Consider the following 54,989-nt stretch of genomic DNA (forward strand, 5'->3'; position numbering starts at 1 on the left):
TCGACGAGCTCCTGGGTGGGCGCGACGCCGATGTCGGCGGCGAGGAGCAGGTCCTCGATCGCCTCCCAGGTGTCCTCGTCCAGCTTCTCGCGGCTGAGCAGGCCGAGCAGCCCCCGGCCCAGGGCGTTGGACCCGGCCAGCCGCTGGCGCAGCCGGACCAGGCGCGAGGCCGGCTTCTCCGGGGTCTCGAGGGCAGGAGCGGCCGGCTCCTCGGGTGCCTCGACCTGCGGTGCCTCGACCGGAGGTGCCTCGACCGCGGCGTCGGCAGGCGGAGCCTCGGTCCCGGTCGGCGTGGCCGGCGGTGCGATGACATCGGTCCTCGCCTCCGGCGCCTTGGGCGTACGGCGGACCCGGGTCCCGACGAAGCCGGCGATCGCGAGGACGCCGACGACGGCGATCCCGATGACGAGGTAGAGCCACTCCTGCATGCGGTCATCCCATCACGCCGCCCGCCCGAGTCAGAATCGGGTGGCGCCGCTGCGGTGGGCGAGACGGGGTTCAGCCGAGGCGCTGCAGGTCCCGCTCGTCGTCGGCCAGCACCGGCGCGGAGTCGACGGCGCGGCCGAGCGCGTCGCCGAGCCACGGCACGACGGGCATCTGCTCACCGCGGTGCGGGTAGGCGACGTAGAGGGCGACGACCGCTGACACAGCGAGGCTGAGCACGATGGCAAGCGCGACGAACAGCATTTCGACTCCTCCGAGTAGGGATCGCTCTGCTGTCCATCCTGCACCCCGGCACCAACCGGTCCGGCATCGCCGGCACCCGCTGTCGCCGGGGAGCGGCGCAGATCACACGACGAGCGGTGCGACGGCCGCGCGGACCAGGTCGGGGATCGGTGTGGCGGGCCGCGCGGGGTCGGTGTTGTCGACGTACACGTGGACGAACCGGCCCTCCGCGCACGCCAGCGCACCCTCGCCCTCGGGGTCGCCCTGGAACAGCCCGACGCGGTAGATCACCGACGAGGTGCCCAGGCGCTCGACCGCCAACCCGAGCTCGATCGGGCGCGGGTAGCCCATCTCGGCGAAGTAGCGGCACGACACCTCGGCCACAACTCCGATCGCGGACAGCTTGCGGATGTCGGTGCCGGTCGCCTCGTGCAGGTGGGCGTTGACGGCGGTGTCGATGAGGTCGAAGTAGCGGGCGTTGTTGAGGTGCCCGTAGACGTCGTCGTCGGACCAGCGGGTGGTCGCCGTGCGCCAGGCGCGGTACGACGCCCGGTCGGGCCGGGTGCGGTCGGGACCGCTCATGCCGACTCGTCCCGCAGCCGCTGGCTGATCACCGCCGACACACCGTCCCCGCGCATGGTGACACCGTAGAGGGCGTCGCCGACCTCCATGGTCCGCTTCTGGTGGGTGATCACGAGCAGCTGGGAGTTCTCGCGCAGCTCCTCGTAGATCTCCAGCAGCCGGCCGAGATTGGTGTCGTCGAGCGCCGCCTCGACCTCGTCGAGGATGTAGAACGGCGAGGGCCGGGCCTTGAACAGCGCGACCAGGAAGGCGACGGCGACCAGCGAGCGCTCGCCGCCGGAGAGCAGCGAGAGGCGCTTGACCTTCTTGCCCGGGGGCCGGGCCTCGACCTCGACACCGGTGGCGAGCATGTCGTTGGGGTCGGTGAGGACCAGGCGGCCCTCGCCGCCGGGGAACAGCCGGGCGAAGGTCTGGTCGAAGGCCTTGGTGACGTCGGCATAGGCCTCGGTGAAGACCTGCTCGACCTTGGCGTCGACGTCCTTGACGATCTCGAGCAGATCCTTGCGGGTCGCGCGCAGGTCCTCGAGCTGCTCGGAGAGGAACTGGTGGCGCTCCTCCATCGCGCTGAACTCCTCGAGCGCGAGGGGGTTGACCCGGCCGAGCATGCCGAGCGCCTTCTGGGCGGTCTTGAGACGCTTCGCCTGCTCCTCGCGGACGTAGGGCACGGTGCGGGGCTCGGCGTCGACCTCACCGGACTCCCCCTCGGCCGGCGGCTCGAGGACGGGAACCGGCTGGTCGGGGCCGTAGTCGGCGACCAGGCCGTCGGGCTCGAGGCCGAGCTCCTCGAGCGCCTTGGTCTCGATCTGCTCGATCCGCATCCGCTGCTGGGCACGGGCCATCTCGTCGCGGTGCACGGAGCTGACCAGGTCCTGGTGCTCCTTGCCGAGGTCGCGCAGTGCCTGCCGCACGCCCATCAGCTCCTGCTCGCGGCCCCGGCGGGAGTCCTCGACGGACTGGCGCCGGGCGGTGGCCTCCTCGATCGAGCGCTCGAGGCGGGCGAGCACGAAGGTCACCGCGCTGGCGACGGCCTGGCCGGCGCGGCCCTCGGCGAGGAGTCGGGTGCGACGCTCCGCCGCGCGGGCGCGCGCCTGGCGCTCGGTCTCGGCGGCCTTGCGCATCTGGTCGACCCGGCCGTGCAGCGCGCGTGCCCGCTCCTCGGAGGTGCGCAGGGACAGGCGGGCCTCCATCTCGCTCTGCCGGGCGGCGCGGGTGGCCTCGACGAGGCGCTCCTGCTCGGTGGTGTCGGGCTCCTCGTCGGTGTCCTGCTCGGCCGCGGCCAGGCGCTGCTCGAGCTCGGCGAGGCCGACCAGGGCCTGCTCGCGGGACGTCTCGGCCTGGGCAATGGCCTCGGTCATCCGCTCGGCCTCGGCGCGGGCCGCGCGGGCCAGCGAGCCGTGCTGGCCGAGCTCCTCGGCCACGGCGGCCAGGGTCGCGTCGGACTCGTGGAGGCGGGCCAGGGCGACGTCGACGCGCTGGCGGGCCTCGAGCCGCTCGTTCTCCAGGCGGGCGAGGTCGAAGCCGAGCCGCTCCGCGGCGGCAACGGCCTCGGTGAGCGACTCGGTGGCCTCGTCGACCGCGGCCTGGATCTCGATCAGGCTCTGCGTGGCATGGGAGCCGCCGGAGGCGAAGTGGGCGCCGAGCAGGTCGCCGTCGCGGGTGACCGCGACGACGTCGGCCAGGCCGTCGACCAGCAGGCGGGCGGCACCCAGGTCGTCGACGACCGCGACCTTGCGCAGCAGCCGGTTGAGCGCGGGCCGGACCTGGGCGGGGCACTCCACCACGTCGACGGCGTACGACGTCCCGGGCGGGAGCGCCGGCCACCCGCTCGTGGTCTCGGCCTCTCCCCCGGCGAGCAGCAGCCCGGCGCGGCCGAGGTCGTCGTTCTTGAGGTGGTCGATCGCGGCGAGCGCCGTGTCGGCGTCGCTGACCGCGACGGCGTCGGCCGCGGCCCCCAGGGCGGCGGCGACCGCGCCCTCGTAGCCGCCGCGCACCGTGACCAGCGCGGCGACCGAGCCGAGCAGGCCCGAGATCGTGTCGGAGGCGGCGAGCAGCGCGCCGGCGCCGTCCTTGCGGGCCAGCCCGATCTCGAGGGCCTCCTTGCGAGCGCTGAGCCCGGCCTTCTCGCGGTCGGCCTGCTGGGCCTCCTCGCGGACCTTGACCAGCCGCTCCTCGAGGTCGTCGAGCGAGGCGACGGCGGCCTCGTGCTCGGCGTCGAGGCCCTCCTCGCCGGCGTCGAGGCCGGCGACCTTGGTCTCGAGCGCGGTGAAGTCGCGCTGGGAGCGCTCCGCGCGGGTCAGCGCGTCGGCGCGGGCGGCCTCGAGGCGGCCGATCTCCTCCTCGGCCGCGTGGGCTCGCGAGCGCAGCGTGTTGACCTGGCCGTGCAGCCGGGCCAGGCCCTCGCGGCGGTCGGCGGCGGCCCGGAGCAGACCGGCGACCCGGCGCTCCTCGTTGGCCGCGGCCTCCTCGGCACCCCGCCGGGTGGCGACGGCCTGCTCGAGCGCGGCCTGCTGCTCGGTGACCTGGGCGGCGATCTCCGCCTCCTGGGCGGCGAGCCGGGCGGCCTCGGCCTCGATCTCGTCGGGGTCCCGGCCCTGCTCGACCTCGGTCTCGGCGACGCCTGCGGCGTTGCGGACCCGCTCGGCGGCCAGGCTCTGGGTGCCGCGGAACCGCTCGCGCAGCGCGGTCAGCGACGACAGCGTCTCCTGCGCGGCCGACAACGCGGGCAGGTCCTCGCGCAGCGCGGCCTCGAGGGTCGCCTCCTGCTCCCGCGCGGTGGCGATCCCGGCCTCGACCTCCTCGCGGCGGGCGAGCAGCACGCTCTCGTCGGCGAGCTCCTGCTCCAGGGACGTCCGGGCGGTCACCAGGTCGTCGGCGAGCAGTCGCGCCCGGGCGTCGCGGACGTCGGCCTGCACCGTCGCCGCCCGCCGGGCGACCTCGGCCTGCCGGCCCAGCGGCTTGAGCTGGCGCCGGATCTCGCTGAGCAGGTCGTTGAGCCGGTTGAGGTTGCCCTCGGTGGAGTCGAGCTTCCGCAGCGCCTTCTCCTTGCGCTTGCGGTGCTTGAGGACGCCGGCGGCCTCCTCGATGAACCCACGCCGGTCCTCGGGGGTGGCGTGCAGGATCTGGTCGAGCTGGCCCTGGCCGACGATGACGTGCATCTCGCGGCCGATGCCTGAGTCGCTGAGCAGCTCCTGGACGTCGAGCAGGCGACAGGTGGTGCCGTTGATGGCGTACTCGGAGCCACCGGTGCGGAACATGGTCCGGCTGATGGTGACCTCGGAGTAGTCGATCGGCAGCGCGCCGTCGGAGTTGTCGATGGTCAGCACGACCTCGGCGCGGCCCAGGGGCGGGCGGCCCGACGTGCCGGCGAAGATGACGTCGTCCATCTTGCCGCCGCGCAGGCTCTTGGCGCTGGCCTCGCCCATCACCCAGGCGAGGGCGTCGACGACATTGGACTTGCCGGACCCGTTGGGGCCGACGATGCAGGTGATGCCGGGCTCGAGCTGCAGGGTCGTCGCGGAGGCGAAGGACTTGAACCCCTTGAGGGTCAGGCTCTTCAGGTACACGCGGTCTCCCTTCGGGGTCGGGCAAGGACGTTCCGACGCGGGGGAAGCTCGGCAGGCCTCACGTTACCCCGCGACCTCGACGGATCGCTGCACCCCGCGAGCGAGGCCGAAAAGACACTCGGACCACCCGGCGCCGGCGTACGGCGGGGGTGGTCCGTTGTTGGGTGCACCTGGGGCGACGACGGGAGCCCGTCGTCGGAGTCCTGGTCAGGCCGGCTGCATCTCCGCGTCGCCGGTCAGGATCTCGGCCGCGCGGGCCGACATCAGCTTGTCGTTCTCCTCGGAGAGACGGAGGACGAGGGACTCCAGCTCAGCGACCCGGTTGCGCAGTCGAGCGTTCTCGAGGGCGATACGGGGGTCGCGGAGGTCGCTGTTCAGGTGGCCGATCAGCGCCTTGGCCATGAAGTTGAGCCTTCCGGTTCGACGGGTGTCGGCCCGTGGGGGGCCGTCTCCAAGAGTCCCACTTCGAGACGGCGGGGTCAAACCTGCGCCGACGGGCGCCGGGGACGTCCAGGAAGTGCCGGGAAGGCCGCGGTCACCGCAACGGGGAAGGCCCGGAGACCGGGCCTTCCCGACACGTCTCGTTCGGATCCGGCGGTGGTGTGTCACCGCCGGATCCGGGATCGAGTGCCCGGGTCAGCAGCCGTGCTGGACCTCGCCGGTGCAGTTGTCGCGCCCGACGCCGCCGTAGACGACGTCGGTGCCGGGACCGCCGCGCAGGGTGTCGTTGCCGCCACGGCCACGGACCAGGTCGTCGCCGCCCTTGCCGCGGATGGTCTCGGGACGGTCGCTGCCGAGCAGGGTGTCGTTGCCGGCACCGCCCGCGTAGGCCTGGAAGCCCTTCAGCTTGACCGAGTTGCCGCCCTCCCAGGTGGCGCCGCCGGCCGCCACGTCGACCCGGACCGGGACGGTCAGCGGGGCGAGGGTGAAGGTGTCGACCCCGGAGCCGCCCTTGAGCAGCGAGGTGGCGGCGGTGTTCAGGCCCGGGGTGGGCGTGCCCTCGGCGGGCTTCGGGGTGGCGACGAGGAAGGCGTCCTCGCCCTTGCCGCCGCGCAGCTCGCCCGAGGTGCGGTCGAAGACGACGGTGTCGTCGCCGGCGTTCATCTTCAGGGTGCTCGTCAGGTAGGTGACGTAGGCGATGTCGTCGCCCGCGCCGCCGTTGATGTCGGAGACGGGCACGCTCACGACGAGGGTGTCGTCGCCGTCGTTGCCGTAGACGAAGTCGTTGCCGGACAGGACGTTGACCTTGTCGTCGCCCAGGCCCGCGTCGATCCAGTCGTCGCCGGCGCCGCCGTCGATGGTGTCGTTGCCCTCGCCGCCACAGATGGTGTCGTTGCCCTCGAGGCCGTCGAACTTGTCGTTGCCCTTGCCGAGGTAGACGACGTCGTCGCCCGCGGTGCCGGTGAGGGTGTCGTCGGCGTCGGTGCCGACGATGGTCGCGGCCTTGCCGTTGCACAGCGGCGGGTCGACGGCGTACGCCGTCCCGGAGACGACGGTGGTGGCCCACAGGGTGCCGCCCGTCACGAGGGCGAGGGCACCGGCCGTACGCCGAAGATTGGTGTGCATGGTTCGTACTCCTTGGATGTCGTCGAACATGACACCCACCACAGCGGATCGCCGCGGTGGGGCATTACAGGTGGGACTAGGCCGTGTCCTGGTGGGATCAGCAGGAGTGGCGGGCCTCACCGGTGCAGTCGTCGCGCCCGGCGCCGCCGTAGAGGACGTCGACGCCCGGGCCGCCGCGGAGGCGGTCGTTGCCCGCGCGGCCGCGGACCACGTCGTCGCCGGACTTGCCGCGGATGGTCTCGTCGCGGTGGCTGCCGAGGAGGATGTCGTTGCCGATGCCGCCGACGTAGGCCTGGATCCCCTTGAGACGGGCCACGTTGTCCTGCCAGGTCGCGACGCCCAGCTCCGCGTCGAGCCGCACGGGTGCCGCCTGCGAGACGAGCGTGAAGGTGTCGTCACCCGATCCGCCCCGCATCAGCGAGGTCGTCGTCTCGTTGAGGTTCGGCTGGTCCACGAAGCCCGGGTCCGAGGCAGCGTCGACGAAGACGTCCTCGCCCCGGCCGCCGCGCAGCTCACCGGAGGTGTTGTGGAAGACGATCGTGTCGTCACCGGCGTTCATCCGCAGCGGCGTGGTCAGCCAGGTGGCGTAGACGATGTCGTTCCCGGCCCCCGCGTGGACGTCGGCCACCGGGACCCGCACCGTGATCGTGTCGGCGCCGTCGCCGCCGAGCACGCCGTCGCTGTCGGCGAGCACGCTGACCTTGTCGTCGCCCGCGCCCGCGTCGACCCAGTCGTTGCCCTCGCCGCCGTTGATGACGTCATTGCCGTCCCCGCCGGTGATCACGTCGTTGCCCGGGCCACCGCAGATGATGTCGTTGCCGCCGAGTCCCTCGAAGCGGTCGCTGCCCTTGTCGAGGAAGACGACGTCGTCGCCCGCCGTACCGACCAGGACGTCGTCGCCGTCCTTGCCGACGATGGTCGCGGTCTGCCCACCACACTCCGGCGTGGGTGCCGCCTGCGCGGCGAGCGGGACGCCGAGGGATGCCCACAGGGCCGTGCCGGCGACGATGACGGCCGCGCCCGTCGTGGCCCGAGATCGACGGTTCATGGTGTGTGCTCCTTCGAGAGATGACCTGACACCCACCGGAGCGGGCCGCGGCTGTGAGGGATTACACAGCCCGGGACGGGGAAGGCAGGGAAGCAGCGGTTCGCGGGTGTAATGGATCGGTCGCCCGGCCCGCTCACCGTGGTGTGTCAGGATCGATGGCGGTGGGTGAGCTCGGGGACTTCCCGGCGCCTGCTGCCGTCCGTGCCCTGACCATCGAGCGAGGAGGCGTCCTGATCCCGCCCGCCTCCCGAACCCCCGATCCCCTCGGGGAGCTGCTGGTCCGGGCCCTCGACGGCGACCAGGACGCGTTCGGCGAGGTCTGGCGTCTCGTGCACCCGGCGCTGCTGCGCTACCTGCGGGTGCGGGAGCGGGACAGCGCCGAGGACATCGCGGCCGAGACCTGGCTCCACGTCGTGCGCGACCTGCACCGGTTCACCGGCGGTCCCGCCGAGTTCCGCGCCTGGATCTTCACCCTGGGACGACACCGGGCGATCGACGCCGGGAGGGCCCGCGCCGCGCGACCGAGCACGCCGACTGCCGACGTGATCGACATCGGTACGGCGCCCAGCGCCGAGGCGGCCGCCCTCGAGCGGGTCGACACCGAGGCGGCCGTCCGCCTGGTGGCCACCCTGCCGCCTCACCAGGCCGAGATGGTGATGCTCCGGGTGGTGGCCGGGCTCTCGGTGGCCGAGGTCGCGGCGATCGTCGACAAGAAGCCCGGCACGGTGGCGGTCAACGTCCACCGCGCACTGAAGAAGCTGGCCCGCACACACGAAGGCCGAACCACGAGGGGGGTGAGCAGATGAGCACGGAGCACGACGGCCTGGAGGAGTTCGAGGACTCCGCCCTGGTGCGGGCGCTGCGCGCCCCCGGCACGCCGGAGGAGCTGGCCGACGAGGCCCGCTTCGTCGCCGCCTTCAGTGCGGCACGTCCGCCGGTCGCGACCAGCGGCCACGGTGGGCCCGGTGGACTCGGCGGACTCGGCCGCGGCGGACGGATCGTCGGGCGGATCGGCGTCGGCGGCGCCGCCCTGCTCGCGACCGTCACCCTCACCGGCGGGATGGCCGCGGCCGCCTACACCCAGCACCTGCCCCACTCGGTGCAGGCGATCGCCCATGACGCGTTCGGCGGGGTCGGCGTCCCGCCGGCGCGACCGCTGACGCCGACGACCCGCGCTCCCCGGGCCACCCCCACGCCCACGCCGAGCGCATCGGAGAGCGAGCGGCCCGAGGATCGCCGTACCCCCGACGCCTCGCGGTCCGCCCGCCCGGGCGAGCGCTCCTCGGCCGGCGGCGACGCCTCCGTCGGCACGACCGGCAGCGCCACCACCGACGCCACCGGTACGACGGCGACCGGGTCCCCCTCGGGGTCCGGCTCCCCCTCGGCGACCGGCTCGACCGGTCCGACCAGCCCCGGCACCGACGACCCGGCCACCGGCACCCCCACTCCCCCGGTCACCGCCACCAGCGTGGGCGCGACGACGTCGGTGCGCCGGGTCGTCAGCGGCGGGCGCGCCACCGTGACCGGTCTGGTGCGCGACGACGGCGACCTCGTCGAGGGCGCCGAGGTCACCCTGCTCGAGCGCCACGCCGGCGGCGGCTGGACCCGCGCCGGCTCCGCCGTGACCGGCCAGGAGGGCACCGCGATCTTCGCGACCGGTCCCCTCGTCGAGACCACCACCTTCCGGTTCCAGGTCGAGGTCGACTCCGACGACGACGGCGAGCCGGACCGCGTGCTGCTCTCCCGCAAGCGCCGGATCGGGGTGCAGCCGATCCTCACCCTGACCTCGACCGGCTCGGTCGTCGACGCCCACGCCGCCGGCGCCGGGACCGGCGACGCGATCACGATCAGCCGGCGCACAGCCGACGGCCGCCTGGTGCGGATCGGGATCCGGCGCCTCGACGACCAGGGCAATGCCAGCTACGACCTGTCGGAGCTCACCGGCCGGGTGCGCGTCCAGGTCCGGGTGCTGCGCACCTCCAGCCACACCGCCGTCCAGCGGTGGATCACGGTGCGGGTGCCGCGGATTCCGAAGACCCCACCGCCGACGACGCCTACGCCCTCGACCTCGCCGAGCGGGGAGCCGACTGGCAGCGCGGGCAGTAGTACGACGACCGGTTCATGAACGCGACCCGGCGGATCGCCGTACCGCACCGGTCGCAGGGCTCGCCCTCGCGGCCGTAGGCGTGCAGCGAGCGGTCGAAGTAGCCCGACTCGCCGTTGACGTTGACGTAGAGCGCGTCGAAGGACGTGCCGCCCTGGGCCAGCGCCGCGTTCATCACGTCGCGGGCGTGACCGAGCAGCTCGACGGCCTTCGCGCGGCTGAGCCGGTCACCGGGACGCTCGCCGTGCAGGCGGGCGCGCCACAGGGACTCGTCGGCATAGATGTTGCCGACGCCGGAGATCAGGCCCTGGTCGAGCAGCAGCCGCTTGACGCCGGAGGTGCGCTTGCGCAGCCGGGCGACGAACAGGTCGTCGTCGAACTCCGGGTCGAGGGGGTCGCGGGCGATGTGGGCGATCTCGGGCGGCAGGTCGGCGCCGTCGAGCGAGACCGACAGGCCGCCGAACATGCGTTGGTCGACGAAGCGCAGCTCGCGGCCGTGGTCGGTGCCGGTGAGGGCGAAGCGCACCCGGAGGTGCCGCTCGGCGGGGGCGTCGACGGGCTGGACCAGCATCTGGCCGCTCATGCCGAGGTGGCCGAGGATCGCGTTGCCGTCGTCGAGCGGGAGCCAGAGGTACTTGCCGCGGCGGCGGGCGCCCTCGATCCGGCGGCCGGTGAGCGCGGCGGCGAAGCCGGACGCGCCGGTCGGGTGGCGTCGTACCGGGCGGTCGTGGAGGACGTCGACCGCGGCGATGGTGGCGCCGGTGACGTGACGCTCGAGGCCGGCGCGGACGACCTCGACCTCGGGGAGCTCGGGCATCGGGCTGGATCCGCCGCGGTCAGCTGCCGGAGGTGATCGGACGGCCGTCGGCGTCGAGACCGAGGGAGGCGGAGATCTCGCCGTACGCCGTCTCGGCGGCGCCCTGCTCGGCCTCCTTCTTGGAGCGGCCGGTGCCGTTGCCGTAGAGCTTGTCGCCGACCCGGACCTGCGCGGTGAAGGTCTTCATGTGGTCGGGGCCGTCGTCCTCGATGACGTACTCGGGCACGCCGAGCGACTGGTCGGCCGCCAGCTCCTGCAGCGAGGTCTTCCAGTCGAGACCGGCCCCGAGCGCGGACGCAGCCTCGATGAGCGGGTCGAACAGCAGGTGGACGACGGTCGCGGACACGTCGATGCCGCCGCTGAGGTGGATCGCGCCGATGACGGCCTCGACCGTGTCGGACAGGATCGAGGCCTTGTCACGACCGCCGGTCGCCTCCTCGCCGCGTCCCAGCTTGATGTGGGCGCCGAGCCCGATGTCACGGGCGACGCCGGCGAGCGCGCGGGCGTTGACGACGGCCGCGCGCAGCTTGGCGAGCCGGCCCTCGGAGAGGTCCGGGTGCGCCAGGTAGAGAGTCTCGGTCACCACGACGCCGAGCACCGAGTCGCCGAGGAACTCCAGCCTCTCGTTGGTCGGAAGACCACCGTTCTCGTAGGCGAAGGAGCGATGCGTCATCGCGCGCTCGAGCAGCTCGGGGTCCAGAGTCGGATCCCCGAGCGCTCGACGCAGCTCGACGTAGTTGGTGATGCCGCTGGCCTGACTCGACTGGCCTGGATCGACCGGGCGGGTCAGAGGACCTGGCGACGGTCGGCGCGCGCGCCGTACTGGCCGCAGGTGCCGCAGGCACGGTGCGGGAGGTGCTTGGCGCCGCAGGCCGGGTTGGCGCAGGTCACCAGCGACGGGGCGACAGCCTTCCACTGCGAGCGACGGTGCCGCGTGTTGCTGCGCGACATCTTCCGCTTCGGAACAGCCACTGTCTTCTCCTTGGTTCGGGTGCGCTCGGGGCGAGCGCCTCTTCAGTCCGTTGGGTCTTGCTTGAGCTCGGTCAGCGCCGCCCACCGCGGGTCGATCGCAGCCTCGTGCGTGTGGTCCGGCTCGTCGATGAGTCGCACCCCGCACTCGGGGCACAACCCGGGACAGTCGTCCTGGCACAAGGGCTGGAACGGCAGTGCGAGCACCACCGCGTCCCGCAGCACGGTCTCCAGGTCGAGCAGGTCGTCCTGGAGCATGCTGACCTCGTCGTCCTCTTCTGCTCCCTCGGAGTCACGGATGTCGTCGTAGACGAACAGCTCCTGGAACCGCACCTCGAACTCGTCGTGGATCGGCTCCAGGCACCGCACGCACTCACCCTCCAGCACGGCCGAGGCCGTCCCGGTGACGAGCACGCCTTCCATGACCGCCTCCAGGCGCAGGTCGAGCTCGACCGGCGCGCCCTCGGGGACGGAGAGGACTTCGATGCCCAGATCTGCTGGTGCCGGAACTGTCCGCGACACCTGACGCTGGGACCCCGGGCGGCGGCCGAGCTCGCGAGTGTCGAGCACGAGCGGCGCTCTCGGGTCCAGGGTGTTCAGGGGTTCACTTCCAGGTCCGGGCACAACAGATCAGGTCGATGTTAGTGGTGCAGGCCGAAGGCGGCCAAATCAGGCCTGACGTGCGGCGAGCTTCGCGGTCAGTCGCTCGTGCACCGCGGGGGTCACGAACTCGGACACGTCGCCACCCAGGGAGGCGACCTCCTTGACCAGGCTGGACGACACGTAGCCCAGGCTCGCGGTCGTCGGCACGAAGATGGTCTCGATGCCGGTGAGGTGAGCGTTCATCTGCGCCATCGGCAGTTCGTACTCGTAGTCGTTGCCGCCGCGCAGGCCCTTGACGATGGCGTGGGCGTCGATCTCGCGGCAGAAGTCGACGATCAGGCCGGTGAAGCCCATCACCGTCACGTTCGGCAGGTCCGCGCACGCCTCGCGCAGCATCTCCAGGCGCTCGTCGGGGTCGAAGAGTCGCGACTTGGAGATGTTGGTGCCGGTCGCGACGACGAGCTCGTCGAAGAGTCCGGCGGTACGACGGAAGATGTCGAGATGGCCGTACGTGACCGGGTCGAAGGAGCCGGGGCACACCGCGCGGGTCATGGGGCGAGGCTATCGGCCGGGCCGGCCTCGGCGAGCCAGAGGTTCGTCTCGCCGTACTTCTTGAGGCGGCGCTTGCCGGGCAGCGGCTGCAGTCCGGTGGGCCACACCGGCTCCGGGCTGCGGCGCGAGCGCTCGGCGACCACCAAGGCGCCCTCGGCGAGCCAGCCGTGCTCGGCGAGGAGCGCGAGGTCGGTGGCGACCGCCTCGTCGGACAGCGGGTAGGGCGGGTCGCTGAACACCAGGTCGTACGACGCCCGGGCCGGCTCGGCGAGCACGGTGGCCACCGAGCGGGCCACCACCTCGGCGACGTCGCACCCGATGCTGCGGGCGTTGCCGCGGATCAGGTCGGCCGTGCGGCGATCGGCCTCGACGAGGGTCACGGCCGCGGCGCCGCGGGACCAGGCCTCGAGGCCGATCGCGCCGGAGCCGGCGTACAGGTCCAGGAAGCGCAGGTCGTGGAGCGAGCCGGCCCAGGCCTCGATCGCGGAGAACAGCGCCTCGCGCACCCGGTCGCTGGTGGGGCGGGTCTGGTCGCCCTTGGGGGTCTGCAGCCGGCGGCCGCCCGCGCGGCCGGCGATGATGCGGGTCATCGGCCTTCCTCAGGACTTGTCGACGAACTCGGCGAGCTGGGACTGCTCGAGGTCACGGACGGCGGCCGCGAGGTCCGGCGCCTGGCCCAGCTCCACGTCGGTGTCGAGCAGCCCCTCGGCGGCCTGGCGGGCCGTGACGATGGTGTCCTCGTCGCGCAGCACGCGCAGGTTCTCCAGGCTGGAGCGACCACCGGCCTGGGAGGCGCCGAGGACGTCGCCCTCGCGCCGCATCTCGAGGTCGATGCGGCTGAGCACGAAGCCGTCGGTGGTGGACGCGACCGCCTCCAGCCGCTCGCGCGACGGCGAGCCGGCCTCGGTGTGGCTGACCAGGAGGCATAGTCCCGGCAGGCCGCCACGGCCGACCCGGCCGCGCAGCTGGTGGAGCTGGGAGATGCCGAACCGGTCGGCGTCGAGGATGACCATCGTGGTCGCGTTGGCGACGTCGACGCCGACCTCGATCACGGTCGTGGAGACCAGGACGTCGACCTCGCCGGCGGCGAAGGCGCGCATGGTGGCGTCCTTCTCGTCGGCGGGGAGCCGGCCGTGCAGCCCGGTCACCCGGATGCCGGACAGCGGCCCCTGGGCGAGCCGGCCCACCACCTCCTCGACGGCCGCGGCGGGAGGGCGCGGGGCCTCCTCGACCGGCGCGTCCTCATCACGGACGTCGACCGCGTCGACCTGGCCGGCCTCGTGCTCGTCGCCGGCGATGCGGGGGCACACGACGTAGACCTGGTGCCCCTTGCCCACCTCCTCGCGCACCCGCTCCCACACCCGGCCGATCCAGCCCGGCTGCTCGGCGAGCGGGACGACATTGGTCTGGATCGGGGCCCGGCCGGCGGGCAGCTCGGTCAACGTCGAGGTCTCGAGGTCGCCGAAGACCGTCATCGCGACGGTGCGCGGGATGGGCGTCGCGGTCATCACGAGCAGGTGCGGCGGCGCAGCGGCCTTGTCGGTGAGCGCGGCGCGCTGCTCGACGCCGAAGCGGTGCTGCTCGTCGACCACGACCAGACCGAGGTCGGCGAACATCACCTGGTCCTGGAGCAGGGCATGGGTGCCGATCACGATGCCCGCCTCGCCACTAGCGATCCGGGACAGCGGGCCGGTGCGCTGGGTCTTGGTCATCGAGCCGGTGAGCAGCTCGACGCGGGTGCCCTCCCCCGAGCCGAAGATGGTGCCGCCCTCCCCGAGGTCGCCGAGCATCGCGGCGATGGAGCGGTAGTGCTGCTGGGCGAGCACCTCGGTCGGCGCGAGCAGTGCGGCCTGGCCGCCGGAGTCGACGACGCGGAGCATCGCCCGCAGCGCGACCAGGGTCTTGCCGGAGCCGACCTCACCTTGGAGCAGCCGGTTCATCGGGTGCGGCTGGGCCAGGTCGTGCTCGATCTCCTTGCCCACCGACGCCTGGCCGGCGGTGAGCTCGAACGGCAGTCGGGCGTCGAAGGCCGCGAGGACCTCGCTCACTCCCCCGGTCCGCGCGGTCGCGCCCTCGGCCTGACGAGCCCGCCGACGTCGCCCGAGGACCAGCTGGGTGACCAGCGCCTCCTCGAACCGGAACCGGTGGTGTGCCTGCGCGACCTGGTCCCTGTCGTCGGGCTGGTGCACCCAGTCGTAGGCCTGCTGGATCCCGAGCACGTCGTACTCCTCGCGCAGGGCGTCGGGCAGCAGCTCGGCCACGGGTTCGAGCACCTGGCGGGCGAAGGTGACGGCGCGAGCGATGTCCCAGGTCTCGACGCCCTTGGTGAGCGGGTAGATCGGGAACAGCGGACCGAAGTCGAGGACGTCCTCGACGCCGTCGCCCTCCCCCTCGGCCTCGTCGCCCATCCCGAAGATCGTCATCGCCGGGTTGACCAGCTGCCACTGGTCGCGGAACCGGTCGGCCTTGCCGAGGAAGACGCCGCGGTTGCCGACGGCGACGCGCCGCGCCTGCCAGCCGGCGGTGCCCTGGTTCTTGGCGAAGAAGGTCATCTTCAGGCGCGGGCCACCGGTGCGCAGCACCGCCTCGACGCGGTACGCCGTGCGGCCGGTGCGGCGGTCGCGGTAGTTCTTGATCTCGCACTCGGCGATCTCGCCGACGACGCAGAGCAGCTGGCCGATCCGCAGGTTGTCGATCCGGGTCAGCGAGCCGGTCTCGAGGTAGCGCCGCGGGAAGTGGCGCATCAGGTCGCCGACCGTCTGCAGGCCGAGTCCTTCGGCGAACCGCTTGCGCTTGGCCGGTGTCGCCGCGCCGAGGACGGCGGTCAGCGGGGAGTCGAGGGTGATCGCCACGGGTGCTGCTCTCTCATTCGACGGACATCAGGAGCGGGTAGCGCTCCTGGCCACCGTCGTACACCACGACGTCGACATGGGGGTGGAACTCCTCGACCCAGGCGGTCGCGCGCTCGGCCAGGCCCTCGCCGTCGACACCGCTGACGATCGTGACCAGCTCGCCGCCGGCGGCCAGCAGGTGGGCCAGGACGATGAGCGCGACCGCGCCGAGCTCGTCGCCGACCACGGCGAAGTCGCCGGCGATGACGCCGAGTGCGTCGCCGGGCTCGCACGGTCCGGCCATCGTCATCGCCTGGCGGGCGGCGATGGTCACCGCGCCGTGGCGCACGTGACGGGCGGTCGCGGTCATCTCGGTGACGTCCTGGTCGAAGGCGCGGCCCGGCTCGTGGACCGCCACCGCGGCGAGACCCTGCACCTGCGTGTGGGTCGGGATCACCGCGACCCGCAGACCGTGGGCGCCGTGATCGGCCTCGGCGGTGCTCGCGGCGGCGAGGGCCGCGCGGATGGTCGGCTCGTCGTTGGGCAGGACGACGACCTCGCGGGCGCCGCAGGCCGTGATCGCCTCGAGCAGCTCGCCGGTCGAGGGACGCCGCCCGGGGCCACCGCGGACCACCTCCGCACCGGCCTCCTCGAACAGCTTCGCCAGGCCCGGGCCCGCCGCGACCGCGACCACCCGCCGACCGACGAGCGGGGCCGGGTGGTCCTGGTGGGGCTCGGTCTGGGCGGCGATCTGCTCGGCGAAGTGGGTGACCCGGATCCGGTGCGGACGCCCGATCTCCATGCCGGCCTCGATCGCGGCGCCGACGTCGTCGGTGTGGACGTGCACGTTCCACAGCCCGTCGCGCCCGACCACGACGACCGAGTCGCCGAGCTCGCCGAGGCGCTCGCGCAGCCGCGGGGCCAGGTCGTCGCCGGTGTCGAGGAGGTACATCACCTCGTACGCCGGGCCGTCCGCGCTCAGCTCGTCGCCCGCGTGCTCGACGTGGGGCACCGGGATGACGTGGCTGCCGAGGGGCGCGGTCACGGCGATCGGGCGGCGCCCGGTCAGCACGGTCTCGGCGGCGTCGAGGATCACCGACACCCCGCGCCCGCCCGCGTCGACCACGCCGGCCTGCGCGAGGACGTCGAGCTGCTCCGGCGTGTGGCCGAGCGCCTCACGGGCGGCGGCCGCGGCGGCGGTGAGCACGTCGCTGCTGCGGGCGCCGGGGTCGGTGGCGGCCGTCGTACCTGCGTCGGCGGCGGCGCGCATCACGGTCAGCATCGTGCCCTCGACCGGCTCGCCCACCGCGGCATAGCTCGCGGTCGACGCCTCCTGCAGCGCCTCGGACATCACCACGGCGTTGCGCTCGCCGGGGTCGGCGGCGGCGATCCGGCGGGCGGCCGCGCCGAGCATCTCGCTGAGGATCACCCCCGAGTTGCCACGGGCGCCGAGGAGCGCGCCACGGGCCAGAGCAGCGAGCGGCCCGTCCGCGTCGGTCGCGTCGTCCGGGTGGTCGGCGTGCTCGCCGAGGGCCGTGCGGATCGCGTCGCGGGCGGCGACGACGGTGAGGTACATGTTCGTGCCGGTGTCGCCGTCGGGCACCGGGTAGACGTTGAGGGCGTCGACCTCCTCGCGCGCAACCGCCAGGGCGTCCACCGCGATGTCGACGAACCGGACCACGGACGAGAGCGCAATCCCGCTCCGCCCCTCCCCGGGCGCCGTCCGCTCGTCCATCGGGGTCACCCTAGCCGGGCGGGGAGGAACCTCGCCGATTTCGGCCAGTGCGACCGTGTCGGCTATTCTCTTCCGGTTGCCCGAAGCGCCTTCTGAGCGCGCGGGCTGCCCGTGAACCTTAGATCCGCGATCCAGGAGTGACAACCATGGCCGCCGTGTGCGACATCTGCGACAAGAAGCCGAGCTTCGGCAACAACCGGCCGTGGTCGCGCAAGATCACCAAGCGCCGCTTCAACCCCAACATCCAGCGCGTCCGCGCGGTCGTCAACGGCACCCCCAAGCGCATGAACGTGTGCACCGGCTGCCTGAAGGCCGGCAAGGTCTCCCGCTGACCTGAGCTCTTTCCCCATCGGCCCGCCGCGATCTGCGGCGGGCCGATGTGTTTTTGGCCGACCCGGCGCGAAGTGGTGCGCCAATTGCGCTGACCCGGCGCGAAGTGGTGCGCAAATTGCGCTGACCCGGCAGAAAGTGGCGGGGCGCACCGGCGCTGTCGGCCACTTTCTGCCGGGTCGACGCGATGCGGGAGCCACTTCGCGCCGGGTCGGGGTGACGCGGACGCTACTTTCTGCCGGGTCGGCGTGAGCCAGGAGCCACTTCGCGCCGGGTCGCTCAGAAGTGGGTCCAGCCGGTCGGGCCGTCGTAGGCACCACCGTCGACGGTGACCGGGAGGTCGCCGCGGGCGCTGACCGACCCGATCCGGGTCCAGCCGTCGGGCAGGGCGACGTCGGGCGGGAAGGTCGCGAGCAGGGGGTGGTCCTCTCCCCCGCCGAGGATGAACTGCAGCGGGTCGGCGCCGGTCGCCTGGCCGACGGCGAGCAGCGGCTCAGGTACGTCGAAGGCGGCGGTCTCGACATCGATGCTGACGCCGGAGTCGTCGGCGAGGTGGCGCGCCTCGGCGAGCAGGCCGTCGGACACGTCGATCATCGCGGTCGCGCCGGCCTGCGCGGCGACCGGCCCGGCGTCGTACGGCGGCTCGGGGCGGCGGTAGGCCTCGACGAGCACCCGCGGCGAGCGGAACCCGCGGCCCAGGACCGCGAGGCCGCCGGCCGACCAGCCCTGGCGCCCGCACAGCGCGAGCACGTCGCCGGGCGCCGCGCCGGAGCGCAGTACCGGAGAGACCGTGCAGGCGCCGAGGACGGTGACCGAGACCACGACCTGGTCGGCGCGGGTGACGTCGCCGCCCACGAGCCCGGCGCCCACGAGGGCGCACTCCTCGGCGAAGCCGCGGGTGAAGTCCAGTGCCCACTGGGCCGGCAGGTCCGCGGGTGCGGCCAGGCCGACGGTGAGCCACTGGGCCCGGCCGCCCATGGCGTTGATATCGGAGAGGTTCTGCGCGGCGGCCCGGCGCCCGACGTCGTACGCGTCGACCCAGTCGCGCCGGAAGTGCCGCCCCTCGACCAGTACGTCGGTCGACACGACGACGTGGCCCTTGCGGACCCGGAGCACGGCGGCGTCGTCCCCCGGACCCAGCAGCACGTCCTCACCGGGCGCGGTGGCGGCGACCAGCTCGCCGATCCGGGCGATCAGCCCGAACTCCCCGAGGTCCGCCAGCGTCGTGTCCGGGTCGAGCGCGTCAGCCATGCCCCCATCCCACCAGACGTACCCACGGGTAGGTTCCTCGGCTCGCGAGTTCTGTTCCGCCGGGGGCGCGCGGTAGGTTGAGGCGTTCCACCACACCAATCCGGCGGGAGCGTGACCCCATGACGGTGCAGGCCTACATCCTGATCCAGACCGACGTCGGCAAGGCGGCCGAGGTCGCCCGCGAGGTCGGCGGGATCGCCGGCGTCACGCTGGCCGAGGACGTCACCGGTCCGTACGACGTGATCGTGCGCGCCGAGGCACGCAACGTCGACGAGCTGGGCAAGCTCGTGGTGTCCAAGGTGCAGAACCTCGAGGGCATCACCCGCACGCTCACGTGCCCCGTCGTCCACATCTGAGGCTCGCGGGACTCGCCCTGCCCCTCGCCGTGCTGGTGGCCGGGTGCGGCGGGCCGGTGCGGGTCGACGTACCCACGCTGTCCGATGCGGACCGGGCCGCCTGCGACGCGTTCGCCGCTGAGCTGCCCGCGACCCTCTACGACGAGGAGCGCGTCGACATCGAGCCGGCCGACGCCCCCGCGGCGGCGTACGGCGATCCGGCGATCGTGGTCCGCTGCGGTGTCGGGAAGCCGAAGGGCTTCGACCTGACCGCGTCCTGCGAGTCGGCCGACGGCGTGGGCTACTACATCCCCGACGAGCAGTACGACGACCAGGACCTCGACCTCACCCTGACCGCCGCCGGCTACCGGCCACGGGTCGAGGTGAGCATCCCCGCGCGCTACCGGCCGAATGCCGGGCCGGCCGCGATGGCGGTGCTGGCGCCGCTGATCAAGAAGCACCTGACGCTGGTCGACGACTGCAACTAGGGCAGCCCGTGGGCGGTGTCTAGCGCAGGCCGGTGTCGCGCTGCAGGGCCAGCGTGAGCAGTCGGTCGACCAGCTCGCCGTACGACACCCCGGTCGCGGCCCACATCTGCGGGAACATCGACAGCGGCGTGAAGCCGGGCATCGTGTTGAGCTCGTTGACGACCAGCGAGCCGTCGGGCATCAGGAAGAAGTCGACGCGCGCGAGGCCCTCGCAGCCGACCGCGGTGAACGCGGCCGCGGCCATCGCCCGCATCCGCTCCTCGACCCCCTCGGGCAGGATCGCGGGGACGTCGAGCTCGGTGTGCTCCTCGGGGAGGTACTTGGCCTCGAAGTCGTAGAACTCGTGCTCGCCGGTGATCCGGATCTCCGCGGGCAGGCTGGTCTCGACGCCGCCGTCGAGGGCCTCCAGGACGCCGCACTCGATCTCGCGGGCGCCCTCGGCGGAGACCTCGACGAGGACCTTCGGGTCGTGCTCGAGGGCACCGTCGAGCGCCGCGTCGATCTCGTCCGGCTTGTGCGCCTTGGCGATGCCGATGCTGGAGCCGCCGCGGGCGGGCTTCACGAACAGCGGGTACCCGAGCGCCTCGACGCGGTCGCGGACCGCCTGCGGGTCGGCCTTCCACTCGCGGGCGGTCACCGTCACGCTGGGCATCACCGGCAGGCCGGCGTCCTTGAGCACGACCTTCATGAACGCCTTGTCCATGCTGACCGCGGACGCGAGTACGCCGGAGCCGACGTAGCGGACGTCGGACATCTCGAACAGGCCCTGGATGGTGCCGTCCTCGCCCCACGGGCCGTGTAGCAGCGGGAAGACGACATCGACGTCGCCGAGGGCCCGCGGCGTCTCGGCCGGCTCGCTGACGACGAGCCCGGTGCCGTCGCTGGTGGGGGCGAGCGCGACGGCCGCGCGGTCGCCGTCGACCGACGGCAGCTGGCCGGGGCCGGTGATCCGGTGCCGCTGCGGGTCGTCGGCCTCCAGCACCCAGCGCCCGTCGGTCGCGATGCCGATGGGGACGACGTCGTACTTCTCGCGGTCGATGGCCTGCAGCACGCTGCCGGCGGTCACGCACGAGATGGCGTGCTCACTGGAGCGGCCGCCGAAGACGACAGCGACGCGGACACGGCGGCCGGTGGGAGAGCTCATCGGCGATGACCCTACCTTTGGGACATGTCCGGCCCCGAGTCCGCACCCCGCCCGCCCCGCCAGCTCCACCCCGCGACAGTCGCCGTCACGGCGGGCCGTCCACCGCACGAGCCTGACGAGCCGATGAACGTGCCGATCACGATGACGTCGACGTACGGCGCGACCGGCGACCTGGAGTACGGCCGGTACGGCAACCCCACCTGGGCGGCGTTCGAGGACGCTCTCGGCGCGCTGGAGGGCGGCCGGGCACTGGCGTTCTCGTCGGGCATGGCCGCGGTGACCACGATCCTCGACCTGGTCGGCATCGGCAGCAGCGTCATCGCGCCGCGGCACGCCTACAACGGCTCGGTGACCGCGCTCGCCGACGCCGAGTCCCGGGGCCGACTGAAGGCGACCCTGGTCGACATCACCGACACCGCCGCCGTGATCGCCGCGATGGAGGCCGACGAGGACTGTGGCCTGCTCTGGCTGGAGTCCCCCACCAACCCCGCCCTGGAGATCGCCGACATCCCCGCGCTGTCCGCGGCCGCCCACGAGCTCGGCATCCGCGTCGTCGTCGACAACACCTTCGCCACTCCCCTGCTCCAGCAGCCGCTGTCCCTCGGCGCGGACATCGTCGTGCACTCGGCGACGAAGTACATCGCCGGGCACAGCGACGTGCTCATGGGCGCGATCGTCGTGCCGTCCGAAGGGACCGACGACGAGGTGTACGGCGCTCTCAAGGGCCGCCGGGACCTGGCGGGCGCCGTACCGGGTCCGTTCGAGGCCTGGCTCGCCCTGCGCGGCCTGCGCACCCTCCACGTCCGCCTGGAGCGGGCCGCCGCCAACGCCGCAGAGCTGGCCCGCCGCCTCGCCGACCACCCGTCCGTCGAGGAGGTCCGCTACCCGGGCTTCGGCGCGATCGTCGCACCCGTGCTGGCCGGTGGCGCCGACGCTGGAGACTTCCTGGTCCGCGCCACCTCGCTGTGGGTGCACACCACCTCCCTCGGTGGCGTCGAGTCGACCTTCGAGCGCCGGCGCCGGTGGAAGCTCGAGCCGGCGACGATCCCCGAGGGGCTGGTGCGCCTGTCCGTCGGGATCGAGGACGTCGAGGACCTGTGGGCCGACCTGAAGCAGGCGCTGGACCGCATTAACGCGTGACGCTCACCTCGTCGAGGTCACGCGGGGGCTCGGGCGGATGCGCTTCGTGAGCGACTCACGGTGTTGGTTTGGCGCTCGCTTCGCTCGCGCATGTCGGGCGCCCTTTTGACGCGTGATCTTCCCTCGCTGCGCTCGGTCCAGATCACGCGGGGCGCCCGACGGGATTCAGCTGAATGAGACTCGCATGTGCACGACGTTCAGCCGAGCCCGTCGCGCCGCCCGCCGTTTCTGGACGGAGGAGCGAGCGAGGAACGAGCGAGCGGGGGAGGAAGAAACGGCGTTGGCAGGCGGCGCGACATGCGCGAGCGAAGCGAGCGCCAAACAAACACCGTGAGTCCATCACGCAGCGCATCGGGCCGAGACAACCCGACCAGTCAGGACAACTCAGCCTTGGTGTCACGAGAGATGAACGCGTCCATCAGCTGCGACGTGGTGAGCCGCCCCTGCACCACCTCATCGACCGCGTCCACGATCGGGGCGTCGACACCTGAGCGCGCGGCGAGCGCGCGCAGCGAGGAGCAGGACTTGGCGCCCTCGGCGACCTGGCGGGTCGAGGCGTAGATCTCCTCGACGCTCATGCCCTGGCCGAGCTTCTCGCCGAAGGTGCGGTTGCGCGAGAGCGGCGAGGAGCAGGTGGCGACGAGGTCGCCGAGGCCGGCGAGGCCCATCAGGGTGAGCGGGTTGGCGCCGAGGTTCATCGCGAGGCGGGCGGTCTCGGCGAGGCCACGGGTGATGAGCGAGGCGGTGGTGTTGTCGCCGAAGCCCTGGCCGACGGCCATGCCGACGCAGAGGGCGACGACGTTCTTGTAGGCGCCGCCGTACTCGCAGCCGAGGACGTCGACGCTGGTGTAGGGCCGGAACGCCGGCGAGTGGAGCCGGTTCTGGAGCATGGTCGCGACGTCCTCGTCGGCGCAGGCGACGACGGACGCGGCGGGCTCGCGGCGGGCGATCTCGCGGGCCAGGTTGGGTCCGCTGACGACGGCGATCCGGCTGGCGCCGATGTCGCCGACCTCCGCGATCACCTCCGACATCCGCTTGAGGGTGCCGAGCTCGACGCCCTTCATCAAGGAGACGAGGACGGCGTCGTCCTCGACGTACGGGAGGAAGGTCGGCAGGTTGTCGCGCAGCGACTGCGAGGGTACGGCGAGCACGACGACATCGGCACCGGCGAGCGCCTGCTCGGGGTCGTGGGTCGCGGTGATCCGCCGCGGCAGCTCGATGCCGGAGAGGTAGTCGACGTTCTCGTGGCGCTCGTTGATGGAGGCCGCGACCTCCTCGCGGCGGGCCCAGATGCACACGTCGTTGCCGGCGTCGGCCAGCACGATCGAGAACGCCGTCCCCCAGGAGCCGGCGCCGAGCACCGCGATCTTGTTGCCCATCAGCTCGCCGCCTTCTTGTTCTTCTTGAACCTGTCGCCGTGCACGGCCATGTCGTAGCGCTCGGGCGGCGCGGTCTCGCCGCGCACCAGCTCCAGCTCGTGGGTGATCGCCGCCATGATGCGGGCTGTCGCCTCGTTGACGACCGCGCTGGTGCGCTCCTTCGCGCGCAGGTCGTCGAGCACGACGGGCGCTCCGACGCGCATCACGACCTCGTGACGAGGGACGAGATGGGGACGCTTGGTGTACGGCGCCAGGATCTCGTGGGCGCCCCACTGCCCGACCGGGATGACCGGGCAGCCGGTCTCGAGGGCGATCCGCGCGGCGCCGGACTTCCCCTTCATCGGCCACATGTCGGGGTCGCGCGTGATCGTGGCCTCGGGGTAGATCACGACGCACTGGCCGTCGCGCACGGCGTCGACCGCCGCGGCGTACGCACCGACGGCGTCCTTCGTCTCGCGCCGCACGGGGATCTGGCCGGCGCTGCGCAGGAAGAAGCCGAGCGCCTTGTTGTCGAACAGGCCGGACTTGGCGAGGTAGCGCGGCTTGTAGCCGTGGTCGTAGACGAGGTGCGCGGCAGTGAGCGGGTCGACGTGGGAGATGTGGTTGAGCGCGATGATGAATCCGCCGCTCTCGGGGATGTTCTCGCCGCCGATCCACCGGCGCCGCGTGGTGGCCAGGAGCGTGGGCTTGATGATGGGTACGGCGATGTTGAAGGCCCAGCCCCGCTTCTCCTGCAGCTTCCGCACGCTCACGAGAATGCAGGTTACCGGTCAGTGACACCGGCCACGGCCGGGCACGACCCACCTGTCAGGATTCAGGGGTGTTCACCCGTCCGGGCTCCTTCGCCGTGCTGCTTCCGGTGAAGTCCCCGGGCACCGGGAAGTCCCGGCTCTCGGCCCTGCGCGACGCCGACCGGGCGCGGCTGGCGGCGGCCTTCGCGACCGACGTGGTCGACGCGTGCCTGAGCACCGACGGCGTGGCCGGAGTGCTGGTCGTCAGTGACGACGCCGCTTTCGCCGCCACGCTCGCCGCACGGGGCGCGGCCACCTGCCCCGATCCGGGCGGCGGCCTCAATGCGGCGTTGCGGCACGCGGCTGCCCACCTGCACGACCGGCGCCCCGACCTGCGGCCGGTCGCGCTGTGCGGCGACCTGCCATCACTCCTCGCTGCCGATCTCGCGGCGGCGCTCGCCGATGCGGCGTCCGACCCCGGGCCGTGCTTCGTCCGCGACGCCGACGCGACCGGAACCACGCTCTACTGCGCGGCGTATGACGACTTCGAGCCGCGCTTCGGAGCGGGATCGGCCGCTGCCCATGCGGCTTCCGGAGCGCGGGCGCTGGCCGGCGAGCTGGCGTCCCTGCGCCGCGACGTCGACGACGTCGACAGCCTGGCCGGCGCGATCGCGCTCGGGGTCGGGGACTCCTCGGCCGCGGTGCTGCGCGCGATCGGCCTGCTCCCACGGGGGTCCTGAGACGACGAACGGGCCGCACTCCGTGAGGAGTACGGCCCGTTCGGGGTGATCGGGAAGGAGGCGTCAGGCCTTCTTCGCGGTCTTCTTGGCGGGAGCCTTCTTGGCAGGAGCCTTCTTGGCCGGGGCCTTCTTGGCCGGAGCCGCCTTCTTCGCGGCGGGAGCCTTCTTGGCGGGGGCCTTCTTGGCCGGAGCCGCCTTCTTCGCGGCCGGAGCCTTCTTGGCAGGCGCCTTCTTCGCCGGAGCCGCCTTCTTGGCCGGAGCCGCCTTCTTCGCGGTGGCGGCGGCCTTCTTGGCCGGCGCAGCGGCCTTCTTGACCGCGGCGGTCGCGGCCTTCTTGGCCGGAGCAGCGGCCTTCTTGGCCGGCTTCGGCAGCGGGGCCAGCTTCTTGGCACCGGAGACGACGTTCTTCAGGTCAGCGCCGGCGCTGAACTTCGGAACGGCCTTCTTCTTGGTCTTCACGCGCTCGCCGGTCTGCGGGTTGCGGACCCAACGGGCGTTGCGGACGGCCTTCTCGAACGAGCCGAAGCCGGTGATGGCGACCTTCTCGCCCTTGGCGACCTGACGGGTGATCGTGTCGAGAACCGCGTCGAGGGCGTGGGCCGCGTCCTTGCGGCTTCCTTCGAAGCGGTCGGCCAGCGCGTCGATCAACTGAGACTTGTTCACTACCTGTCCTTCCGAAACGCCGCGCTGGGCGTCCCTTGGGCTGATGCGGCCGAGCCCTCGCCCAGCCGTCCTTTCATGGGAACGCTAGGCACTAGTAGGCACACTCACAATCACCACGCCGAAGTTGGTACGTCTTTTTTCGCGATTTCAGCGCTATTTCGGCTGTTTCGGGCCCTATTTCGCCCCTGAGCGCCTCTCGGCGGCCATCGCGACGAATGCGGGAAAGCCGACGGGCCGACCCGCGAAAGTCGCGGATCGGCCCGTCGTAGAGCGGTTTTCAGCGTGTTCTCAGGCGTGCTGGGTGACCGGCTTCCAGCTCGGTCGGCCACTCTCGTACGCCGCGATGTCGGCCTCGTTGCCCAGCGTGATGCCGATGTCGTCGAGTCCGTTGAGCAGGCGGTGGCGCGTGTAGTCGTCGATGTCGAACGGCGCGACGAGGTCGCCGCAGGTCACCGTGCGGGACTCGAGGTCGACGGTGATCTGAGTGGTCGGGTCGGCCTCGATCGCCGCCCACAGCTGCTCGATGACGTCCTGCTCGACGGGGACGGACAGCAGTCCGGCCTTGCCCGAGTTGCCGCGGAAGATGTCGGCGAAGCGGCTCGAGAGGACGACCTTGAAGCCGTAGTCCATGAGCGCCCAGACGGCGTGCTCGCGCGACGACCCGGTGCCGAAGTCGGGACCGGCGACGAGGATCGAGACGCCCTGGTACTCGGGCTTGTTGGCCACGAACTCCGGGTCGTTGCGCCAGGCGGCGAACAGGCCGTCCTCGAAGCCGGTGCGGGTCACGCGCTTGAGGTAGACCGCCGGGATGATCTGGTCGGTGTCGACGTTGCTGCGGCGCAGCGGGAGCGCCGTACCGGTGTGGGAGGTGAACTTCTCCATGTCGCTGTCTCCTTCTCAGACCAGCTCGGCGGACAGGTCGGCCGGCGAGGCCAGCGTGCCCTTGACGGCGGTGGCGGCAGCAACGGGGACGGACACCAGGTGCGTGCGTCCGCCCTTGCCCTGCCGGCCCTCGAAGTTGCGGTTGGACGTGGAGGCGGAGCGCTCCTGGGGCTTCAGCGTGTCGGGGTTCATGCCCAGGCACATCGAGCATCCGGCACCACGCCACTCGGCACCGGCCTCGATGAAGACCTTGTCGAGGCCCTCCTCCATGGCCTGGTTGCGTACGCGCACCGAGCCCGGCACGACGAGCAGGCGGGTGCCCTCGGCGACCTTGTGGCCCTTGATGATGTCGGCGGCCAGGCGCAGGTCCTCGATCCGGCCGTTGGTGCAGGAGCCGACGAAGACGGTGTCGACCTTGACCGAGCGCAGGGGCTGGCCGGCCTCGAGGCCCATGTACTCCAGCGCCTTCTCGGCGGCGAGCTTGTCCGAAGGGTCCTCGAAGTCCTCCGGCGACGGGACGTTCGCCCCCAGGGGTGCGCCCTGGCCGGGGTTCGTGCCCCAGGTGACGAACGGCGTGACGTCGGCCGCGTCGATCACGATCTCCTTGTCGAAGGTCGCGTCGGCGTCGGTGACCAGCGTCCTCCAGTGCGCGACGGCGGCGTCCCACTCCGCGCCCTTCGGCGCCTCGGCCTTGCCCTCGATGTAGGCGAAGGTCGTCTCGTCCGGCGCGATCATGCCGGCCTTGGCGCCCCACTCGATGGACATGTTGCAGACCGTCATCCGGCCCTCCATCGAGAGCGCCTCGATGGCGTCGCCGCGGTACTCGACGATGTAGCCCTGGCCGCCACCGGTGCCGGTCTGCGTGATCAGGTAGAGGATCAGGTCCTTGGCGGTGACGCCCTCGGCGAGGCTGCCGTTGACCGTCACGGCCATGGTCCTCGGCTTGGCCTGCGGCAGGGTCTGGGTGGCGAGCACGTGCTCGACCTCCGACGTACCGATGCCGAAGGCGATGGCACCGAAAGCCCCATGGGTGCTGGTGTGCGAGTCACCGCACACGATCGTCATTCCGGGCTGGGTCAGGCCGAGCTGCGGGCCGACGACGTGGACGATGCCCTGCTCGACGTCGCCGAGCGGGTGCAGCCGGACGCCGAACTCCTCGGCGTTCTTGCGCAGGGTGTCGACCTGGGTCTTGCTCACCGGGTCGGCGATCGGCTTGTCCCAGTCGAGCGTCGGGACGTTGTGGTCCTCGGTCGCCAGGGTCAGGTCGGGGCGGCGCACCTTGCGCCCGGCCAGGCGCAGGCCGTCGAAGGCCTGCGGGCTGGTGACCTCGTGGATGAGGTGGAGATCGATGTAGAGGAGGTCCGGCTCCCCCGGGGTCGATCGGACGACGTGCTCGTCCCACACCTTCTCCGCCAGGGTCTTGCCCATGACTCGCTCCTCCTCGTTCGGGTCGTCGACGCGCCTGTGCTGTCGACCGTGATCCAGCGTACTCTTGCATCCCAGGATCCGAGACGGCAGTATTGCCATATGGACAACTCGAGCGGCGTCGGCGTTCTCGACAAGGCGGCCCTGGTGCTCACCGCACTGGAGTCCGGCCCGGCCACCCTGGCGGGTCTGGTGGCAGGCACGGGCCTGGCCCGGCCGACGGCTCACCGACTGGCGGTCGCCCTCGAGCACCACCGCCTCGTGGCTCGCGACATGCAGGGCCGCTTCGTGCTCGGCCCGCGCCTCGCGGAGCTCTCCGCGGCAGCCGGTGAGGACCGGCTGCTCGCCACCGCCGGCCCCGTCCTCGCGCGACTGCGCGACATAACCGGCGAGTCCGCCCAGCTGTGGCGGCGCCAGGGCGACCACCGTGTGTGCGTCGCCGCCGCCGAGCGCCCCTCCGGCCTGCGCGACACCATTCCGATCGGCTCCCAGCTGACCATGCGCGCCGGCTCCGCCGCGCAGGTACTGCTCGCTTGGGACGACCCGGAGCGCATCCACCGCGGCCTGCAGAACTCCGCGTTCTCGGCGGCCGAGCTGTCCGCGATCCGCCGCCGTGGCTGGGCGCAGTCGGTCGGCGAGCGCGAGCAGGGCGTGGCCTCGGTGTCCGCCCCCGTCCGCTCCCCCGGCGGCAAGGTGATCGCCGCCGTGTCGGTCTCCGGCCCGCTCGAGCGCCTGTCCCGCCAGCCCGGCCGGATGCACGCACCTGCGGTGCTCGCCGCCGCCGAGCGGCTGTCCGAGTCGCTGCGGCGCGCTGCGGCGGAGTAACTCCAGCCCCAGGAGCATCGGCCGGGACGACGAAACTCGCGCCTGGACGACGAAGCTTCCTCGTCCAAGCACCAGTTTCACCGGCCGGCCGGTGAAACTGGCGCGCCGCTCCCGCTAGAACAGGGCGGCATCCTCGTCGCGCTCGAGGTCGAGCAGGAGCTGCTTGCGCTCCAGTCCCCCGGCGTAACCCGTGAGGGTCCCGTTGGCGCCGATCACCCGGTGGCACGGGATCACGATCGGGATCGGGTTCGCTCCGTTGGCGGTGCCGACGGCACGGGAGGCGGCATTGGTCTTGCCGAGACGTGCCGCGATCTCACCGTACGACGCGGTCTCGCCGTACCCGATGCCGAGCAGCTGTGCCCACACGGAGCGCTGCCACGCGCTGCCCGCGGGCGCGAGTGGCAGGTCGAACTCGGTGCGGTCGCCGGCGAAGTACTCGTCGAGCTGCAGCGCGGCGGCCACCAGCACTGGGTGGTCGGCACCCTCGGCGCCGAGGGGGCGGACGCCGTCGCGGAACGGCGAGAACTCGATCGCGGTGATCGCGCCACCCTGTTCGACGAGGCGCAGGGGGCCGATGGGCGATTCGATGACGGTCCACATGGCAGTGCTCATCCTTCCAGCGAGGTCCACAGGTGCAGGAGGGCGTAGGAGCGCCAGGGCGCCCATCCCTCGGGGGTGATGTCGGTGTCGGCGGCGGGCTGGCGGGCGAGCGCGTTGCGCACGCCCACGTCGGTCGGCAGCCACACGTCGGGGTGGCCGAGTGCGCGCAGGGCGATGTAGTCAGCCGTCCAGGGGCCGATGCCGGGAAGCGCGAGGAGCGTGCGGCGTACGTCGCCGCGGTCCGGGCCGCGGTCGAGCACGACCTCGCCCGACGCGATCGCCCCGCACAGCCCGACGAGCGCACGCCCGCGGGCACGGGGCATCCGGAACTCCTCGGGTGGGAGCGCCGCCACCGTGGCCGCGTCGGGGAACAGGTGCGTCAGTCCGGGGATCCCGGCCTCGACCGGGCGTCCGTGGGCGGCGACGAGGCGGGCGGCGGCGGTGCGGGCGGCGACGACGGTGACCTGCTGGCCCAGGACCGCGCGCACCGCGACCTCGGCTCCGTCGACATGGCCCGGCACACGCAGACCGGGACGGGCGGCGACCAGCGGCGCCAGCACGGGATCGTCGGCCAGATGGGCATCGACGGCCACCGGGTCGGCATCGGCGTCCAGCAGCGCCCGCATCCTCGCCAGCGCGGCCGTCGTGTCGCGCAGATCGTCGAGGACCAGCCGCAGCGGCAGGTACGACGACCCGGCACCGTCGAGGTCGGCGAGCTCGACCCGCGCCACGCCGGGCCCGTGGGGCAGGTCGAGCGTGCGGGCGTAGCTGCCGCTGCCGTCCTCGCGCACCTCGGCGACCTCGACGCCGGGCACTGACCGGTCGGCGAGGAACCGGAGCAGTGCGGAGCCGCGGAACGGTGTACGCACGGCGATCCGCAGGTCGATGGCGCCCGGGACCTGGCCGCCGGCGGGCGATCGCCGGCCGCGCAAGTGGCTCGGCGTGGCGTCGTACACCTCGAGCATCGTCTCGTTGAACTGACGCACGCTCGAGAAGCCCGCGGCGAAGGCGACGTCGGCGAGGCTCAGCGTCGTGCTCTCGACCAGCGCGCGGGCGGTCTGGGCGCGCTGGGTGCGCGCGAGCGCGAGGGGTCCGGCGCCGAGCTCGCTGGTCAGCAGTCGGGAGAGGTGACGCGAGGTGTACCCGAGGCGCGCCGCCAGCCCCTCGACGCCGTCGCGGTCGACGACGCCGTCGGCGATCAGCCGCATCGCCCGGCCGGCGACGGTGGCCGCGACGTCCCAGTCCGGGCTCCCGGGTGTCGCGTCGGGCAGGCAGCGCTTGCAGGCGCGGTAGCCCGCAGCCTGCGCGGCCGCGGCGGTGCGGTGGAACGAGACGTTGCGGGACGCGGGCGTGCGGGCCGGGCAGGACGGCCGGCAGTAGATGCCGGTCGAGCGGACCGCGGTGTAGAAGACACCGTCGAACCGGCGGTCGCGCGACTGCACGGCCGTGTAGCAGCGCTCGAAGTCGAGCTGCTCCGGCGTGGTCACTGTGCTCTCCATGTCGTCCATCCTGCCGCCCGCCACCGACAGTCTCTCGCGGAAATCGGACATGACGGTGCCCCTGGGCGGGCCGGTTCTGCCACGCTGCTCCCATGGCGGACGCTCCGATCAATCCCCTCGACCTGCTGATCAAGTCCCAGCAGATCGCCCTCAGGCTCACCTCCGACGTCCTCAAGGGCGTGCGTGACACCGCGGTCACAGGTGTCACGCAGCCCGACGAGCTCGCCCGTCAGGTCGGCGACCTCGCGGGCGCCGTGGCCGGGATGGCCGGCGCCGTCACCAGCTTGGCGAGCTCGACCGCGCAGCCGCTGCAGGACTTCATCGTCCGCCAGCGCGAGCTCGCCGACACGGTCCACACGCTCGCCGAGGCACAGGCCGAGCTCGCCGGCGTCGTGGCCAAGCTCGCCGAGCGGCATGCGGAGGCGGTCGCGGCGCTGGAGAAGGTGACCGCGCCGGTCTTCGCGATCGTCGGCACCGAGCCGACGCCGCCGAAGACGCGGGCGGCCAAGAAGGCCGCGGCCAAGGGCGACTGAGTCAGCTCACGAGCAGGACCAGCACGAGGATCACCACGGCCACGACGAAGCCGATCGCGATCGCCCGACCGGTCCTGGGCGGCAGGTCCTCGCTCGCCGGCGACGCCGCCACCAGGTCCTCGCCGGCGTTGATCCGCCGGACGACGTCGAGCCCGGAGCCGTCGTCGAAGGTGCCGTCGAAGCTGTCGCCCCGCTGGGGGTCGTAGGCGTCGTACCCGGTCTGGTCTGCGACGACCCGCACGACCTCGGCGACCGCGGCGTGGAAGGCCGCGGGGTCCTGCTGCTCCCAGTAGGGGTAGGTCACGAACGCGCTGTCGTCGTGCAGGCTGACCTGGACCCCACCCTCGGCGGAGCTGAGCTCGCCGGCCAGGGTGCCGTCATCGGTCGGCGTGAACCGGCTCCAACCGCCGAGCAGGCCGTCGAGGCGCCCCTCGATCCGGTCCAGTACGGCGACCAGCTCGGCCCGGCGCTCGGCCGGGAGCACGTCGTCGTCGAGCGCGGACTGCTCGAGCGCGTCGAGGACGTCGTCCCAGTCCTGGCCGGGCGCCCGGGCGGCCAGCGTGATGTCGTAGCTCACCGCGGCATCCTCGCAGAAATGCAGTCGGGCCCGGTCCTGGTGGACCGGGCCCGAAGCTGTACCCCCGACCGGATTCGAACCGGCGCTACCTACGTGAGAGGCAGGCGTGCTAGGCCGCTACACAACGGGGGCATTTGCTGTCCGGATCGCTCCGTGACAACGGCGTGAACTCTAGCGATTCTTGGCCTGACCAGCCAAATCGTGACTGCGTGACCTGTCTCTCGCGAGAGCCTCGCTGGGATACTAGGACTCGAACCTAGAACGACTGAACCAGAATCAGCTGTGTTGCCAATTACACCATATCCCATGGTTTCGATCCCCCGGCCGAGGCCGGCGAACCGGAGACCTACCTTACCCGTCGGCCGGCTCGGCCTCCAAAATGGCCCCGCCTCCCGACGTCCCGGTGCGGGCCTGGACCCCGAGCCGGCGGGCCGCCCAGACGGCCAGCAGCAGGTAGCCGACGGACTGGACGAGGGTCACCGGGATCGACCACCAGCTGCCACCGGTGGGGTTGAGCGCCTCGGTCATGTCGCTGAACGCGAGCGCCAGCCCGAAGGCCAGGAAGTTGTTGAGCACGTGCATCGCGATGCCCGCCTCGAGACCGCCGGTGAGGATGACGAGCAGCCCCGCGACCAGGCCGAACGCGAACCGGTCGAAGAAGATCGGCACGTCCTGGCCGAGGCCGTGGGCGAGCGCGAACAAGAGCGCGGGTACGACGACCGCGACCGCCGCGCCGCCGCGTGACCCCGCGCGGGCGGCGAGCCCGCCGAAGGCCTGCGCGAGGTAGCCGCGGAACACGTACTCCTCCCCCGCGGCCTGCAAGGGCGTCAGCAGCACGATCACCAGCAGGAAGTCGCGCACGGTCGAGGTCCACGGGTTCGCACCGCCGCTGGTGTCGAGCGAGCCGGCACCCTGGTCGGGCAGTACGGCGGACGCGACCAGGGTGAGGCCGAGAGCGAGCACGGCGAGGCCGAGGCAGACCGCGAACCAGCGCCAGCGCAGGGCGCCCGCCACCGAGGTGACCCAGCCCGGGGTCTGCCCGTGCAGCAGCCGGGCGACCAGCCAGACCGCGGGGATCGCGGCGGCCCAGCCCAGGTTGACCAGCGCCAGGAAGGACGGCGTCACCACGTCGCCCGAGAGCTTGTCGACGGCCTCGCTGGAGCTGTCCCCACCGGCGACGAGCACCAGCGTGACCACGATGCTCAGTACGAGCTGGCCGGCGAAGAAGATCACCAGCAGCAGCGGGATCCCCGCCAGCGGGCGCCAGGCGCCCGCCGGACCGCGCCGCTGGAGCTCGTCGTACCTCAGTCCGGCTGGGTCAGCCGAGGGCACGCTGCAACCGCCCGAGGCTGCGGTCGCGGCCGAGGAGCTCCATCGACTCGAAGAGCGGCGGCGAGATCCGGCGGCCGGTGACGGCGACGCGGACCGGGCCGAACGCGTTGCGCGGCTTGAGGCCGAGCCCGTCGACCAGGGCGCCCTGCAGGGCGGTCTGGATCGCGTCGGTCGACCAGGTCGGGAGCGCCGTGAGGGCGTCGTACGACGCCTGCAGGACCGGGATGCCGGCCTCCCCGATCTGCTTGGCCGCGTCGTCGGGGTCGACCTCGAAGGCGTCCTCGGAGACGAAGAGGAAGCCCAGCATCGAGCTGGCCTCGGCGAGCTTGTTGATCCGCTCGGCGACCAACGGCATCGCGAGCTCGAGCAGCTGGGCGTCGGCGTCGGTGACCGGGTCGCTGACGACACCGTCGCGCTTGAGGAACGGCAGCACCCGGTGGGTGATCTCGTCGGTCGACAGCAGCCGCATGTGGGCGGTGTTGATGGCGTCGCACTTCTTCAGGTCGAAGCGCGCCGGGTTGGCGACGACGTCAGTGATGTCGAACGCCTCGACCATCTCCTCGAGGCTGAAGATGTCGCGGTCGGCCGCGATCGCCCAGCCCAGCAGGGCGAGGTAGTTGAGCAGCCCCTCGGGCAGGTAGCCCTGGTCGCGATAGGCCAGCGCGTGCGCCTCGGGGTCGCGCTTGGAGAGCTTCTTGTTGCCCTCGCCCATGACATAGGGCAGGTGGCCGAACTCCGGCGTCGCCTTGGCGATGCCGACCTCCTTGAGCGCCTCGTAGAGGGCGATCTGGCGCGGGGTGCTCGACAGGAGGTCCTCGCCGCGGAGCACGTGGGTGATCTCCATCAGCGCGTCGTCGACCGGGTTGACCAGCGTGTAGAGCGGGTCGCCGTTGGCGCGACACAGCGCGAAGTCCGGCACGAACTCCGTCTCGAAGGTGACCTCGCCGCGGACCAGGTCCTTCCACGTGATCGAGCCGTCGGGCATCCGGAAGCGCACGACCGGCTTGCGGCCCTCGGCCTCGAACGCCGCCACCTGCTCGGCGCTCAGCTCGCGGCAGAAGCCGTCGTACCCCTGCACCTTGGAGCCGGCGGCCTTGCGGCGCGCGGCGGCCTCCTCGTTGGTGCAGTAGCAGTCGTAGGTGAAGCTGCTGTCCTTGAGCCGGGCCAGCGCGTCGGCGTACAGGTCGCCGCGCTCGCTCTGCTTGTACGGCGCGAACGGGCCGCCCACGCCCGGGCCCTCGTCCCAGTCGAGGCCCAGCCAGCGCATCAGGTCGAGGATCGAGTCGAGCGACTCGTCGGTGCTGCGCTCCTTGTCGGTGTCCTCGATGCGGAACACGAAGGTGCCGCCGTGGTGGCGCGCGAACGCCCAGTTGAACAGGGCGGTGCGGATCATGCCGACGTGGGGGCTGCCCGTCGGGGACGGCGCCATCCGGACTCGTACGTTGCTCATGATCGTGCTTCCACCTTGTTCGTGAGGGTTCCGAGGCCGTCGATCGAGATCTCCACCTCGTCGCCGACCTGCATGGGCCCGACACCCTCGGGGGTGCCGGTGAGGATGACGTCGCCGGGCAGCAGGGTCATCACGCTGGAGACGTGGGCGATCAGCGCAGGCACGTCGAAGACCATGTCGGCCGTCGTACCGTCCTGGACGACGTCGCCGTTGAGGAAGGTCTGGACCCGCCGCCCCTCGCTGAAGTCGTGGGGGTCGAGGTCGGTCTCGATCCACGGCCCCAGCGGGCAGAACGTGTCGAAGCCCTTGGCGCGGGTGAACTGCCCGTCGGAGCGCTGCAGGTCGCGGGCGGTCACGTCGTTGGCGAGCGTGTAGCCGTGGATGACGTCCGTGGCCTGGTCGGCCGGCACGTCGCGGCAGATGCGGCCGATGACCACGGCGAGCTCGCCCTCGTAGTGCAGGTCCTGGGTCTGGCGCGGGTAGAGGATCGCGTCGCCCGGGCCGATCACACTGGTGTTCGGCTTGAGGAACATCAAGGGCTCCGAAGGCACGTCGTTGCCGAGCTCGGCCGCGTGGGCCGCGTAGTTGCGGCCGATCCCGACGACCTTGCTGCGCGGCAGGACCGGCGCCAGGAGGCGCACGTCCTCGAGCCGGTACTCCTTCTCGAGCAGCTTGATCCCCTGGTACAGCGGGTCGCCGACGAGACCGACGATCACCGCGTCGTCCCCGGGCTGGCCGTACTCGTCGAGGTCGCCGGTCAGGACGCCGTACGACGGCTCCTCGCCTGTCGTGAATCTGACGATGCGCACCCGGTGAGCCTATCGACCTACGCTTGGTCGTCGTGAATGCGGAGGAATGGCGTCGGCGGGCTGCGGACCACGCCGCCCGCATCGATCGCTACGTCGCCCCGCACCTCGCCCGCCGCGGGGCCGCGGTGAAGCACCCGGTCTTCGACTTCCTCTTCACCTACTACTCCTACCGGCCCGCCCAGCTGCGCCGCTGGCACCCGGGCTTCGGGGTGGTCGCGCCGCCGGGGTCCGGGCTGGAGGGACTCAAGGGGTACGACGCGGTCGCGGGCGGCGTGAGCGTCGCTTCGTCGTACGTCATCGCGCAGCGGCCCCTCGTCGCCTCGATCCACGCGCTGCTCACCGCCACCGCCGGCCGCGCCCCGCACTTCGGCTGCTTCGGCCTGCACGAGTGGGCCATGGTCTACCGCCTCACCGAGGACGAGACCCGGCACGCCGACTGGCCGCTCCGCCTCGGTCCCGCCGGCACCGACGAGGTCGTCGAGGGCCACCGGATCGCGTGCTCGCACTTCGACGCCTACCGCTTCTTCACTCCCCCGGCCCGCCCGCTGAACACGCTCGCCCCGGGGCGCGACGACCGCCCCGACTTCGAGCAGCCCGCCTGTCTGCACGCCGGCATGGACCTCTACAAGCACGCCTTCCGGCTCTCCCCGTTGGTGTGCTCCGACCTGGTGGCCGACTGCTTCGAGCTCGCCTGGGACATCCGGGTGCTGGACATGCGCGCGGCGCCGTACGACCTCGCGGACCTGGGCTTCGAGCCGGTGCGGATCGAGACGGCCGAGGGAAAGGCGGCGTACGTCGAGGCGCAGCGCGGGTTCAGCGAGCGGGGTGCGCCGTTGCGGGCGCGGCTGGTCGAGGAGTGCGAGCGACTGCTCGCCGTCGCTCAGTAGCGCGCTCTCATGCCGGGCTTCGCCGCCGGCCCTGCCCCGCACCCCCTACGAATTGGTCGCAGATCTGCCGAGATGACGACCAATTCGTAGGGGGTGCGCTCAACTCAGCGCGCTGCGATCCCGTCGTACATCACGGCGCGGATCGCGGCGCTCAGTCGTTCCTGCTGCGCGGGCGCGGGGTCGCGCATGCCGACCAGCACCGAGCCGAGGATCATCCCGTTGATCGACTGCGCGGTCGGCTCGACGTCGAGGTCCGCGCGCAGGTAGCCGAGCCGGACGCCGTGCTCGAGGTAGGCCGCGGTGAGCGGCGTGGTCATCGCGAACAGGTCGAGCATCCGCTCCCGCATGGCGTCGTCGATGCCGGCCGCTGACAGCAGCAGCTGGGCCACCCGCGGGTCCTCGCTGAAGATCTGCGCGAGCGCGGTGCCGATCCGCGCGGTCTGGGCGCGGTAGTCCTCCAGCGTGCTCACCGCGTCCGGCGCGTTCTCGGCGCCGAGCGCCTCCACGATCCGGCCGATCAGGTCGTCGATGACGTGCTCGACGATGTCCCGCTTGTTCTCGAAGTAGCGGTAGAAGGTGCCGTGCCCGATGCCCAGCCGCGCGGCGATGTCGGCGATCCCGGTGGCGTGGTAGCCCTGCTCGGCGAAGCAGGTGAAGGCGGCTTCGATGATCTCGCGCCGGGTCTCGGCCTTGCGCCGCTCCAGCCGCGAGAGCCCCTCCGTGGTCGCCGTCATGGTGCTGAGCCTATTGCAATCGCGCAGATCTGACGATACGTTCCGAAACTGACATTCCATTCCGTTTGTGGTTCTGAGGTGGTCGCATGGGGCGCGCACTGGTCATCGGATGCGGCGGCACGCTGGGCTATGCCTGGACCGCCGCCGTGCTCGCCGAGCTGGAACGACAGGGCTGGGACCCGAGGGCCGCCGACGTCCTCGTCGGTACGTCGGCCGGTGCCGAGCTCGTCGCCCGCCTCGGCGCCGGGATGTCCGCCGCCGCCCTGCAGGACGACGGCGGCGACCCGCCGCGCGCGCTGCCGCCGCTCCCCCGGCCGGGACTGCCGGGACTCGGCCTGACCCGGGCCGCGCTGAGCGGACGTGCGGACCTGCTGGCCGGCCTGGCCGGGCTGCTGCCCCGCGGCGGCGGCGACCCGCAGTGGCTCCTCGACCTGGGCGACCGGCTGGCCGCGCCCGGCACCCGGTGGGTCGAGCACCCGCGCACCTGGCTGGTCGCGGCCGACGTACGCACCGGCGAGCGGGTCGCCTTCGGACACCCGGATGCGCCGAAGGCCGCACTGGGACAGGCGATCGCGGCCTCGTGGGCGATCCCGGGCTGGTTCCCGCCGGTCCGGGTCGGCGACCGCTCCTTCCTCGACGGCGGCGCCGTCTCCCCCACCTCCGCCGACCTGCTGCTCCCCCACGTGCAGGACGGCAGCATCGACGAGGTGGTCGTCGTGGCCCCGATGTCCAGCCGTGGCGGAGCTCCCGCCCGCGGCCTGACCCGCGCCGAGCGGCTGCTACGCCGGCCGATGACCGGCCGCGTCGACCGCGAGGTCGCACTGCTGCGCGCCGCCGGCGCCCGGGTCCTCCGCATCGAGCCCACCGCCGCCGACCTCGAGGCGATGGGCGCCAACTTCATGGACGGCTCCCGCCTCCCGCTGGTCCGCGAAACGGCCGCCCGCAGCGCCCGCACCCTCGTCTCCCAGCAGGAGGTCCGCCGATGACCCGCCCCACCCCGATCGACCTGGCCGGCGCGCACGTCGTCGTCACCGGCGGCGCCCGCGGCATCGGCCGCGCCACCGTCGAGGCCTTCCTCGCCCGCGGGGCCAAGGTCTCCCTCGGCGACCTCGACCTCGACCTCGCGAAGGCGACCGCAGACGAGGTCGGCGCGAGCGCCCACCACCTCGACGTGGCCGACCGGTCGTCGTACGACGCCTTCGTGACGGCTGCCGAGGCCGAGCACGGCCCGGTCGACGTGCTGGTCAACAACGCCGGCGTGATGCCGAACGGCGCATTCCTGGACATGGATCCCGCGCTGGACCGGCTGATGATGGAGGTCAACGTCCACGGCGTGCTGCACGGCATGCGCCGGGTGCTGCCCGGCATGGTCGAGCGCCGCCGCGGCCACGTCGTCAACGTGGCCTCGCTCGCGGGCAAGTTCCCGATCCCGGGGCTCGCGGTCTACAACGCCAGCAAGTTCGCGGTCGTCGGGCTGACCGCCGCGACCCGGCTGGAGATGGCGCCCCACGGCGTCACCCTGACCGCCGTCCTGCCGTCCGCGGTCGACACCGACCTCGCCTCCGGCCTCGACATGAGGCCGATCCCCAAGGTCACCCCGCAGCGGATCGCCGATGCCGTGGTCGGCTCGGTCCGCGGCCGCGAGGCCGAGATCGCCGTGCCCCGGTACGTCGGCGCGCTGGCCGTCACGACCACCCTGATCCCCACCGGCGTGCTCGACCGCGTCCGCAGGGTCGTCCGCGACGACCGGGCGCTGCACACCGACACCACCGAGCGAGCCGGCTACACCGCGCGTCTCAACGACGCCGCCAACGAGAGGACCACCCGATGAGCACCCTCCACGACGCGGTCATCGTCGGCGCGGGCTTCGGCGGCATGGGCGCCGCCATCGAGCTGAAGCGCCAGGGGTACGACGACCTGGTGATCCTCGAGCGCGAGGACGACCTCGGCGGCACCTGGCACGTCAACCGCTACCCCGGCCTCGCGGTCGACATCCCGAGCTCGACGTACTCCTACTCCTTCGAGCCGAACCCGCACTGGTCGCGGCTGTTCGCGCCCGGGCCGGAGCTGAAGAGGTACGCGCTGCATGTCGCCGACAAGTACGACCTGCGCCGCCACATGCGCTTCGGCACCGTCGTCGAGGACGCCCGCTGGGACGAGGAGTCCTCCGCGTGGGAGGTGACGATCGCCGGCGGCGAGGTGGTCCGCGGCCGCTTCCTGCTGACCGCGACCGGCTTCCTCTCCCAGCCCAGGCTGCCGGACATTCCCGGTGTGGCGGACTTCGCGGGCACCGTCATGCACACGACGCGGTGGGACGACGACGTCGAGCTCGCAGGCAAGCGGGTCGGCATCATCGGCACCGGCGCGACCGCCGTCCAGCTGATCCCCGAGCTCGCGAAGGTCGCCGACCACCTCACCGTCTACCAGCGCACGCCGATCTACGTCAGCCCGAAGATGGACGGCCCGGTGCCGGGCATCGTGCGCGGCGCGTTCGCGAAGGTGCCGCTCACGCAGAGGGTCACGCGCCTGGTCGGTACGTCGATCCTCGAGGTGATGATGGTCGCCGGCGTGCTGCACTTCCGCGACCTGCCCTGGGCCAACGCCGCCGGCAAGCGGGTCTGCGAGGCCCATCTCAGGCGGCAGGTGAAGGACCCGGAGCTGCGGGCCAAGCTCACTCCCGACTACGACTTCGGCTGCAAGCGGCCGACGTTCTCCAACACCTACTACCCGACGTTCACCAAGCCGCACGTCGACCTCGAGACGACGAGCATCGACCACGTCGACGCGGGCGGCATCGTCACCGCCGACGGCAACCGGGTCGACCTCGACGTCCTCGTGCTCGCCACGGGATTCAACCTGTGGGACGTGAACTTCCCGGCGATCCGGATCGTCGGGCGCGAGGGCCGCGACCTCGGCGCCTGGTGGCGGGCCAACCGGTTCTGCGCCTACGAGGGCATCACGATCCCGAGGTTCCCGAACTTCTTCTCGCTCAACAGCCCCTACTCCTACTCCGGGCTGTCGTACTTCACGACGATCGAGACGCAGATGGCCCACCTGGGGCGGGTGCTGCGGGCGATGCGGAAGCGCAGCGCCGACGTCGTGGAGGTCACCGAGGAGGCCAACGACCGGTTCCTGGACCGGATGACCGGCCTCCTCGACAACTCCGTGTTCAACGCCGGCAGCTGCGCCACCGCCCGCAGCTACTACTTCAACCAGCATGGCGAGGCGGTGCTGCTGCGCCCGACGTCGACGTTGAGCGCAGCACGCGAGGCCACCCGCTTCCCGCTGGACGACTACACGTTCACCGGCGCGAGGATCTCGGCCTCGGCGTCCTGACGGGTCATCGCCCGGTGCCGGGTCTCCGGCATGAGCAGCACGCACACCACGCTGCCGAGGGCGAAGACCGCGAGCATCCAGCCGATCGCCGACGTGTTGCCCGCCTCCGCGAAGTCGGAGGCGAGGTACGGCGCCGTGCCGCCGCCGATCACGCCGGCGAGGTTGTAGGCCATGCCGGCGCCCGTGTAGCGGTACTCGGTGCGGAACATCTCGGGCAGCATCGCGCCGGCCGGGCCGTAGGAGATCGCGAAGATGGCGAGCGTGCCGAACAGGCCGATCGCGAAGGCCGCGGTGGTGCCGTGGTCGAGGATCGGGAACAGCGCGAAGCCCCACGGGATCGCGACGAGGCAGGAGCCGAGGACCACCTTCTTGCGGCCGATCCGGTCGCTGAAGACGGCCGAGAGCAGCGTGATCGAGCCGAACACGAAGGCGGCGGCGACACCGATGGTGAGCACGGTCGGCCGGGACAGGCCGAGCGTCGTAGCGCCGTACGAGGTCAGGAAGGCCGTGCCGACGTAGAAGAACGCGAACAGCATGGCGAGCGAGCCGCCACCGAGGAGGATCTCCTTCCACTGGTGGCGCAGCGCCGAGGCGAGCGGGCCCTGGGTCGAGGCGCGGGTGCGGGCGTTCTCCTGGAACATCGGGGTCTCCTCGACCTTCAGCCGCACGTAGAGGCCGACGGCCACGAGCAGCGAGCTCGCGATGAACGGCACCCGCCAGCCCCAGTCGAGGAAGGCCGGGCTGGCGTCGCCGACCACGCGGTTGACGAGGAGGAAGGTGCCGCTGGACAGCGCGAACGCGAGGGCGGGGCCCATCTGCGGGAAGGCGCCGTACAGGCCGCGCTTGTGCGCCGGCGCGTACTCCGCCGCCAGCAGCGTCGCGCCCGCCCACTCGCCGCCGACGGCCAGGCCCTGCAGGAACCGCAGGGCGACCAGCAGGATCGGCGCGGCGACGCCGATGCTCGCGGCGCCCGGCAGCAGGCCGATCGCCACGGTGGCCGCGCCCATGAGCAGCAGCGTGCTGATCAGCGTCCTCTTGCGGCCGAGCCGGTCACCGAAGTGCCCGAAGCCGATCGCGCCCAGCGGCCGGGCGATGAACGCGACGGCGAAGGTGGCGAAGGAGGCCACGCTCGCGGCGGAGTCCCCCAGCGCCGGGAAGAACACCGTCGGGAACACCAGCGCGGCGGCGGTGCCGTAGATGAAGAAGTCGTAGAACTCGATGGTCGTGCCCGCGCAGCTCGCGAAGGCCACCCGTCGCATCGGGGTCGGTCGTTCGGACATGGATTCCACTCCTCGGGTTCGGTCGATCGCCGGGAGTGTGAGCCGGGCCACACCGCCCCCGAACCCCTCGAAGGAGGTACTACCCCCCAAGGAGGGTGCTGTCGTTGCCGCCTGTGACCGCAGTCACCTACCGTGGAGACATGGCCCTCGACCTCGCGCGCACCGTGGCGGAGTTCCACGCCGCCGGGCGTGGCGACATGGCCTTCGGCGGACCGGTCACGACCGGCGGCGCGGCGATCCACGTCACCGCGCTCCACGGCGCCAAGACCGGCTCGCTGCGGGGCCTGCGGGTCCGCTCCGGCTACGGCCTGGGCGGCAAGGCACTCCTGCTGGGCCGGCCCGCGTCGGTCACCAACTACTACGACGCCCGCGGCATCACCCACCAGTACGACGTCCCGGTGCGGGCCGAGGAACTGGAGACGGTCACGGCGCTGCCGATCATGGTCGACCGGGCGCCGCGGATGGTCGTCTACATCGGCCACCGGACCCAGGTCCACCTCGGCGACGTCTGGTACGACGCCTTCCTGCCACTCGTGCGCCGCGTCGAGCGCGAGCTCGCGGTCGACGACGAGGTCCGGCGCCGGCTCGCCGGGCTCGAACCCGTCGCCCAGCGCACCACCCCCGACGTGGCGCTGACCCGCGCCGACCTGCGCGACATCTCCGACGAGCTCGCCGACCTCGCCTCGCTGGTCCAGGACGAGGCCCTGCGCGCCCGCCTCGAGGAGGTCCGCAGCCGCGTGGACCACGGCCGATCCCCCGCGGGGCCTGCTGCTCGTCGTACGGGCGACGAGGTGCCGACGGGCCTGGCCGCCCGTGAGGTCGACGTGCTCGCCCACGTCGCGCTCGGCCAGAGCAACCGCGAGGTCGCGGACTCACTCGGGATCGTCGAGAGCACCGTGAAGTCGTACCTCAAGAACGCGATGCGCAAGCTGCACGCGACCAACCGCGTCCACGCCGTACGGCTGGCGCGGGAGGCCGGCGTCATCGACTGACCGGTCGCGCCCCGTCGATCAGGACCGCACACAGTGTGTCGACGTTGCGCGTCGTGGGATCGCCCAGGATGTCGGCCCGCCGGCCCGGGTCCGCGAGACCGGTGATGGCGGTGAAGATGAGCCAGGTCATGCCGGCCGGTGAGATGTCGGCGCGCAGCGACCCGTCGCCCTGGCCGCGGCGGATGACCATGTGCCAGATCGCGATGCAGCGCTGGCCGTCGGCGACCAGGGACTCCGCGCCGGGCTCGCGCCGCACCTGCATGAGCTCGCGGACCATCGTGAGGTGGTCGAAGGGGTGCTCCGTGGCGACCGCGGTGGCGGCCCGGATCAGGTTCTCGAGGCGGGCGACGCCGGTGCCGGGCTTGTGTGAGGCGGCCTGCAGCTCTGGGACGAGCGCCGCGAAGTAGCGCTTGCCGACGGCGATCAGCAGCTCGTCCTTGCTCGCGAAGTGGTTGTAGATCGACGGCGCCCGCATGCCGGCGGCATCGGCGATCGTGCGCATCGAGGCGCCGCGCAGGCCGTGGGTCGCGAAGGACTCCGCGGCGGCGTCGAGGATCCGCTCGGCCGGGTTCGTCCCCGGCCTGCCGCGCGGCCGGCCGCGCCGTCGTGTCGTGTCGTCGTTCATGGGACTCCGCATCCTAGGCCTTGACAGACTAACGATCGTTAGTAAAACCTGACACTCCCCCCGAACCAAGCATTTGCTTCGCCCAAGGAGTGTTGGATGGACCACATCGACCGCGCGAGCGTCGACCTCGACGCCCTGTTCCGACCCGAGCGGGTGGCGGTGATCGGGGCCTCGGACGCCGAGGGGCGGCCGACGACCCTCAACTGGCGCCGGGTCGCCGCGTGGGCCGCGCGCGTCGGCGCCGAGGCGGTGCCCGTCCACCCCCGCCGCGAGGTCATCGACGGCATGACCGCCTACCGCAGCGTCGAGGACGTCCCCGGCAAGGTCGACGTCGCGATCGTGCTCATCGGCGACGTCGACTCGGTGCTGCCCGGCATCGCCGCGAAGGGGGTGGGCTTCGTGGTCCTCTTCGCGGCCGGGTACGCCGAGACCGGCCCGGCCGGCGAGCAGCGGCAGGCCGAGCTGGTCCGCTCGCTGCGGGCGGCCGGCGTCCGCGCGCTCGGGCCGAACACCAACATGAACCTCTTCGAGGAGTTCCGCACCGACCTGCCCGGGCGGCCGATCGCGCTCATCACCCAGAGCGGCCACCAGGGCCGCCCCGTCTTCCAGGGGCAGGAGCTGGGCATCCGGTTCAGCCACTGGGCGCCGACCGGCAACGAGGCCGACCTGAACGCCGCACACTTCGTCGACTACTTCGCACACGAGGAGGACACCGGCGCGATCGCGCTCTACCTCGAGGGCTTCGCCGACGGGACGGCGTTCCGGCGGGCCGCCCGCGCCGCCGCCCGCCGCGGCGTCCCGCTGGTCGCGGTCAAGGTGGGCCGGACCGAGCTCGGTCGCTCCTGGGCGATGTCGCACACCGGGCACCTGGCCGGCGCGGACGACGTTGCGTCGGCCGTGCTGCGCCAGTACGGCGTCGCCAGGGTCGACGGGCTCGACGAGCTCCTCGACACCGCGGCCCTCTTCGCCCGGGCCGGCGACCCGCCGCACGCGGGCGTCTGCGTCTACGCGATCAGCGGCGGGACGAGTGCCCACATGGCCGACCTGCTCGGCGCGGCCGGGCTCGAGCTCCCCGAGCTCAGCCCGGAGACCGTCACCACGCTGCGCCAGTGGATCCCCGACTACCTGCGGGTGAGCAACCCCGTCGACAACGGTGGCCACCCGGTGGGCGACTGGCGCGGCCGGCGCATCCTCGAGACGATCCTGGCCGACCCCGCCGTCGGCATCCTGGTCGTCCCCATCACCGGCGCCTTCCCGCCGATGAGCGACACGCTCGTCGCCGACCTGGTCGCCGTCGCCGAGACGACCGACAAGCCGATCTGCGTCATCTGGGGATCCCCCTCCGGCACCGAGGACGCCTACCGCCGGGTGCTGCTCGGCTCCCGGCTCCCCGTCTTCCGCACGTTCGGCAACTGCGTCGCCGCGATCCGCGCGCTCGCCGACCACCTCGAGTTCCGGCAACGGGCACACGAGCTGCCCGAGGTCCCCGACCCGCCGCGGACCGACGCCGCTGCCGGGCGCCAGCTCACCGAGCTCGACGCGAAGAGCCTGCTCGCCGAGCACGGCGTACCGGTCTCGCGCGACGTGCTGTGCGCGGACGCCGACGAGGTGGCCCGGGCGATCGAGCGCCACGGCGGCGCCGTCGTGCTCAAGGCGGTGGTCGACGGGCTCGCCCACAAGTCCGACCTCGGGCTGGTCCGGCTCGGGATCACCGATGCCGTGGCGGGACGCGCCGTCGTCGCCGACTTCGAGCGGATCGTCGCGGATCTCCCTGACAGCGAGCTCGCCGGCGTCCTGGTCAGTGAGCAGGTCGACGGCGGCGTCGAGATGGTCGTCGGCATCGCTCCCGACCCGGTGTTCGGTCCGACCGTGATGCTCGGCGTCGGCGGGGTGGCGGTGGAGATCTACCGCGACGTGTCCTTCCGGGTTCCGCCTTTCGACCGGTCCGAGGTGCACCGGATGATCGCGAACCTCACCGGATCGGCCCTGCTCACCGGGTTCCGCGGCTCACCGCCGGTCGACCTGGAGCCGCTCGTCGACGTCGTCATGGCCGTGCAGCGCCTGGCCGCCGACGGGGTCGTCACCGAGCTCGACATCAATCCGCTCATCGTCCTGCCCGAGCGCGTCGTCGCCGTCGACGCACTCGCCTCGATCCCCGACCAGCACCAGAACGCCGGAGCCGTCGCATGAACATCCCAGGAGCCACCTTGTCCCCCACCACCGAGCCCGCCACGACGGGCACCGCCGCTATCGAGGTGCGCGGCGTCGGCAAGAGGTACGGCACCCGTGACGCCGTCGTCGCCCTCGACGGCGTCGACCTCACGGTGCGCCAGGGCGAGTTCGTCTGCCTGGTCGGGCCGTCCGGCTGCGGCAAGTCGACCCTGCTGCGGATGATGGCCGGGCTCCACCGACCCAGTGAGGGCGAGGTCCTGGTCCACCACGAGGCCACCGGCCGCACGCCGACGGCGATGGTGTTCCAGGACTACGGGATCTTCCCGTGGAAGTCGGTGCGGGCCAACGTCCGGTTCGGCCTCGACGTCGCGGGCGTGCCGCGTGCCCAGGCGACCCGGACCGTCGACACGTGGCTGTCCCGCCTGGGCCTGGCCGACTTCGCCGACGCCTTCCCGGCGACCCTCTCGGGCGGCATGCGCCAGCGCGTCTCCATCGCCCGGGCGCTCGCCGTCGAGCCCGAGGTGCTCCTGCTCGACGAGCCGTTCGCGGCGCTCGACGCCCAGCTGCGCACCGTGCTCCAGGAGGAGCTCCTCGCGCTGTGGCAGAGCGACCGGCGCACGGTCGTCTTCGTGACCCACAGCCTGGAGGAGGCCATCCTGCTCGGCGACCGTGTCGTCGTCATGTCCGCCCGTCCGGGCCGGATCCTCGCCGATCTCCCCGTGCCGCTCGACCGGCCGCGCTCGGCCGAGACCCGGGGCGAGCCCGCGTTCGCGGCCCTGGAGCAGCAGCTCTGGTCACTCCTGCGCGACGAGGTCTCCCGCACCTTCGAGGGCGGGAGGGCCTCGTGAGCGCCACGGTGGCGGTCCGGCCGACGGCCGCGGAGATCGACCCGGTCCGGACGGCCCGCCGGCGCCGGCGGCTGGAGCGGTCGCTCGCCGTACTGACGCCGATGGTCGTGCTCGTCGCCTGGGAGGTCGCGGCGCGCACGGACGCCATCCCGGTGCGCTTCTTCCCCGCACCGACGATGATCCTGTCGACCGCCGGCGAGATGATCCGCAGTGGCGTGCTGCTCGACGACCTCGGCGCGACCCTGCGCCGCGTGGTGGTCGGGTTCGTCGCCGGTTCTGCGGCCGGTGCCGGGGCCGGCCTCGCGCTCGGGCTGTCCGGACTCGTCCGCGCGGCGCTCGACCCGTTCCTCTCGGCGCTCTACACCGTGCCGAAGCTCGCGCTCCTGCCACTGCTCCTGCTGATCTTCGGGCTCGGCGAGACGCCCCTCGTCCTGCTGGTCGCGCTGTCCGTCTTCTTCCCCACGTGGATCACCTGCATGGCCGGCGTGACCGCCATCCCGGAGGGCTACCGCGAGGCGGCCCGCGCCTTCGGCGCGAGCCGCTGGGACATGTTCCGCCACGTGCTGTGGCCGGCCTTCCTCCCGCAGCTGTTCGTCGCCCTGCGGCTCTCGGTGGGCGTCGCCATCCTCGTCATCGTCGGCGCCGAGTTCGTCCAGGGCAACAGCGGCGTCGGCTTCCGGATCTGGCACAGCTGGTCGCTCTTCCAGGCCCGGCCGATGTACGTCGGCATCTGCGTCATCGCTCTTCTCGGGTTGCTCTGCACGACCTTGGTGACCGCCCTAGGACGGCGGCTCCTCCCCTGGGCGCAGCCGGCGAACCGCCGGTGACCGCGCCACCCCACCACGACCCCAGCAAAGGAACCCACGTGTTGACCCGAAAGCTCGCCCTGCTCCTCGCCGGGCTCCTCGGCAGCGTCCTGCTCGCCGCCTGCGGCTCGTCGGACGACGCCGCCGACAAGAAGACCGTCAAGGTCGCCATCTCCGCCAAGCTCGAGGCCTTCGCGCCGCTGTTGGTCGGCATGGAGCTCGGAAGCTATGCCGACCAGGACATCGACGTCGAGATCGTCACCGCCGCACCCAGCGACGCGATGGTCCTGCTCGCCACCGGCGAGGTGGACGCCGTGTTCAGCGCGCCGAGCGCGGCCTTCTTCAACGCGGTGTCCGGCGGCTCGCCCATCAAGATCGTGGCACCCGGCATGTTCCCGCCGCCGAACAGCCGATCCGGCCTGTGGGTCAGCAAGGACCTCGCACCGAACGGCACCTTCGACCCCGCGAAGCTGCGCGGCCAGACCGTCGCGACCGCCGTCGGCGCCGGTGCGCCGGTCTCGATGGTGCTGGAGGAGGAGCTCGAGCGCAGCGGCATCTCCGCGAGTGACGTGGAGTTCCAGACGATGGGTGCCACGGACATCCTCGTCGCCCTCGAGAGCGGCGCGGTCAAGGCCGGCTGGCTCTCCGACCCGGTGTGGCTCGAGGCGGAGAAGTCCGCCGACCTCGCCTTCGCGTTCGGCCAGCCGGAGGACATCACCATGGGCGCGGTGCTCTTCGGCCCCAACCTGCTGGAGAAGGACCGGGACAAGGGCAAGCGCCTCCTGGCCGGCATGCGCAGCGTCGTCGCCGATCACCTCCAGGGCGCCTACCACGACGACCCCGAGGTCCGCGCCGCGCTGGTGAAGCAGCTCGAGATCTCCGACGACCAGCTCGACAAGCTGCCCGAGCTCGTCTTCCCGCCCGACCTGGCCTACCCGGACGGCCTCACCGACCGCTACCAGGCGACCTACGCCCGGCAGGACGGCGTGCTGGTCTACTCCGACCCGCTCACCGAGGACGAGGTCATCGACGCCAACCTCGCCAAGTAGCCGCCCGGTGAGCGCGATCTACATCCACGAGGAGATCGACATCATCGGGGCCCGCCGCGCCGACTACATGGAGCACATGACGTCGGGCTGGGACGCCGCCGCGCGCGCCGAGCGCGGGATGCGCTGCTTCGGGGTCTGGGCGACGGTCGGCAGCACCGGCCGCTGGCCGAGCGTCGTCAACATGTGGGAGCTGGACGGCTGGAAGGGACTCGCGGCCAACTTCGCCCACGAGCTCTCGCACGACTCGCTCCAGGACCCCACGCTGGCCAGGTGGTGGTCCGCGGCCGCCGAGCTCCGCTCCGGCGGGCGCGACCGCATCCTGCTGCCGGCCGACTACAGCCCGAGCATCGAGGCACTGTGCGCGGACCTGCCGCCCGCCGCCTGCCACCTCCACGAGGTGGTGGCGGTAGCACGGGGATCAGCGCGCGAGTACCTCTCGCTCCTGGCCGACCAATGGCTGGACACAGCGCTCGCCGCGGGACTCCGGCTCACCGGCGCCTACCGGACCGCGATGGTCTCCGACAGCGAGGTGATCGTCGTGTGGTCGGTCCCGGACTGGGACCACTGGGCGCAGGTCGAGGAGCTCCTCGACCACGATCCCGCCGTCGACCGGTGGCGCGAGCGCACCGCCGGCCTCGTCCTGTCCGACCGACGCACCCTGCTGTGCGCCGCTCCGAAGTCGCCCCTGCGCACCGGCCGCCAGCCCTGACCCTCGAGAGGAATCCTCCGTGACCCACCCACCCCTGCTCGATGGCATCCGCGTCGTCGAGTGCACGCTGCTGGAGCCCGGCGCCCTGGGCATGACCCTCGGCGACCTCGGCGCCGAGGTCATCAAGGTCGAACCCCCGGGCGGCGACTACATCCGCCGGCTCGGCTGGCCGATCGTCGAGGGGAGCTCGCTGCTGCACTGGCACGTCAACCGCGGCAAGCGGTCGATCCGCCTCGACCTGCGCTCGCCGGGCGGCCCCGAGGTGTTCCTCGACCTCGTCGCCGGGGCCGACATCGTGGTCGAGGGCATGCGGCCCGGCGCCCTGGAGCGCCGCGGCCTCGGCTTCGACCGGCTTCGCGGGGTCAACCCGGCGATCGTGCTCTGCTCGCTGTCCGGGTTCGGCATCGACGGGCCCTACCGCGACCTGCCGTCGCACGGCGTCGGCTTCGACGCGTGGGCCGGCCTCGCCGCGCCGGCCGTCGACGAGCAGGGGTTCACCTACATCCCCGAGCACACGGGCACCGGGACCAAGGTCGGCCCGCTGTGGGGAGCGCTCGCGGCGGTGTCCGCCGTGCTCCGCGCCCGTCGTACCGGCGTCGGGTGCCACCTCGACATCTCCCAGAGCGACGCGGCCGCCTTCAGCAACTGGCTGCCGATCGAGGGGCACCGGGCCTACGAGCGGCCGGAGCCCGAGGTGACCGGCAACCCGGCCGACGGTGGGGCGCGGCGGCGGCCGGGTCCGGGCGGCATGGAGGAGGCGGTGCGCTACCAGTACTACCGCTCCGCCGACGGGCACGTCCTCTTCCAGGCGTCCGAGCAGGAGTTCTGGCGCAACTTCTGCGTCGCCTGCGACCGGCTCGATCTCTTCGAGGGACGCGAGGGCCAGCAGTACGGCGACCACGCGACCGGCGACCGGGACCTGCGTGCCGAGCTGCGCGCACTCTTCGCGACCCGGACCACCGCGGACTGGGTCGAGCTCGGGCTGGCGATCGACTGCCCCATCGCGCCGGTCAACGACGCCGCCGGGATCGGCCGCGACCCCCAGTTCGCGCACCGCATGCCCTGGTGGCCCGCGGCCGAGCACGGCGCCGACCTGCTGCCGACACCGGTCAACGTCGTCGGCGAGCAGCGCCGCCCGCCCCGGCGCGCGCCCGAGGTCGGCGCGGACACCGAAGCGGTGCTCGCCGAGCTCGGGTACGCCGAGGACCGGGTAGCCTCGCTGCGCCGTGCCGGTGTCATCTAGGAGCCCAGCAGTGCCACAGCAGCAGGACCGCCGCGTCGCCGTCGTCACCGGAGCCAGCCGTGGGCTGGGCAAGGGAATCGCCCTCGCCCTGGGCGAGGCCGGCTACACCGTCTACGTCACCGGCCGCAGCGTCGCACCCGGGTCGCACGACCTCGGCGGCACCATCGGCGAGACCGCCGAGCAGGTCACCGAGCGCGGTGGGACCGGGGTGGCGGTGGCGTGCGACCACCGCGACGACGGGGCGGTCGCGGCCCTCGTCGAGCAGGTACGGCGCGAGCAGGGACACCTGGACCTGCTGGTCAACAACGCGTTCGCCGTACCCGACGAGGTCACCGCGGGCGGCGGGTTCTGGGAGAAGCCGCTCGACGCGGTGATGATGTTCGACGTCGGGCTGCGCTCGACGTACACGACGACCTGGCACGCCACTCCCCTGCTGCTGGAGTCGGCGCAGCGGGCACCGCTGGTCGTCAACATCTCCGGCTTCGGCGCGGTCTGCTACCTGCACGGTCCGGCGTACGGCGCGGTGAAGGCGGGCGTCGACAAGATGACCCACGACATGGCCGTCGACCTGGCCGACACCGGGGTCAGCGTCGTGGCCCTGTGGCCGGGGCTGCTGCGCACCGAGCGGACGATGCGGGTCGTCGACGCCGACCCGGACCTGTACGCCGCCTCGCTGCCGATCATGGAGCACCCTGAGCTGACCGGGCGGGTGATCGCGGCGCTCGCCGGCGGCCCGGCCGGAGTCAAGCGGGAGAAGACCGGGCGGGCGCTGATCGGTGCCGAGCTGGCGAGCGAGCTCGGGGTGAGCGACGTCGACGGCCGCACGCCGGTCTCCCGGCGCGACCTGCTCGGCGGGCCGGTCGGCTACAGCGACGTGGTCGTGCGCTAGCCGGGTCAGCCGCCCATGGCGTTGGGGTTGCGCCACTGCCGCTCGAACGGCAGCCGCCAGGCGTACGGCGCCACCAGCTGGTGGATCTGGTTCGGGCCCCAGCTGCCCTGCCGGTAGGGCCGGACGACGGGCGGATTCTCGAGCAGCGGCTCGGAGACCTCCCACAGCCGCTCGATGCCCTCGGCGGAGGTGAACAGGGTCTGGTCGCCGCGCGCGGCGTCGTAGATCAGCCGCTCGTAGGCCTCGAGCACGGAGCCGGCCCAGGTGGTGTCGCCCATCGCGAACTGCATCGAGAGCTTGTCGAGCTTCATGCCCGGACCGGGCCGCTTTCCGTAGAAGGACAGCGACATCTTGGCCTTGTCGGCCAGGTCGAAGGTCAGGTGGTCGGGGCCGTGGTCGCCGACGCCGGAGTTCTTCGGGAACATCGAGCGCGGCGGCTCCTTGAACGCGATCGAGATGATCCGGGCACCCTCGGCCATCCGCTTGCCGGTGCGCAGGTAGAACGGGACGCCGGCCCAGCGCCAGTTGTCGACGAAGCACTTGAGCGCGATGAAGGTCTCGGTCTCCGACTCGGGCGCCACGCCCTCGATGTCACGGTAGCCCTGGTACTGACCGCGTACGACGTTCGCCGGGTCGATCGGCATCATCGAGCGGAAGACCTTGTTCTTCTCCTCGCGGATCGCGTCGGGGTGCAGCGACGTGGGCGGCTCCATCGCGGTGAACGCGAGGACCTGGAACAGGTGGGTGACCACCATGTCCTTGTAGGCGCCGGTGGACTCGTAGAAGTTGGCGCGCTGCTCGAGCCCGAGCTCCTCGGGCACGTCGATCTGCACGTGGTCGATGTTGTTGCGGTGCCAGATCGGCTCGAACAGGCCGTTGGCGAAGCGGAAGGCGAGGATGTTCTGCGCGGCCTCCTTCCCGAGGAAGTGGTCGATCCGGTAGATCTGCGACTCGTCGAAGGTCTTGTGCAGCTCGGCGTTGAGCGCCTTCGCCGAGGCGAGGTCGACCCCGAACGGCTTCTCCATGATGATCCGGCTGCCCTCGGCCAGGCCGGCGTCGTCGAGGGTCTTCACCACCGACAGCGCGGCCTTCGGCGGGACGCTCAGGTAGTGCAGCCGGACCCGGTCCCCCGACCACTCGGACTCGGCCTTCTCGACCGCGGCACGCAGGCCCGCCGGCCCCTCGCTGCCGGGGGCCCAGTGCAGCAGCTTCGCGAACTCCGGCCAGGCCGCCATGTCGCCGTCGTCGCCCGAGAACTCCTGGACCGCCTCGTGCACGAACTGCACGAAGGACTCGGTGGTGTGCTCGTCGAGCGACGTACCGATGATCTGCAGCTGGGGCAGCAGCCCGGTCTCGAACAGGTGCAGCATCCCCGGCAGCAGCTTGCGGCGGGCGAGGTCTCCCGTCGCGCCGAAGAGCACGACCGTCACGGGCTTCTGGGTCTTCGGTGCCATGTCGTCCACTCTGCCTCCTCGTCGTTACGGCCACGATAACGAGCGGCGTACGACGACGGCCGGGCAAAGACCCGCGCGCGCCGGGAACCCGGTGGCGGACTCGGACCTCGTGGGTGCATCAGGGGCGACTCGGCGTCCGCCACCTTCCACCGAGGAGACCTCGATGTCATCACGAACGATCGCGGCCCGCGTGGCCCTCGCCGCGGCTCTCCTGCCGCTGGCCGCCGGCTGCTCCGACGACGAGCCCGCGGAGGCGACCCAGCAGGATGGTCCGTCCGTGGCCGCCGATCGATCCTCGGCTCCTGCCGCCGACCTTCCGGAGGGGATCCTCGCGCTCCCCGCGCGCGGGCCGGGCGAGGACTCCGTGAGTCTCGCAGCAGGCCGCTACCGCATCCCGCTCGACGACTCCCTCGCCTTCGACGTCGACCTCCCCACCGACACCTCCGCCCACGACGACGGCCTCTTCCTCGCCACCGACAGCTTCATCCTCAAGACCGAGCTCGCCGGCGACCAGTACGGCGTCCCCCGCGACCCCTGCACCGACCAGACCATCGTCCCCACCGGACCCACGGTCGACGACCTCGTCCAAGCCCTCACCACACTGCCGGCCTACCAGGTCTCGCCCCCGCAACCCGTCGACCTCGGCGGCGCACACGGCACCTACCTCGAAGCCCGCATCCCCGCCGGCTACGACGACACCAAGTGCGACGGCAGCGCCATCCAGCTCCCCGGCAACCCCGACACCGCCGTCAGCGGCCCCGCCCCCTACACCGGCCACTGGTGGATCCTCGACGTCGACGGCCGACGCGTCGTCGTCCAGCAGAACTGCTGGGGCTGCAGCAAGAAGGAGTTCGCCCGCGCCCCCGAGGCGCCGCAGAGCATCACCTTCACACCGGCCCCGTGATGCGGGACGGTTGAGCGAGATGGTGGAGGCGCTGATGGACGGTACGGAGCAGGCGGAGGACATCGACGCGCTGTACGCCGCGTCGTACCGCCGGCTCGTCGTCCAGATGTACGCGATCTGCGGTGATCTCACCGACGCGGAGGACGCCGTGCAGGACGCGTTCATCACCGCGATCCGCAAGCGCAGGACGCTGCGCTCGGTCGACAACCCCGAAGCATGGATCCGTACCGTCGCACTACGCCGGCTGCACCGCGGCTGGCGCCACCTCGCGGTGGTACGCCGACACCAGGCCCTGGACCGCGGCCCCGAGCCGGCGGTCGCGGTCGGTCCTGAGCACGTCGCACTGGTCAGTGCGCTCGCGCTCCTGGACCCGGCCCAGCGCGAGGTGGTGGTGCTGCACCACCTCGCCGACCTCTCGGTGGCGGAGATCGCCGAGCAGCTGCAGGTTCCGGAGGGCACCGTGAAGTCACGACTGGGCAGAGGACGACAGCGGCTCGGTGTGCTGTTGACGGACAAGGAGGAGCCGAGCCATGGCTGACTGGGAACCGCTCCGAGACCTCGCGCAGCGTGTGGTGCCGCCCGACTTCGACTCGTTGGTGAGCACCGCGCGCCGACGACAGCGCCGCACCGGGATCGCGGTCGGCGCGGTGACCGCACTCCTCCTCGTCGGCGGAGGCATCGTCGTGTCGACCGTCGATGACCACGGCGGTGCCATCCAGCCGGCGAAGGCACCGCCGACCTCGCCCTCCGACCTGCCGGCGGGCGTGCTCCCGCTGCCGCCACACGGGCCGGACGAGAACCCCGTCAGTCTCGCAGCAGGCCGCTACCGCATCCCGCTCGACGACTCCCTCGCCTTCGACGTCGACCTCCCCACCGACACCTCCGCCCACGACGACGGCCTCTTCCTCGCCACCGACAGCTTCATCCTCAAGACCGAGCTCGCCGGCGACCAGTACGGCGTCCCCCGCGACCCCTGCACCGACCAGACCATCGTCCCCACCGGACCCACGGTCGACGACCTCGTCCAAGCCCTCACCACACTGCCGGCCTACCAGGTCTCGCCCCCGCAACCCGTCGACCTCGGCGGCGCACACGGCACCTACCTCGAAGCCCGCATCCCCGCCGGCTACGACGACACCAAGTGCGACGGCAGCGCCATCCAGCTCCCCGGCAACCCCGACACCGCCGTCAGCGGCCCCGCCCCCTACACCGGCCACTGGTGGATCCTCGACGTCGACGGCCGACGCGTCGTCGTCCAGCAGAACTGCTGGGGCTGCAGCAAGAAGGCCCTCGACCGGGGCCCTCAGACGCCCGCGAGCATCACCTTCACGCGGACGGGCTGAGCCGCCGGCGCAGGCCGTCGAGCACGAGCTCGAGGCCGAGGGCGAAGTCGGAGTCGGAGTCGTCCTCGTGGGACAGGACGTACCGGAGCAGGGTGCGGGCTGCGATCCGGGCGAGGCCGGTGTCGGCCCCGGCGCGCTCCAGCGCCGCGCGCAGCGGCCGCTCCAGGCCCTCGGCGTCGGCGCGGTTGACCCGGGCGATGAGGACCGCGCCGTCGCGGTGGCGGCGCATCGCGTCGCGCAGGCCGAGGCAGAGCAGCTGGACCTCGGCGTCCCAGGCCATGATCTCGGCGGGGCGGCGGCCGCGGCGCAGGATCTCGTCGGCGATCGCCGCCAGCAGCGCGTCCTTGTTGGTGAAGTGGTGGTAGAGCGCGCCGGGCTGGACGCCGAGGTCGCCGGCGAGGCGCCGCATGGAGAGCGCGTCGAGGCCGTGGGCGTCGAGCACCTCGATCGCGCGCGCGACCACGTCGTCCCTCCGGTAGCGCACCCTGGCTCTCCTCGTCTCGTCCCCCGGGCCGCGTTGACCCGGGTGCGAGCGCCAGCCTAACCTGA

The 54,989-nt window shown here is 72.3% G+C and carries 57 protein-coding genes and 2 tRNA genes (1 of these 59 only partly in view); 24 read left to right on the plus strand and 35 right to left on the minus strand.

The genetic code is table 11. From position 1 onward, the window contains the following. From ftsY to FBY23_RS19300, 7 genes are all read right to left on the minus strand, one after another. Positions 1 to 428, minus strand: partial view of a signal recognition particle-docking protein FtsY gene (ftsY, locus tag FBY23_RS19270; RefSeq protein WP_141799616.1) — the 5' portion only. It extends 736 nt beyond the left edge of the window; only the first 428 of its 1,164 coding nucleotides appear in the window; it begins with the start codon at positions 426 to 428; its stop codon lies off the left edge, out of view. Positions 429 to 498: 70 nt separating this feature from the next. Further along, positions 499 to 687, minus strand: coding sequence for a hypothetical protein (locus tag FBY23_RS19275; protein WP_141799617.1), 189 nt, complete (start codon positions 685 to 687; stop codon positions 499 to 501). A gap of 102 nt (positions 688 to 789) precedes the next feature. After that, positions 790 to 1,248 carry a thioesterase family protein gene (locus FBY23_RS19280; RefSeq protein ID WP_141799618.1) on the minus strand — a complete coding sequence of 153 codons (459 nt, stop codon included), beginning with the start codon at positions 1,246 to 1,248 and terminating at the stop codon, positions 790 to 792. After that, entirely contained in the window at positions 1,245 to 4,811 is a 3,567-nt protein-coding gene (gene smc / locus FBY23_RS19285; RefSeq protein WP_141799619.1) for a chromosome segregation protein SMC, read from the minus strand. Before smc ends, FBY23_RS19280 begins: the two co-directional genes overlap by 4 nt. Before the next feature lie 207 nt (positions 4,812 to 5,018). After that, positions 5,019 to 5,213, minus strand: a complete 195-nt coding sequence (locus FBY23_RS19290; protein ID WP_141799620.1) for a hypothetical protein — start codon at positions 5,211 to 5,213, stop codon at positions 5,019 to 5,021. A gap of 234 nt (positions 5,214 to 5,447) precedes the next feature. Continuing rightward, positions 5,448 to 6,377, minus strand: coding sequence for a calcium-binding protein (locus FBY23_RS19295; RefSeq protein WP_160158294.1), 930 nt, complete (start codon positions 6,375 to 6,377; stop codon positions 5,448 to 5,450). A gap of 97 nt (positions 6,378 to 6,474) precedes the next feature. Continuing rightward, the gene (locus FBY23_RS19300; protein ID WP_141799622.1) at positions 6,475 to 7,425 is read right to left on the minus strand and encodes a calcium-binding protein; all 951 of its coding nucleotides are present in this window, start codon (positions 7,423 to 7,425) and stop codon (positions 6,475 to 6,477) included. Positions 7,426 to 7,586: 161 nt separating this feature from the next. Between FBY23_RS19300 and FBY23_RS19305 the strand changes: the two genes are divergently transcribed. Beyond that, positions 7,587 to 8,231, plus strand: a complete 645-nt coding sequence (locus FBY23_RS19305) for an RNA polymerase sigma factor (RefSeq protein WP_222117885.1) — start codon at positions 7,587 to 7,589, stop codon at positions 8,229 to 8,231. Further along, positions 8,228 to 9,550, plus strand: a complete 1,323-nt coding sequence (locus tag FBY23_RS19310) for a hypothetical protein (RefSeq protein ID WP_141799624.1) — start codon at positions 8,228 to 8,230, stop codon at positions 9,548 to 9,550. The genes FBY23_RS19305 and FBY23_RS19310 overlap by 4 nt, the downstream gene beginning before the upstream one ends. On the opposite strand, the gene mutM is transcribed toward FBY23_RS19310, so the two are convergent. The 8 genes from mutM to FBY23_RS19350 form a co-directional block, all read right to left on the minus strand. Further along, complete coding sequence (mutM, locus tag FBY23_RS19315) at positions 9,480 to 10,346, minus strand: bifunctional DNA-formamidopyrimidine glycosylase/DNA-(apurinic or apyrimidinic site) lyase (protein ID WP_141799625.1); 867 nt, start codon at positions 10,344 to 10,346, stop codon at positions 9,480 to 9,482. The genes FBY23_RS19310 and mutM overlap by 71 nt on opposite strands. Before the next feature lie 19 nt (positions 10,347 to 10,365). Continuing rightward, positions 10,366 to 11,091 (minus strand): ribonuclease III, encoded by a 726-nt coding sequence (rnc, locus tag FBY23_RS19320; RefSeq protein WP_141801160.1) that lies wholly within the window; start codon positions 11,089 to 11,091, stop codon positions 10,366 to 10,368. 41 nt (positions 11,092 to 11,132) lie between these two features. Next, positions 11,133 to 11,318, minus strand: coding sequence for a 50S ribosomal protein L32 (rpmF, locus tag FBY23_RS19325; RefSeq protein ID WP_028655951.1), 186 nt, complete (start codon positions 11,316 to 11,318; stop codon positions 11,133 to 11,135). A gap of 42 nt (positions 11,319 to 11,360) precedes the next feature. Continuing rightward, positions 11,361 to 11,885, minus strand: a complete 525-nt coding sequence (locus FBY23_RS19330; protein ID WP_260806090.1) for a DUF177 domain-containing protein — start codon at positions 11,883 to 11,885, stop codon at positions 11,361 to 11,363. Positions 11,886 to 11,984: 99 nt separating this feature from the next. Next, positions 11,985 to 12,470: a pantetheine-phosphate adenylyltransferase gene (gene coaD, locus FBY23_RS19335; RefSeq protein WP_141799627.1), complete on the minus strand. Its 486-nt coding sequence runs from the start codon at positions 12,468 to 12,470 to the stop codon at positions 11,985 to 11,987. Further along, on the minus strand, positions 12,467 to 13,060 hold the full coding sequence (rsmD, locus tag FBY23_RS19340; protein WP_141799628.1) for a 16S rRNA (guanine(966)-N(2))-methyltransferase RsmD: 594 nt from the start codon (positions 13,058 to 13,060) through the stop codon (positions 12,467 to 12,469). Before rsmD ends, coaD begins: the two co-directional genes overlap by 4 nt. A 9-nt stretch (positions 13,061 to 13,069) precedes the next feature. After that, positions 13,070 to 15,322, minus strand: a complete 2,253-nt coding sequence (locus tag FBY23_RS19345; protein WP_141799629.1) for an ATP-dependent DNA helicase RecG — start codon at positions 15,320 to 15,322, stop codon at positions 13,070 to 13,072. Between the two features lie 13 nt (positions 15,323 to 15,335). After that, positions 15,336 to 17,036: a DAK2 domain-containing protein gene (locus FBY23_RS19350; protein WP_141799630.1), complete on the minus strand. Its 1,701-nt coding sequence runs from the start codon at positions 17,034 to 17,036 to the stop codon at positions 15,336 to 15,338. A gap of 146 nt (positions 17,037 to 17,182) precedes the next feature. On the opposite strand from FBY23_RS19350, the gene rpmB reads away from it, so the two are divergent. Beyond that, complete coding sequence (gene rpmB / locus FBY23_RS19355; protein ID WP_141799631.1) at positions 17,183 to 17,368, plus strand: 50S ribosomal protein L28; 186 nt, start codon at positions 17,183 to 17,185, stop codon at positions 17,366 to 17,368. Positions 17,369 to 17,645: 277 nt separating this feature from the next. Here the strand turns inward: rpmB and FBY23_RS19360 are convergent, their stop codons facing one another. Then, positions 17,646 to 18,617 (minus strand): thiamine-phosphate kinase, encoded by a 972-nt coding sequence (locus FBY23_RS19360; RefSeq protein WP_141799632.1) that lies wholly within the window; start codon positions 18,615 to 18,617, stop codon positions 17,646 to 17,648. Between the two features lie 119 nt (positions 18,618 to 18,736). On the opposite strand from FBY23_RS19360, the gene FBY23_RS19365 reads away from it, so the two are divergent. Together FBY23_RS19365 and FBY23_RS19370 are read left to right on the plus strand one after the other, a co-directional pair. Beyond that, on the plus strand, positions 18,737 to 18,973 hold the full coding sequence (locus FBY23_RS19365) for an Lrp/AsnC family transcriptional regulator (protein ID WP_141799633.1): 237 nt from the start codon (positions 18,737 to 18,739) through the stop codon (positions 18,971 to 18,973). Next, positions 18,952 to 19,440, plus strand: coding sequence for a DUF3515 domain-containing protein (locus FBY23_RS19370; protein WP_141799634.1), 489 nt, complete (start codon positions 18,952 to 18,954; stop codon positions 19,438 to 19,440). The genes FBY23_RS19365 and FBY23_RS19370 overlap by 22 nt, the downstream gene beginning before the upstream one ends. Before the next feature lie 19 nt (positions 19,441 to 19,459). Here FBY23_RS19370 and FBY23_RS19375 read toward each other — a convergent pair whose 3' ends face one another. Next, positions 19,460 to 20,584 (minus strand): D-alanine--D-alanine ligase family protein, encoded by a 1,125-nt coding sequence (locus FBY23_RS19375; protein WP_141799635.1) that lies wholly within the window; start codon positions 20,582 to 20,584, stop codon positions 19,460 to 19,462. 24 nt (positions 20,585 to 20,608) lie between these two features. Here FBY23_RS19375 and FBY23_RS19380 point away from each other — a divergent pair, with 24 nt between their 5' ends. Next, positions 20,609 to 21,724 (plus strand): PLP-dependent aspartate aminotransferase family protein, encoded by a 1,116-nt coding sequence (locus tag FBY23_RS19380; RefSeq protein WP_141799636.1) that lies wholly within the window; start codon positions 20,609 to 20,611, stop codon positions 21,722 to 21,724. A 374-nt stretch (positions 21,725 to 22,098) separates the two neighbouring features. Here the strand turns inward: FBY23_RS19380 and FBY23_RS19385 are convergent, their stop codons facing one another. Further along, a complete protein-coding gene (locus tag FBY23_RS19385; RefSeq protein ID WP_141799637.1) occupies positions 22,099 to 23,103 on the minus strand; it encodes an NAD(P)H-dependent glycerol-3-phosphate dehydrogenase in 1,005 nt (334 codons plus the stop codon). Further along, complete coding sequence (locus tag FBY23_RS19390; protein ID WP_141799638.1) at positions 23,103 to 23,855, minus strand: 1-acyl-sn-glycerol-3-phosphate acyltransferase; 753 nt, start codon at positions 23,853 to 23,855, stop codon at positions 23,103 to 23,105. The genes FBY23_RS19385 and FBY23_RS19390 overlap by 1 nt, the downstream gene beginning before the upstream one ends. Before the next feature lie 68 nt (positions 23,856 to 23,923). Here FBY23_RS19390 and cofC point away from each other — a divergent pair, with 68 nt between their 5' ends. Further along, a complete protein-coding gene (cofC, locus tag FBY23_RS19395) occupies positions 23,924 to 24,574 on the plus strand; it encodes a 2-phospho-L-lactate guanylyltransferase (protein WP_141799639.1) in 651 nt (216 codons plus the stop codon). 63 nt (positions 24,575 to 24,637) lie between these two features. Here the strand turns inward: cofC and FBY23_RS19400 are convergent, their stop codons facing one another. The 3 genes from FBY23_RS19400 to leuC all read right to left on the minus strand — a co-directional run bounded on the left by FBY23_RS19400 (position 24,638) and on the right by leuC (position 27,547). Next, positions 24,638 to 25,237, minus strand: coding sequence for an HU family DNA-binding protein (locus FBY23_RS19400; RefSeq protein WP_141799640.1), 600 nt, complete (start codon positions 25,235 to 25,237; stop codon positions 24,638 to 24,640). A 288-nt stretch (positions 25,238 to 25,525) separates the two neighbouring features. Next, on the minus strand, positions 25,526 to 26,119 hold the full coding sequence (leuD, locus tag FBY23_RS19405) for a 3-isopropylmalate dehydratase small subunit (RefSeq protein WP_141799641.1): 594 nt from the start codon (positions 26,117 to 26,119) through the stop codon (positions 25,526 to 25,528). Positions 26,120 to 26,134: 15 nt separating this feature from the next. Next, positions 26,135 to 27,547, minus strand: coding sequence for a 3-isopropylmalate dehydratase large subunit (gene leuC / locus FBY23_RS19410; RefSeq protein ID WP_141799642.1), 1,413 nt, complete (start codon positions 27,545 to 27,547; stop codon positions 26,135 to 26,137). Between the two features lie 99 nt (positions 27,548 to 27,646). Between leuC and FBY23_RS19415 the strand changes: the two genes are divergently transcribed. Further along, positions 27,647 to 28,369, plus strand: a complete 723-nt coding sequence (locus FBY23_RS19415; protein ID WP_139622247.1) for an IclR family transcriptional regulator — start codon at positions 27,647 to 27,649, stop codon at positions 28,367 to 28,369. Between the two features lie 114 nt (positions 28,370 to 28,483). On the opposite strand, the gene FBY23_RS19420 is transcribed toward FBY23_RS19415, so the two are convergent. Beyond that, the gene (locus FBY23_RS19420; RefSeq protein WP_313901099.1) at positions 28,484 to 28,981 is read right to left on the minus strand and encodes a methylated-DNA--[protein]-cysteine S-methyltransferase; all 498 of its coding nucleotides are present in this window, start codon (positions 28,979 to 28,981) and stop codon (positions 28,484 to 28,486) included. Then, entirely contained in the window at positions 28,978 to 30,468 is a 1,491-nt protein-coding gene (locus FBY23_RS19425) for an AlkA N-terminal domain-containing protein (RefSeq protein WP_186348237.1), read from the minus strand. The genes FBY23_RS19420 and FBY23_RS19425 overlap by 4 nt, the downstream gene beginning before the upstream one ends. Positions 30,469 to 30,560: 92 nt before the next feature. On the opposite strand from FBY23_RS19425, the gene FBY23_RS19430 reads away from it, so the two are divergent. After that, positions 30,561 to 31,001 (plus strand): hypothetical protein, encoded by a 441-nt coding sequence (locus FBY23_RS19430; protein WP_141799644.1) that lies wholly within the window; start codon positions 30,561 to 30,563, stop codon positions 30,999 to 31,001. Position 31,002: 1 nt separating this feature from the next. On the opposite strand, the gene FBY23_RS19435 is transcribed toward FBY23_RS19430, so the two are convergent. From FBY23_RS19435 to FBY23_RS19460, 6 genes are all read right to left on the minus strand, one after another. Further along, positions 31,003 to 31,578, minus strand: a complete 576-nt coding sequence (locus tag FBY23_RS19435) for a hypothetical protein (protein WP_141799645.1) — start codon at positions 31,576 to 31,578, stop codon at positions 31,003 to 31,005. A 59-nt stretch (positions 31,579 to 31,637) separates the two neighbouring features. Next, positions 31,638 to 31,710 (minus strand) — tRNA-Glu (locus tag FBY23_RS19440). A gap of 103 nt (positions 31,711 to 31,813) precedes the next feature. Further along, positions 31,814 to 31,885 (minus strand) — tRNA-Gln (locus FBY23_RS19445). A 44-nt stretch (positions 31,886 to 31,929) separates the two neighbouring features. Then, positions 31,930 to 32,910 carry a CPBP family intramembrane glutamic endopeptidase gene (locus FBY23_RS19450; RefSeq protein ID WP_141799646.1) on the minus strand — a complete coding sequence of 327 codons (981 nt, stop codon included), beginning with the start codon at positions 32,908 to 32,910 and terminating at the stop codon, positions 31,930 to 31,932. Beyond that, on the minus strand, positions 32,897 to 34,360 hold the full coding sequence (gene gltX / locus FBY23_RS19455) for a glutamate--tRNA ligase (RefSeq protein WP_141799647.1): 1,464 nt from the start codon (positions 34,358 to 34,360) through the stop codon (positions 32,897 to 32,899). The genes FBY23_RS19450 and gltX overlap by 14 nt, the downstream gene beginning before the upstream one ends. Beyond that, positions 34,357 to 35,169: a fumarylacetoacetate hydrolase family protein gene (locus FBY23_RS19460; protein ID WP_141799648.1), complete on the minus strand. Its 813-nt coding sequence runs from the start codon at positions 35,167 to 35,169 to the stop codon at positions 34,357 to 34,359. The genes gltX and FBY23_RS19460 overlap by 4 nt, the downstream gene beginning before the upstream one ends. 32 nt (positions 35,170 to 35,201) lie before the next feature. On the opposite strand from FBY23_RS19460, the gene FBY23_RS19465 reads away from it, so the two are divergent. Beyond that, complete coding sequence (locus FBY23_RS19465; protein ID WP_260806091.1) at positions 35,202 to 36,056, plus strand: 3-methyladenine DNA glycosylase; 855 nt, start codon at positions 35,202 to 35,204, stop codon at positions 36,054 to 36,056. A gap of 104 nt (positions 36,057 to 36,160) precedes the next feature. Here FBY23_RS19465 and FBY23_RS19470 read toward each other — a convergent pair whose 3' ends face one another. Further along, the gene (locus tag FBY23_RS19470) at positions 36,161 to 36,790 is read right to left on the minus strand and encodes a TetR/AcrR family transcriptional regulator (protein WP_141799650.1); all 630 of its coding nucleotides are present in this window, start codon (positions 36,788 to 36,790) and stop codon (positions 36,161 to 36,163) included. Between the two features lie 86 nt (positions 36,791 to 36,876). Between FBY23_RS19470 and FBY23_RS19475 the strand changes: the two genes are divergently transcribed. From FBY23_RS19475 to FBY23_RS19485, 3 genes are read left to right on the plus strand one after another with little or no spacing between them, the layout of a single operon-like run. Further along, positions 36,877 to 37,776, plus strand: a complete 900-nt coding sequence (locus tag FBY23_RS19475) for a patatin-like phospholipase family protein (protein WP_141799651.1) — start codon at positions 36,877 to 36,879, stop codon at positions 37,774 to 37,776. Then, positions 37,773 to 38,621 carry an SDR family oxidoreductase gene (locus tag FBY23_RS19480; RefSeq protein WP_141799652.1) on the plus strand — a complete coding sequence of 283 codons (849 nt, stop codon included), beginning with the start codon at positions 37,773 to 37,775 and terminating at the stop codon, positions 38,619 to 38,621. Before FBY23_RS19475 ends, FBY23_RS19480 begins: the two co-directional genes overlap by 4 nt. Then, positions 38,618 to 40,126: an NAD(P)/FAD-dependent oxidoreductase gene (locus tag FBY23_RS19485; RefSeq protein ID WP_141799653.1), complete on the plus strand. Its 1,509-nt coding sequence runs from the start codon at positions 38,618 to 38,620 to the stop codon at positions 40,124 to 40,126. Before FBY23_RS19480 ends, FBY23_RS19485 begins: the two co-directional genes overlap by 4 nt. On the opposite strand, the gene FBY23_RS19490 is transcribed toward FBY23_RS19485, so the two are convergent. Continuing rightward, positions 40,084 to 41,406: an MFS transporter gene (locus tag FBY23_RS19490; protein ID WP_141799654.1), complete on the minus strand. Its 1,323-nt coding sequence runs from the start codon at positions 41,404 to 41,406 to the stop codon at positions 40,084 to 40,086. The two genes, FBY23_RS19485 and FBY23_RS19490, sit on opposite strands and share 43 nt — an antisense overlap. A 140-nt stretch (positions 41,407 to 41,546) precedes the next feature. On the opposite strand from FBY23_RS19490, the gene FBY23_RS19495 reads away from it, so the two are divergent. Beyond that, positions 41,547 to 42,398 carry a helix-turn-helix transcriptional regulator gene (locus tag FBY23_RS19495; RefSeq protein ID WP_141799655.1) on the plus strand — a complete coding sequence of 284 codons (852 nt, stop codon included), beginning with the start codon at positions 41,547 to 41,549 and terminating at the stop codon, positions 42,396 to 42,398. On the opposite strand, the gene FBY23_RS19500 is transcribed toward FBY23_RS19495, so the two are convergent. After that, positions 42,388 to 43,023, minus strand: coding sequence for a TetR/AcrR family transcriptional regulator (locus tag FBY23_RS19500; RefSeq protein WP_160158295.1), 636 nt, complete (start codon positions 43,021 to 43,023; stop codon positions 42,388 to 42,390). The two genes, FBY23_RS19495 and FBY23_RS19500, sit on opposite strands and share 11 nt — an antisense overlap. Before the next feature lie 96 nt (positions 43,024 to 43,119). Between FBY23_RS19500 and FBY23_RS19505 the strand changes: the two genes are divergently transcribed. Genes FBY23_RS19505 through FBY23_RS19535 form a run of 7 tightly spaced genes read left to right on the plus strand, consistent with a single transcriptional unit; the run spans position 43,120 to position 50,739 of the window. Beyond that, positions 43,120 to 45,213, plus strand: coding sequence for an acetate--CoA ligase family protein (locus tag FBY23_RS19505; protein WP_141799657.1), 2,094 nt, complete (start codon positions 43,120 to 43,122; stop codon positions 45,211 to 45,213). Positions 45,214 to 45,230: 17 nt separating this feature from the next. Beyond that, positions 45,231 to 46,043, plus strand: coding sequence for an ABC transporter ATP-binding protein (locus FBY23_RS19510; RefSeq protein ID WP_260806092.1), 813 nt, complete (start codon positions 45,231 to 45,233; stop codon positions 46,041 to 46,043). Continuing rightward, positions 46,040 to 46,870 carry an ABC transporter permease gene (locus FBY23_RS19515; RefSeq protein WP_222117886.1) on the plus strand — a complete coding sequence of 277 codons (831 nt, stop codon included), beginning with the start codon at positions 46,040 to 46,042 and terminating at the stop codon, positions 46,868 to 46,870. Before FBY23_RS19510 ends, FBY23_RS19515 begins: the two co-directional genes overlap by 4 nt. A gap of 38 nt (positions 46,871 to 46,908) precedes the next feature. Next, a complete protein-coding gene (locus tag FBY23_RS19520; RefSeq protein ID WP_141799659.1) occupies positions 46,909 to 47,898 on the plus strand; it encodes an ABC transporter substrate-binding protein in 990 nt (329 codons plus the stop codon). Between the two features lie 7 nt (positions 47,899 to 47,905). Next, a complete protein-coding gene (locus tag FBY23_RS19525; protein WP_141799660.1) occupies positions 47,906 to 48,607 on the plus strand; it encodes an NIPSNAP family containing protein in 702 nt (233 codons plus the stop codon). Positions 48,608 to 48,626: 19 nt separating this feature from the next. Then, positions 48,627 to 49,850 (plus strand): CaiB/BaiF CoA-transferase family protein, encoded by a 1,224-nt coding sequence (locus FBY23_RS19530; RefSeq protein WP_141799661.1) that lies wholly within the window; start codon positions 48,627 to 48,629, stop codon positions 49,848 to 49,850. A 10-nt stretch (positions 49,851 to 49,860) separates the two neighbouring features. Further along, entirely contained in the window at positions 49,861 to 50,739 is an 879-nt protein-coding gene (locus tag FBY23_RS19535) for an SDR family NAD(P)-dependent oxidoreductase (protein WP_141799662.1), read from the plus strand. A gap of 5 nt (positions 50,740 to 50,744) precedes the next feature. Here FBY23_RS19535 and zwf read toward each other — a convergent pair whose 3' ends face one another. Then, the gene (gene zwf / locus FBY23_RS19540) at positions 50,745 to 52,193 is read right to left on the minus strand and encodes a glucose-6-phosphate dehydrogenase (RefSeq protein WP_141799663.1); all 1,449 of its coding nucleotides are present in this window, start codon (positions 52,191 to 52,193) and stop codon (positions 50,745 to 50,747) included. Positions 52,194 to 52,356: 163 nt separating this feature from the next. Here zwf and FBY23_RS19545 point away from each other — a divergent pair, with 163 nt between their 5' ends. Genes FBY23_RS19545 through FBY23_RS19555 form a run of 3 tightly spaced genes read left to right on the plus strand, consistent with a single transcriptional unit; the run spans position 52,357 to position 54,440 of the window. Next, a complete protein-coding gene (locus tag FBY23_RS19545) occupies positions 52,357 to 53,097 on the plus strand; it encodes a hypothetical protein (RefSeq protein ID WP_141799664.1) in 741 nt (246 codons plus the stop codon). Between the two features lie 19 nt (positions 53,098 to 53,116). Continuing rightward, entirely contained in the window at positions 53,117 to 53,635 is a 519-nt protein-coding gene (locus tag FBY23_RS19550) for an RNA polymerase sigma factor (RefSeq protein ID WP_260806593.1), read from the plus strand. After that, complete coding sequence (locus FBY23_RS19555; protein ID WP_141799665.1) at positions 53,628 to 54,440, plus strand: hypothetical protein; 813 nt, start codon at positions 53,628 to 53,630, stop codon at positions 54,438 to 54,440. The genes FBY23_RS19550 and FBY23_RS19555 overlap by 8 nt, the downstream gene beginning before the upstream one ends. On the opposite strand, the gene FBY23_RS19560 is transcribed toward FBY23_RS19555, so the two are convergent. Next, complete coding sequence (locus tag FBY23_RS19560; RefSeq protein ID WP_141799666.1) at positions 54,424 to 54,924, minus strand: TetR family transcriptional regulator; 501 nt, start codon at positions 54,922 to 54,924, stop codon at positions 54,424 to 54,426. The genes FBY23_RS19555 and FBY23_RS19560 overlap by 17 nt on opposite strands. Between the last annotated feature and the right edge of the window lie 65 nt (positions 54,925 to 54,989).

This window comes from Nocardioides sp. SLBN-35 (assembly GCF_006715725.1).
In the GTDB taxonomy this organism is placed as follows: domain Bacteria; phylum Actinomycetota; class Actinomycetes; order Propionibacteriales; family Nocardioidaceae; genus Nocardioides.

Bases quoted from the DNA above. Each gene is read 5' to 3' on its own strand.
- FBY23_RS19485 (WP_141799653.1), top strand. From the start codon at position 38,618: ATGAGCACCCTCCACGACGCGGTCATCGTCGGCGCGGGCTTCGGCGGC.
- FBY23_RS19350 (WP_141799630.1), bottom strand. From the start codon at position 17,036: ATGGACGAGCGGACGGCGCCCGGGGAGGGGCGGAGCGGGATTGCGCTC.
- coaD (WP_141799627.1), bottom strand. From the start codon at position 12,470: ATGACCCGCGCGGTGTGCCCCGGCTCCTTCGACCCGGTCACGTACGGC.
- leuD (WP_141799641.1), bottom strand. From the start codon at position 26,119: ATGGAGAAGTTCACCTCCCACACCGGTACGGCGCTCCCGCTGCGCCGC.
- FBY23_RS19480 (WP_141799652.1), top strand. From the start codon at position 37,773: ATGACCCGCCCCACCCCGATCGACCTGGCCGGCGCGCACGTCGTCGTC.
- FBY23_RS19290 (WP_141799620.1), bottom strand. From the start codon at position 5,213: ATGGCCAAGGCGCTGATCGGCCACCTGAACAGCGACCTCCGCGACCCC.
- FBY23_RS19380 (WP_141799636.1), top strand. From the start codon at position 20,609: ATGTCCGGCCCCGAGTCCGCACCCCGCCCGCCCCGCCAGCTCCACCCC.
- FBY23_RS19415 (WP_139622247.1), top strand. From the start codon at position 27,647: ATGGACAACTCGAGCGGCGTCGGCGTTCTCGACAAGGCGGCCCTGGTG.
- FBY23_RS19490 (WP_141799654.1), bottom strand. From the start codon at position 41,406: ATGTCCGAACGACCGACCCCGATGCGACGGGTGGCCTTCGCGAGCTGC.
- FBY23_RS19555 (WP_141799665.1), top strand. From the start codon at position 53,628: ATGGCTGACTGGGAACCGCTCCGAGACCTCGCGCAGCGTGTGGTGCCG.
- FBY23_RS19500 (WP_160158295.1), bottom strand. From the start codon at position 43,023: ATGAACGACGACACGACACGACGGCGCGGCCGGCCGCGCGGCAGGCCG.
- rpmB (WP_141799631.1), top strand. From the start codon at position 17,183: ATGGCCGCCGTGTGCGACATCTGCGACAAGAAGCCGAGCTTCGGCAAC.
- FBY23_RS19470 (WP_141799650.1), bottom strand. From the start codon at position 36,790: ATGACGGCGACCACGGAGGGGCTCTCGCGGCTGGAGCGGCGCAAGGCC.
- FBY23_RS19280 (WP_141799618.1), bottom strand. From the start codon at position 1,248: ATGAGCGGTCCCGACCGCACCCGGCCCGACCGGGCGTCGTACCGCGCC.
- FBY23_RS19550 (WP_260806593.1), top strand. From the start codon at position 53,117: ATGGTGGAGGCGCTGATGGACGGTACGGAGCAGGCGGAGGACATCGAC.
- FBY23_RS19295 (WP_160158294.1), bottom strand. From the start codon at position 6,377: ATGCACACCAATCTTCGGCGTACGGCCGGTGCCCTCGCCCTCGTGACG.
- FBY23_RS19430 (WP_141799644.1), top strand. From the start codon at position 30,561: ATGGCGGACGCTCCGATCAATCCCCTCGACCTGCTGATCAAGTCCCAG.
- FBY23_RS19420 (WP_313901099.1), bottom strand. From the start codon at position 28,981: ATGAGCACTGCCATGTGGACCGTCATCGAATCGCCCATCGGCCCCCTG.
- FBY23_RS19365 (WP_141799633.1), top strand. From the start codon at position 18,737: ATGACGGTGCAGGCCTACATCCTGATCCAGACCGACGTCGGCAAGGCG.
- FBY23_RS19545 (WP_141799664.1), top strand. From the start codon at position 52,357: ATGTCATCACGAACGATCGCGGCCCGCGTGGCCCTCGCCGCGGCTCTC.
- mutM (WP_141799625.1), bottom strand. From the start codon at position 10,346: ATGCCCGAGCTCCCCGAGGTCGAGGTCGTCCGCGCCGGCCTCGAGCGT.
- leuC (WP_141799642.1), bottom strand. From the start codon at position 27,547: ATGGGCAAGACCCTGGCGGAGAAGGTGTGGGACGAGCACGTCGTCCGA.
- FBY23_RS19385 (WP_141799637.1), bottom strand. From the start codon at position 23,103: ATGGGCAACAAGATCGCGGTGCTCGGCGCCGGCTCCTGGGGGACGGCG.
- rsmD (WP_141799628.1), bottom strand. From the start codon at position 13,060: ATGACCCGCATCATCGCCGGCCGCGCGGGCGGCCGCCGGCTGCAGACC.
- FBY23_RS19475 (WP_141799651.1), top strand. From the start codon at position 36,877: ATGGGGCGCGCACTGGTCATCGGATGCGGCGGCACGCTGGGCTATGCC.
- FBY23_RS19360 (WP_141799632.1), bottom strand. From the start codon at position 18,617: ATGGCTGACGCGCTCGACCCGGACACGACGCTGGCGGACCTCGGGGAG.
- zwf (WP_141799663.1), bottom strand. From the start codon at position 52,193: ATGGCACCGAAGACCCAGAAGCCCGTGACGGTCGTGCTCTTCGGCGCG.
- FBY23_RS19275 (WP_141799617.1), bottom strand. From the start codon at position 687: ATGCTGTTCGTCGCGCTTGCCATCGTGCTCAGCCTCGCTGTGTCAGCG.
- FBY23_RS19300 (WP_141799622.1), bottom strand. From the start codon at position 7,425: ATGAACCGTCGATCTCGGGCCACGACGGGCGCGGCCGTCATCGTCGCC.
- FBY23_RS19495 (WP_141799655.1), top strand. From the start codon at position 41,547: ATGGCCCTCGACCTCGCGCGCACCGTGGCGGAGTTCCACGCCGCCGGG.
- FBY23_RS19375 (WP_141799635.1), bottom strand. From the start codon at position 20,584: ATGAGCTCTCCCACCGGCCGCCGTGTCCGCGTCGCTGTCGTCTTCGGC.
- gltX (WP_141799647.1), bottom strand. From the start codon at position 34,360: ATGAGCAACGTACGAGTCCGGATGGCGCCGTCCCCGACGGGCAGCCCC.
- FBY23_RS19505 (WP_141799657.1), top strand. From the start codon at position 43,120: ATGGACCACATCGACCGCGCGAGCGTCGACCTCGACGCCCTGTTCCGA.
- FBY23_RS19310 (WP_141799624.1), top strand. From the start codon at position 8,228: ATGAGCACGGAGCACGACGGCCTGGAGGAGTTCGAGGACTCCGCCCTG.
- FBY23_RS19425 (WP_186348237.1), bottom strand. From the start codon at position 30,468: ATGGAGAGCACAGTGACCACGCCGGAGCAGCTCGACTTCGAGCGCTGC.